The organism is Spirochaetota bacterium, assembly GCA_035477215.1.
GTDB lineage: Bacteria > Spirochaetota > UBA4802 > UBA4802 > UBA5368 > MVZN01.
Genome location: DATIKU010000018.1, coordinates 57,672 through 114,960, shown reverse-complemented (window position 1 = coordinate 114,960; position 57,289 = coordinate 57,672). Strand labels below are relative to the sequence as shown.

The 57,289-nt window shown below is 56.3% G+C and carries 55 protein-coding genes, 1 pseudogene and 1 riboswitch (2 of these 57 only partly in view); of the genes and pseudogenes, 20 read left to right on the top strand and 36 right to left on the bottom strand.

Annotated features, from left to right (window positions below; all coding sequences use genetic code 11):
• Both hypD and hypF read right to left on the bottom strand, forming a co-directional pair.
• On the bottom strand, positions 1-964 hold the 5' portion of the coding sequence (gene hypD / locus VLM75_04465) for a hydrogenase formation protein HypD (GenBank protein HSV96172.1). The gene continues 104 nt to the left of window position 1, outside the view; only the first 964 of its 1,068 coding nucleotides appear in the window; its start codon is at positions 962-964; the stop codon falls past the left edge of the window.
• Positions 957-3,248, bottom strand: coding sequence for a carbamoyltransferase HypF (gene hypF, locus VLM75_04460; GenBank protein HSV96171.1), 2,292 nt, complete (start codon positions 3,246-3,248; stop codon positions 957-959). Before hypF ends, hypD begins: the two co-directional genes overlap by 8 nt.
• A gap of 93 nt (positions 3,249-3,341) precedes the next feature.
• A riboswitch (molybdenum cofactor riboswitch) is annotated at positions 3,342-3,463 on the top strand.
• Positions 3,464-3,593: 130 nt separating this feature from the next.
• On the opposite strand from hypF, the gene VLM75_04455 reads away from it, so the two are divergent.
• From VLM75_04455 to hypB, 5 genes are all read left to right on the top strand, one after another.
• Positions 3,594-4,016, top strand: a complete 423-nt coding sequence (locus VLM75_04455) for a cytochrome c3 family protein (GenBank protein ID HSV96170.1) — start codon at positions 3,594-3,596, stop codon at positions 4,014-4,016.
• 24 nt (positions 4,017-4,040) lie between these two features.
• Positions 4,041-4,496: a HyaD/HybD family hydrogenase maturation endopeptidase gene (locus VLM75_04450; protein HSV96169.1), complete on the top strand. Its 456-nt coding sequence runs from the start codon at positions 4,041-4,043 to the stop codon at positions 4,494-4,496.
• Between the two features lie 16 nt (positions 4,497-4,512).
• Positions 4,513-5,520: a hydrogenase small subunit gene (locus VLM75_04445; GenBank protein HSV96168.1), complete on the top strand. Its 1,008-nt coding sequence runs from the start codon at positions 4,513-4,515 to the stop codon at positions 5,518-5,520.
• A complete protein-coding gene (locus tag VLM75_04440; protein ID HSV96167.1) occupies positions 5,513-7,081 on the top strand; it encodes a nickel-dependent hydrogenase large subunit in 1,569 nt (522 codons plus the stop codon). Before VLM75_04445 ends, VLM75_04440 begins: the two co-directional genes overlap by 8 nt.
• Positions 7,082-7,221: 140 nt before the next feature.
• A complete protein-coding gene (hypB, locus tag VLM75_04435; protein HSV96166.1) occupies positions 7,222-7,896 on the top strand; it encodes a hydrogenase nickel incorporation protein HypB in 675 nt (224 codons plus the stop codon).
• A 306-nt stretch (positions 7,897-8,202) separates the two neighbouring features.
• Here the strand turns inward: hypB and VLM75_04430 are convergent, their stop codons facing one another.
• The 5 genes from VLM75_04430 to VLM75_04410 all read right to left on the bottom strand — a co-directional run bounded on the left by VLM75_04430 (position 8,203) and on the right by VLM75_04410 (position 12,496).
• A complete protein-coding gene (locus VLM75_04430) occupies positions 8,203-8,835 on the bottom strand; it encodes an adenylate/guanylate cyclase domain-containing protein (protein HSV96165.1) in 633 nt (210 codons plus the stop codon).
• A 131-nt stretch (positions 8,836-8,966) separates the two neighbouring features.
• Positions 8,967-9,368 (bottom strand): hypothetical protein, encoded by a 402-nt coding sequence (locus VLM75_04425; GenBank protein HSV96164.1) that lies wholly within the window; start codon positions 9,366-9,368, stop codon positions 8,967-8,969.
• Complete coding sequence (gene gltA / locus VLM75_04420; GenBank protein ID HSV96163.1) at positions 9,368-10,765, bottom strand: NADPH-dependent glutamate synthase; 1,398 nt, start codon at positions 10,763-10,765, stop codon at positions 9,368-9,370. The genes VLM75_04425 and gltA overlap by 1 nt, the downstream gene beginning before the upstream one ends.
• Positions 10,755-11,600 carry a sulfide/dihydroorotate dehydrogenase-like FAD/NAD-binding protein gene (locus tag VLM75_04415; protein ID HSV96162.1) on the bottom strand — a complete coding sequence of 282 codons (846 nt, stop codon included), beginning with the start codon at positions 11,598-11,600 and terminating at the stop codon, positions 10,755-10,757. Before VLM75_04415 ends, gltA begins: the two co-directional genes overlap by 11 nt.
• 395 nt (positions 11,601-11,995) lie before the next feature.
• Positions 11,996-12,496 carry a hypothetical protein gene (locus tag VLM75_04410; GenBank protein ID HSV96161.1) on the bottom strand — a complete coding sequence of 167 codons (501 nt, stop codon included), beginning with the start codon at positions 12,494-12,496 and terminating at the stop codon, positions 11,996-11,998.
• Positions 12,497-12,831: 335 nt separating this feature from the next.
• Between VLM75_04410 and VLM75_04405 the strand changes: the two genes are divergently transcribed.
• Entirely contained in the window at positions 12,832-13,116 is a 285-nt protein-coding gene (locus VLM75_04405) for a glutaredoxin family protein (protein ID HSV96160.1), read from the top strand.
• The gene (locus tag VLM75_04400) at positions 13,113-13,625 is read left to right on the top strand and encodes a ferredoxin-thioredoxin reductase catalytic domain-containing protein (GenBank protein HSV96159.1); all 513 of its coding nucleotides are present in this window, start codon (positions 13,113-13,115) and stop codon (positions 13,623-13,625) included. The genes VLM75_04405 and VLM75_04400 overlap by 4 nt, the downstream gene beginning before the upstream one ends.
• A 315-nt stretch (positions 13,626-13,940) precedes the next feature.
• Here VLM75_04400 and VLM75_04395 read toward each other — a convergent pair whose 3' ends face one another.
• The 6 genes from VLM75_04395 to surE all read right to left on the bottom strand — a co-directional run bounded on the left by VLM75_04395 (position 13,941) and on the right by surE (position 20,106).
• The gene (locus VLM75_04395; protein HSV96158.1) at positions 13,941-15,584 is read right to left on the bottom strand and encodes an NAD+ synthase; all 1,644 of its coding nucleotides are present in this window, start codon (positions 15,582-15,584) and stop codon (positions 13,941-13,943) included.
• Positions 15,585-15,590: 6 nt separating this feature from the next.
• Complete coding sequence (locus VLM75_04390) at positions 15,591-16,904, bottom strand: HEAT repeat domain-containing protein (protein ID HSV96157.1); 1,314 nt, start codon at positions 16,902-16,904, stop codon at positions 15,591-15,593.
• Positions 16,905-17,043: 139 nt separating this feature from the next.
• On the bottom strand, positions 17,044-17,652 hold the full coding sequence (locus VLM75_04385) for a TetR/AcrR family transcriptional regulator (protein HSV96156.1): 609 nt from the start codon (positions 17,650-17,652) through the stop codon (positions 17,044-17,046).
• Between the two features lie 642 nt (positions 17,653-18,294).
• A complete protein-coding gene (locus VLM75_04380) occupies positions 18,295-18,537 on the bottom strand; it encodes a hypothetical protein (protein HSV96155.1) in 243 nt (80 codons plus the stop codon).
• Positions 18,538-18,656: 119 nt separating this feature from the next.
• Positions 18,657-19,367: a tetratricopeptide repeat protein gene (locus tag VLM75_04375; GenBank protein ID HSV96154.1), complete on the bottom strand. Its 711-nt coding sequence runs from the start codon at positions 19,365-19,367 to the stop codon at positions 18,657-18,659.
• Complete coding sequence (gene surE, locus VLM75_04370; GenBank protein HSV96153.1) at positions 19,360-20,106, bottom strand: 5'/3'-nucleotidase SurE; 747 nt, start codon at positions 20,104-20,106, stop codon at positions 19,360-19,362. Before surE ends, VLM75_04375 begins: the two co-directional genes overlap by 8 nt.
• A gap of 794 nt (positions 20,107-20,900) precedes the next feature.
• Between surE and VLM75_04365 the strand changes: the two genes are divergently transcribed.
• The gene (locus VLM75_04365; protein ID HSV96152.1) at positions 20,901-21,557 is read left to right on the top strand and encodes a hypothetical protein; all 657 of its coding nucleotides are present in this window, start codon (positions 20,901-20,903) and stop codon (positions 21,555-21,557) included.
• A 1-nt stretch (position 21,558) separates the two neighbouring features.
• Here the strand turns inward: VLM75_04365 and VLM75_04360 are convergent, their stop codons facing one another.
• The 4 genes from VLM75_04360 to VLM75_04345 form a co-directional block, all read right to left on the bottom strand.
• Positions 21,559-22,347 (bottom strand): HEAT repeat domain-containing protein, encoded by a 789-nt coding sequence (locus tag VLM75_04360; GenBank protein ID HSV96151.1) that lies wholly within the window; start codon positions 22,345-22,347, stop codon positions 21,559-21,561.
• Between the two features lie 12 nt (positions 22,348-22,359).
• Positions 22,360-23,052: a FecR family protein gene (locus VLM75_04355; GenBank protein ID HSV96150.1), complete on the bottom strand. Its 693-nt coding sequence runs from the start codon at positions 23,050-23,052 to the stop codon at positions 22,360-22,362.
• Positions 23,053-23,313: 261 nt separating this feature from the next.
• Entirely contained in the window at positions 23,314-25,605 is a 2,292-nt protein-coding gene (locus VLM75_04350) for a transglycosylase SLT domain-containing protein (protein ID HSV96149.1), read from the bottom strand.
• A 114-nt stretch (positions 25,606-25,719) separates the two neighbouring features.
• Entirely contained in the window at positions 25,720-26,562 is an 843-nt protein-coding gene (locus tag VLM75_04345; GenBank protein HSV96148.1) for a hypothetical protein, read from the bottom strand.
• A gap of 165 nt (positions 26,563-26,727) precedes the next feature.
• Between VLM75_04345 and VLM75_04340 the strand changes: the two genes are divergently transcribed.
• A complete protein-coding gene (locus VLM75_04340) occupies positions 26,728-27,825 on the top strand; it encodes a mannose-1-phosphate guanylyltransferase (protein HSV96147.1) in 1,098 nt (365 codons plus the stop codon).
• Here the strand turns inward: VLM75_04340 and VLM75_04335 are convergent.
• Positions 27,808-28,500: a hypothetical protein gene (locus VLM75_04335; protein ID HSV96146.1), complete on the bottom strand. Its 693-nt coding sequence runs from the start codon at positions 28,498-28,500 to the stop codon at positions 27,808-27,810. The genes VLM75_04340 and VLM75_04335 overlap by 18 nt on opposite strands.
• A 66-nt stretch (positions 28,501-28,566) precedes the next feature.
• Between VLM75_04335 and VLM75_04330 the strand changes: the two genes are divergently transcribed.
• On the top strand, positions 28,567-29,271 hold the full coding sequence (locus tag VLM75_04330; protein HSV96145.1) for a DnaJ domain-containing protein: 705 nt from the start codon (positions 28,567-28,569) through the stop codon (positions 29,269-29,271).
• Here the strand turns inward: VLM75_04330 and VLM75_04325 are convergent.
• The 3 genes from VLM75_04325 to VLM75_04315 all read right to left on the bottom strand — a co-directional run bounded on the left by VLM75_04325 (position 29,262) and on the right by VLM75_04315 (position 32,198).
• On the bottom strand, positions 29,262-30,188 hold the full coding sequence (locus tag VLM75_04325) for a M28 family peptidase (GenBank protein HSV96144.1): 927 nt from the start codon (positions 30,186-30,188) through the stop codon (positions 29,262-29,264). The two genes, VLM75_04330 and VLM75_04325, sit on opposite strands and share 10 nt — an antisense overlap.
• A gap of 134 nt (positions 30,189-30,322) precedes the next feature.
• Positions 30,323-31,165, bottom strand: a complete 843-nt coding sequence (locus tag VLM75_04320; GenBank protein HSV96143.1) for a 3-hydroxyacyl-CoA dehydrogenase NAD-binding domain-containing protein — start codon at positions 31,163-31,165, stop codon at positions 30,323-30,325.
• Positions 31,166-31,241: 76 nt separating this feature from the next.
• Positions 31,242-32,198 carry a D-2-hydroxyacid dehydrogenase gene (locus tag VLM75_04315; protein HSV96142.1) on the bottom strand — a complete coding sequence of 319 codons (957 nt, stop codon included), beginning with the start codon at positions 32,196-32,198 and terminating at the stop codon, positions 31,242-31,244.
• A gap of 332 nt (positions 32,199-32,530) precedes the next feature.
• Between VLM75_04315 and gpmA the strand changes: the two genes are divergently transcribed.
• Positions 32,531-33,277: a 2,3-diphosphoglycerate-dependent phosphoglycerate mutase gene (gene gpmA, locus VLM75_04310; protein HSV96141.1), complete on the top strand. Its 747-nt coding sequence runs from the start codon at positions 32,531-32,533 to the stop codon at positions 33,275-33,277.
• A gap of 81 nt (positions 33,278-33,358) precedes the next feature.
• A pseudogene (locus VLM75_04305) lies at positions 33,359-33,789 on the top strand (fructose-bisphosphate aldolase).
• 4 nt (positions 33,790-33,793) lie between these two features.
• On the opposite strand, the gene VLM75_04300 reads toward VLM75_04305, so the two are convergent.
• Both VLM75_04300 and lysS read right to left on the bottom strand, forming a co-directional pair.
• On the bottom strand, positions 33,794-34,438 hold the full coding sequence (locus VLM75_04300; GenBank protein ID HSV96140.1) for a YqaA family protein: 645 nt from the start codon (positions 34,436-34,438) through the stop codon (positions 33,794-33,796).
• A gap of 9 nt (positions 34,439-34,447) precedes the next feature.
• Positions 34,448-35,935 (bottom strand): lysine--tRNA ligase, encoded by a 1,488-nt coding sequence (gene lysS, locus VLM75_04295; GenBank protein ID HSV96139.1) that lies wholly within the window; start codon positions 35,933-35,935, stop codon positions 34,448-34,450.
• 195 nt (positions 35,936-36,130) lie between these two features.
• Here lysS and VLM75_04290 point away from each other — a divergent pair, with 195 nt between their 5' ends.
• Together VLM75_04290 and VLM75_04285 are read left to right on the top strand one after the other, a co-directional pair.
• Positions 36,131-37,267 (top strand): radical SAM protein, encoded by a 1,137-nt coding sequence (locus VLM75_04290; protein HSV96138.1) that lies wholly within the window; start codon positions 36,131-36,133, stop codon positions 37,265-37,267.
• 400 nt (positions 37,268-37,667) lie between these two features.
• Positions 37,668-38,384, top strand: coding sequence for a cytidylate kinase-like family protein (locus VLM75_04285; GenBank protein ID HSV96137.1), 717 nt, complete (start codon positions 37,668-37,670; stop codon positions 38,382-38,384).
• Between the two features lie 66 nt (positions 38,385-38,450).
• On the opposite strand, the gene VLM75_04280 is transcribed toward VLM75_04285, so the two are convergent.
• Positions 38,451-40,460 (bottom strand): beta-galactosidase, encoded by a 2,010-nt coding sequence (locus tag VLM75_04280; GenBank protein HSV96136.1) that lies wholly within the window; start codon positions 40,458-40,460, stop codon positions 38,451-38,453.
• Between the two features lie 155 nt (positions 40,461-40,615).
• On the opposite strand from VLM75_04280, the gene VLM75_04275 reads away from it, so the two are divergent.
• The gene (locus VLM75_04275) at positions 40,616-40,801 is read left to right on the top strand and encodes a hypothetical protein (protein HSV96135.1); all 186 of its coding nucleotides are present in this window, start codon (positions 40,616-40,618) and stop codon (positions 40,799-40,801) included.
• Here the strand turns inward: VLM75_04275 and VLM75_04270 are convergent.
• The 5 genes from VLM75_04270 to VLM75_04250 form a co-directional block, all read right to left on the bottom strand.
• Positions 40,780-41,769, bottom strand: coding sequence for a LysM peptidoglycan-binding domain-containing M23 family metallopeptidase (locus tag VLM75_04270; GenBank protein ID HSV96134.1), 990 nt, complete (start codon positions 41,767-41,769; stop codon positions 40,780-40,782). The two genes, VLM75_04275 and VLM75_04270, sit on opposite strands and share 22 nt — an antisense overlap.
• A 180-nt stretch (positions 41,770-41,949) precedes the next feature.
• A complete protein-coding gene (gene nikR / locus VLM75_04265; GenBank protein HSV96133.1) occupies positions 41,950-42,366 on the bottom strand; it encodes a nickel-responsive transcriptional regulator NikR in 417 nt (138 codons plus the stop codon).
• Positions 42,359-42,826: a hypothetical protein gene (locus VLM75_04260; protein HSV96132.1), complete on the bottom strand. Its 468-nt coding sequence runs from the start codon at positions 42,824-42,826 to the stop codon at positions 42,359-42,361. The genes nikR and VLM75_04260 overlap by 8 nt, the downstream gene beginning before the upstream one ends.
• A gap of 223 nt (positions 42,827-43,049) precedes the next feature.
• Positions 43,050-44,003, bottom strand: coding sequence for a diacylglycerol kinase family protein (locus VLM75_04255; GenBank protein ID HSV96131.1), 954 nt, complete (start codon positions 44,001-44,003; stop codon positions 43,050-43,052).
• Between the two features lie 150 nt (positions 44,004-44,153).
• Positions 44,154-44,378, bottom strand: coding sequence for an amphi-Trp domain-containing protein (locus VLM75_04250; protein ID HSV96130.1), 225 nt, complete (start codon positions 44,376-44,378; stop codon positions 44,154-44,156).
• A gap of 614 nt (positions 44,379-44,992) precedes the next feature.
• Between VLM75_04250 and VLM75_04245 the strand changes: the two genes are divergently transcribed.
• Complete coding sequence (locus VLM75_04245; GenBank protein HSV96129.1) at positions 44,993-45,604, top strand: C39 family peptidase; 612 nt, start codon at positions 44,993-44,995, stop codon at positions 45,602-45,604.
• Positions 45,605-47,350: a hypothetical protein gene (locus tag VLM75_04240; GenBank protein HSV96128.1), complete on the top strand. Its 1,746-nt coding sequence runs from the start codon at positions 45,605-45,607 to the stop codon at positions 47,348-47,350.
• Positions 47,351-47,416: 66 nt separating this feature from the next.
• Here VLM75_04240 and VLM75_04235 read toward each other — a convergent pair whose 3' ends face one another.
• Together VLM75_04235 and VLM75_04230 are read right to left on the bottom strand one after the other, a co-directional pair.
• Positions 47,417-48,184 (bottom strand): class I SAM-dependent methyltransferase, encoded by a 768-nt coding sequence (locus VLM75_04235; GenBank protein ID HSV96127.1) that lies wholly within the window; start codon positions 48,182-48,184, stop codon positions 47,417-47,419.
• Position 48,185: 1 nt separating this feature from the next.
• Positions 48,186-48,338, bottom strand: coding sequence for a hypothetical protein (locus VLM75_04230; protein ID HSV96126.1), 153 nt, complete (start codon positions 48,336-48,338; stop codon positions 48,186-48,188).
• A gap of 317 nt (positions 48,339-48,655) precedes the next feature.
• On the opposite strand from VLM75_04230, the gene VLM75_04225 reads away from it, so the two are divergent.
• From VLM75_04225 to hgcB, 3 genes are read left to right on the top strand one after another with little or no spacing between them, the layout of a single operon-like run.
• Entirely contained in the window at positions 48,656-48,952 is a 297-nt protein-coding gene (locus VLM75_04225) for an HgcAB-associated protein (protein ID HSV96125.1), read from the top strand.
• A gap of 60 nt (positions 48,953-49,012) precedes the next feature.
• Positions 49,013-50,113, top strand: coding sequence for a mercury methylation corrinoid protein HgcA (gene hgcA, locus VLM75_04220; protein ID HSV96124.1), 1,101 nt, complete (start codon positions 49,013-49,015; stop codon positions 50,111-50,113).
• Entirely contained in the window at positions 50,110-50,400 is a 291-nt protein-coding gene (gene hgcB / locus VLM75_04215) for a mercury methylation ferredoxin HgcB (GenBank protein HSV96123.1), read from the top strand. The genes hgcA and hgcB overlap by 4 nt, the downstream gene beginning before the upstream one ends.
• A 236-nt stretch (positions 50,401-50,636) precedes the next feature.
• Here hgcB and VLM75_04210 read toward each other — a convergent pair whose 3' ends face one another.
• The 5 genes from VLM75_04210 to VLM75_04190 all read right to left on the bottom strand — a co-directional run.
• Complete coding sequence (locus VLM75_04210; protein ID HSV96122.1) at positions 50,637-51,434, bottom strand: inositol monophosphatase family protein; 798 nt, start codon at positions 51,432-51,434, stop codon at positions 50,637-50,639.
• The gene (locus tag VLM75_04205) at positions 51,434-52,903 is read right to left on the bottom strand and encodes a hypothetical protein (GenBank protein HSV96121.1); all 1,470 of its coding nucleotides are present in this window, start codon (positions 52,901-52,903) and stop codon (positions 51,434-51,436) included. The genes VLM75_04210 and VLM75_04205 overlap by 1 nt, the downstream gene beginning before the upstream one ends.
• A gap of 326 nt (positions 52,904-53,229) precedes the next feature.
• Positions 53,230-55,371: a hypothetical protein gene (locus tag VLM75_04200; protein HSV96120.1), complete on the bottom strand. Its 2,142-nt coding sequence runs from the start codon at positions 55,369-55,371 to the stop codon at positions 53,230-53,232.
• A gap of 10 nt (positions 55,372-55,381) precedes the next feature.
• Complete coding sequence (locus VLM75_04195; protein HSV96119.1) at positions 55,382-56,101, bottom strand: hypothetical protein; 720 nt, start codon at positions 56,099-56,101, stop codon at positions 55,382-55,384.
• A gap of 102 nt (positions 56,102-56,203) precedes the next feature.
• A protein-coding gene (locus VLM75_04190; GenBank protein HSV96118.1) for a hypothetical protein crosses the window boundary here: on the bottom strand, positions 56,204-57,289 show its 3' portion. It continues 6 nt past the right edge of the window; only the last 1,086 of its 1,092 coding nucleotides appear in the window; its start codon lies off the right edge, out of view; it ends in the stop codon at positions 56,204-56,206.

The window sequence follows — 57,289 nt, the reverse complement described above, 5'->3', positions numbered from 1 at the left end:
AGTCGGTGGGAACAATTAGTCCGCGCAGCAGATCGCCGCAGCGGCAACCCTGGTGCTGCCGCGCCGGGGGCGGTTCAACGGGAAACCGCCGCGCTGCGTCGAAATCCGAGTAGCTGTCGCGAAGCGCAAGCCCGCTTCGGGGTATAACGCCGATCCCGCGCCAGTGGGCATCGCACTCCCCGAAGACGTCGTACATGATCTCCCCGGCCTTCGGGTTACCGCCGTCGCGGACAACGCGCGCATACCCGTTTTCGACCACGTTCATCTTCTCTTCGATCAAACGCACCAGAGCAGCGGCAGCCATGATGAGATCGTACGCCTCGAAGCCCGCCACCACGCCGGGCTTCCCGTACGAATCGGCCACGAAGCGCCAAGGCGCCACGCCGATGATCGCGCTCACATGTCCTGGAAGGATGAATCCGTCGATACGCGTTTCTCCCGCGTCGAGCAGGGCCTTCACGGCCGGCGGCGTGAGCTTGTTTCCGCACAGGATTGAAAAGTTCGCGATGTTCCGCTCGCGCGCCCGCTGCACCGCAACCGCCTCGGCCGGAGCGGTCGTCTCGAAACCCACACTGAGAAACATTACCTGCAAGTCCGGATTATTAGCGGCAATCTGCAGGGCGTCGAGCGGCGAGTAGACCACCTCGAGCCGCATCCCCAGCGCCTTCTCGCCGGCGAGCGAGCTGTACGAGGACGGCACCTTTACCATGTCGCCGAAGGTGGCCACCGTCACGCCGTGCACTCGGGCTATCTCGATCGCCCGGTCGAGATAATCATTCGGTGTAACGCAGACAGGGCACCCCGGCCCGTCAATCAGGGAAAGCCCCTCGGGGAAAACATCGCGCACCCCGGTTCGGAAAAACTCGGTGGTATGGGTGCCGCAGACCTCCATAATCCGGAGGTTGCGCTCCAGGCGGAGGGAGCGAAATCCGTCCGCCATTGCCCTGATTTTATCGTTATTCATTGTGAAATATCTCCCTGGCCACGGCGATCTGACCGAGAGCCAGACAACCGTCATTGAATGGTATTTTTTCCGGAAGGCTGATGTCAAACCGTTTTTTCTGCAGGCCTTCAATGATCAGTCGAAGCAGCAAACGGTTCTGGAAGGCCCCGCCGGAAAGCACGACATCATTGATGCCGCCGGCATCGCGCATACGCCCGGCCATCGCGACAGCGACGCCGGCGATCGCGACATGGAACGCGTACGCCGCCGCCTCGACGCTTAGGCCGGAAAGGCGCAGCGAAACGACGCGGTCCACCAGCGACACGGTCGAGATTACCGCCGGTCCTTCTCCTGAAACCGGTATCATCCAGCCGTCATCAATCCAGGTTCCCGCGCCGCGAAGAGCGGCCTCCTCAAGAAGCATCGCCGCCTCCGCCTCCGCGCTCACCGATTCCGCTATCCCAAGCACAGCCGCCATGCCGTCGAAGAGCCTCCCTATGCTGCACGTCTGGGGGCAGTTGATATCCTTTTCGATCATTTCGCACACCATCGCCGTCGCCCCGTCCCGGCGCATGAGTGGATACTCTTCGCCGTAGCGCGCGTGCAGTAGGGCTATGCCGATCTTCCATACGTCGCGGATGGCGTTCTCCCCGCCGGGAAGTGAAAAATACGAGAAATGCGCACGCCGCTCGAACGATTGCCGGTCCGCCACCATGAACTCCGCGCCCCACAACCGGCCGTCAGCGCCGTAACCGGTGCCGTCGAATGCGATACCGATCACCCGGCTTTTCAGATTCCTCTCTTCCATGACCGATGCAATATGCGCATGGTGGTGCTGAACGGCGATCTTTCGTAGTCCCTTTTCCTCAAGCTCCCCGGCGATCGCCGTGGTGAAATAGCCCGGATGCATATCGCACGCGACCGCTCGCGGCTCGAACCGGTATATATCCCCGAAACGGCCCATCTGTTTCCGGTAGAGTTCGTTCGCCGACGGCGACTCAAGGTCGCCAATGAACTGTGACATGACCGCCGAAGGGCCGCGTGCGTAGGCGAAGCTGCTCTTCAAATCGCCCCCGGTCGCGAACACCTCCACGCCATCGGTCGAGAGCACAAGCGGTACCGGCACGTAACCGCGCGAGCGCCGGACGAAGAAGGGCTTGCCCCTCTCCGCGAAAAGAACGCTGTCGTCACTGAACTGCTCGATATCCCTGTTATAGGTTACGAAAACGTCTGCGATTCTCCCGAGCTCGCCAAATGCTTCCCGATCGCGGTATACGATCGGTTCTTCCGCGACATTGCCGCTGGTCATAATGAGAATCGTATCCGGATCGACGCCAAAGAGCATGTGCTGAAAAGGCGAATAGGGAAACATAAGACCGATATAGCTCAATCCCGGCGCGACATGCCGGCTCACCAGGGCCGTTTTCTCCTTCATCAGAACGATCGGCCGTTCGTGCGAAAGGAGGAGCCTTTTCTCCGTCTCGTCGATTTCAAGAAACGAGGCCGCCTTTTCGTAGGTTCCCGCCATGAGCGCGAAGGGCTTTGATGGCCGCCCCTTTCTGCGCCTCAGCTCAAGGACCGCGGTGTCGCTTTGTGCGTCACAGGCGAGCAGGTAGCCGCCGATGCTTTTAATGGCGATGATGCGTCCTTCACGCACGTATGCCGCAGCCTTGCAAGCGATCTCCATGGCATCGGCCGAAATCAGCGTGCCGCGCACATCGCGAAGCTCGAGGCGCGGCCCGCAGTCCGGGCAGGCGTTCGGTTGGGTATGAAATCGCCGGTCGAGCGGGTCGCCGTATTCACGCCCACATGCCGGGCACATGTCGAACGGCTCCATCGAAGTGTTATTCCTGTCGTAGGGGATGTCGCGTACGATGCTGAAGCGCGGGCCGCAGTTGGTGCAGGTGATGAAGGGATAACCGAAGCGACGGTCGGCGGGGTCCAGCAATTCGGCGAGGCATTCGTCGCAGATCGCGCTGTCCGGGGGTATTATCGCCGTGCGCTCCTCCGCCTCGGCGCTTTTCTCAATATGGAATACCTTGAAATCGCCGGGCGGTTCTTTCTCGATCGTCATCGAATCAATGCGCGATAGGGGCGGGGGAGTGCCTCGTATTTCTTCCACGAAGGAATTCAGACGTTCTTTTTTTCCCTGCGCGTGCACCAGCACGCCCCTGGTGTCGTTCCGTACCAGGCCCGTAATACCGTATTTGAGCGCGATACGATAAACGAAGGGACGGAAACCGACACCCTGGACTATACCGGTGATGCGCAGGCGTATGTGATCGCTGCCGTCCATCCGGTTCATGATGCTGCATCCGCTCTATACATTGAAAAACCATATGTACAAAAAATTTATATAAAAGAAAATAATTTGACATGCCTATATCACTTTCTTAGAGTCAACCAGAATCCTTGATCTAATAATCCTAAAGTCTCCTGACCATGGATTGTGCGACGACAGGGCGGAGTCGGAAACGGCACCACTTCCCGGTTCGGAAACAGGAGTGAACGCCGCAATCTCAACACCGGCTGCGGTACGCGGCGTACGGCGTTGGGAATGTGCGTGCTTTCCTCCGCAATCCCCTCCCGGGACGTCGATTGCACATTCACCTTAAACAGGATACTCAATCTACTTTTAGGGGGTATATGTGTGAACAGACGAAGCACTACTCTTTTTCTCATCTGCAGCTTGGTAATCTCGGTTTCCTTCGCCGTTGCGGGGTGTAAGGAGGGTACGACCTCGATCAATCCGAGTCCCACCGATGTGTACATCATTAATTCTGTAAACAAATTCGTAACCGATTCGGACCTCAAAGCCGGGGTTGTCAAAACCAGGGACCTGGTAAGCGATGTTAAAATCTCGCATCTGAAGCATCAAAAGGCTGGAGTCGATTGCTTCACCTGCCATCATAAAAAAGGAAACGATGACAGGATAAAGGTCTGCGCGCAATGTCATAAAGGCAGTCGGGGCGAAGACGAAATTCACGATTTTTGTATCGGATGTCATGCGGTAAAGGCCAAGGGGCCGACCATGTGCCAGGACTGCCATCTGGAAGTCCACGACACCAAGTAGAAACGCCGGGGTATCGGTTATCACATGAAGAACGTATTGATACTGGGCATCGGTAACATCCTTCAGAGCGATGACGGCCTGGGCGTGCACATCGTAAACGAGATCATTGATTCGGGCGTCACACTTCCCGACAATGTCGAGATCGTCGATGGTGGGACCGCGGGCTTCGATCTCATACCGCTTATGCAGGGGAAAGACAGGATAATCATCGTGGACGCGCTGGGCGCCGCTGATGAGCCGGGGAGCGTCTACCGCCTTAGCCCCGAACAGTGCACTACCTGTAACGCCCGTTTTTCGCTGCATGAAGTGGGAATTATGCAGGTTCTCCGCACGCTCAGGCTGCTCGGCGACGACCCCTTAATCGAAATAATCGGTATTGTTCCCCGGGATGTCACGACGCTTTCCATGAATATCAGCGAGCCGGTGCGGCGATCAATTCCCGTCGCCGTTAAAACCGTTCTCGAAGCCGCGCTACAATGAAAACAGGAGGACATATATGGCTCTAAACAGACGGGACTTTTTAAAACTCATGGGGGGGACGGCCGCGGTCTTCGGGTTTTCAGGCGTTCTCCTCCAGGGATGCAAGAAAGCGATAAAGGAAGCCGCCGAGCGCACGCCGGTTATCTGGCTTCAGGCGCAATCGTGCTCCGGGTGTTCTGTATCCCTCCTCAATACCATCGAACCCGACATCGCAACGCTGATTACCGAGCACATCAGCCTCAACTACCACCAGACGCTCATGGGCGGCACCGGGGAGGTCGCAATCCGTGTGCTCGATGAGGCGGTAAAAAAACAGCGCAAGGACTTCGTTCTGGTGGTGGAAGGCTCCATTCCCACCGGTTCGGAGGAATACTGCACAATAGGCATGCTTAACGGCCGGCACGTGAGCGCGCTTGAATGGATCCGGGAGCTCGGTAAAAACGCGAAGGCGATACTTGCCTTCGGCACCTGTTCGGCCTACGGCGGCATTCCCGCGGCAGCGGACCGACGGACCGGCCTTAATCCGACCGGAGCCAAATCGTTGTCGGAGATACTGCCGAACGCGACGATAATCAATGTTCCCGGTTGCCCCCCCCATCCCGACTGGATGATCGGCACCATTCTGCACTACGTGCTCAAGGGCATTCCCGAACTCGACGAATACAACCGACCGAAACTTTACTTCGGAAAAACAGTCCACGAACAGTGCGAACACCTCTCCGACTACAAGCGCGGTCGCTTCGCCAAACACTGGGGCGAGAAAGGCTGCCTGTACCTGCTCGGCTGTCTCGGCATGGATTCCGGCTGTGACATTCCGAACAGAAAGTGGCTGGGCGGCGTCAACTCGTGCACCGGCTGCGGCTCGGGCTGTATCGGCTGTACGGAGTCCGTATTCCCCGATTACGGCAAGCGCGGTCTCTACAAGCATCTTATGGCAAGCCTCGACGAGATCAACGCTCTGGAAGAGCCGCAGATCCGCGCGGCTGTGTTGAATCTCAGGAACGGAGGTAGCATCAATGGCTAAGATTTACCTGGATCCCATAACCCGGATAGAGGGTCATCTTTCAATAGAGATAGACGTGCAAAACGGCAAGGTCGTCGACGCCAAGAACAAGGGCGACATGTTCCGGGGTTTTGAGAAGATACTCCTGGGACGCAATCCCGTTGATGCCACCCAGATTGTCCAGCGCATCTGCGGTGTATGTCCGGTATCGCACGGCATCGCTTCGAGCAAGTGCCAGGATGCCGCTTTTGGAATAAAGGCTAACAAAAACGGCCGCCTGCTTCGCAATCTCGTACTCGGCGCGAACTATCTCCAGTCCCACATCCTCCACTTTTATCACCTGTGCGCGCTCGACTTCGTCGATATCACTGCGATCCTCAATTACAAGGGGAGCGACTCGGGCCTCAAGGCCGTTCAGGCTTGGGCAAAAGATGAGCTTGCCCTCAAGAAGGGGCGCATCGACCAGATCTCCGCGGTAAGCCCTTTTCTGCCGCGTTACGAAGCGAAAGACGCCTATATCGCCGATGCGGACCTTAACATCGCGGCTATCGCGCATTATCTCCAGGCGCTCGATATCCGCATGAAGGCGCACAAGATGGTCACGGTGTTCGGTGGCCGTGTTCCTCACCTAATGGGTATCGTACCGGGCGGATTGACCCATGTACCCACGCGGGCGAATATACGCGAATATAAAAAATACCTCGGGGAGGTCGAAAAATTCGTTAACGACGTTTACATAAAAGACGTCGTCGCCGTGGCCCGGGCCTACTCGGATTACTTCAAGCTCGGGCGATACGAAAATCTTCTCTCGTTCGGGGCCTTCGAATCCGATGATTCCGGATCGGCCTTCATGTTCCAGCAGGGTATGCTCTCCGGCGGGAATGTCGCAAAGCTCGATACAGCGCTCATTCGCGAGCAGGTCCGCTACGCGCGGTACAAATCCGCATCCGATCTGCACCCGCTCAAGGGTCAGACCGAGCCCGATCCGCATAAGGGCGGCGCGTACACCTGGCTCAAGGCGCCGCGCTACGATGGAAAGCCCATGGAGGTCGGCCCGCTGCCACGTATCGCCATAAGCTACCTGTCCGGCAATATGGCGGTGAAGAAGGAAGTCGATGCCGTACTGAAGGAATTCGATGCCGACATCTCCGCCGTTTTCTCGGTGCTTGGCCGTCACGCAGCTCGTGCGATAGAAGCGAAACTTCTGTGCACGCAGATACGGGAATGGCTCGACGAACTCGAGGTAGGCGGCTCGCCGCGCTCCACCTACGATATACCTGAAAAAGGCGAAGGAGAGGGGCTCGTCGAAGCTCCCCGCGGCGCGCTCGGGCACTGGATCGTCATTGAGGATAAAAAGATCGCCAATTACCAGTGCGTCGTTCCTACCACGTGGTTCTGCAGCCCCCGCGACGACAGGGGCAACATCGGGCCGGTCGAGCAAGCCCTCATCGGCACGCCGATCGCCGATCCCGCTAACCCGATCGAGGCCGCGCGGGTCGTGCGTTCGTTCGATCCATGCATCGCCTGCGCGGTGCATGTCGTAGAGGGCGACAGGGATATCTCGCAGTTCAGGGTGTGCTGATGCGGGCGATTTTCACAGACGGGGCGCGGTGCGCAGCGCCCCGTCTAAATAAACTATTGCTTCTGTGCAATCGTTTATCACCATAGCACTCGCGACGTGAGAGTCGCGACCGAGGTCATACCAAGCACGATGAGGCCGCCATGGAGATCAAGGTACTAAAAGACATCCTCGCGTCGAACGAAAGCCGGGCGGAGGAGATACGCGCGCTTTTAAAAGAGAAAAAAATATACATGATCGACCTCATGAGCTCGCCGGGTTCGGGTAAGACCACACTGCTCGACCGGATCATTGGCTCGCTTAAAAACCGCTACCGAATCGCAGTAATCGAGGGCGACATCAAGACTACCAAAGACGCCGAGAGGCTTTCCGGCCACGACGTCCCGATCATACAGATCGAAACTTCGCTCTTCGGCGGGGACTGCCACCTCGAAAGCTCGTGGATCCGCAAGTGCCTGGACGGCTTCGACCTCGATGCGCTCGACCTGGTCATCATCGAGAATATCGGCAACCTCGTATGCCCGGCCGAATTCGAGCTCGGCGACGACGAACGGATAGTAGTGCTCTCCGTGACCGAGGGCGAGGATAAGCCGGTCAAGTACCCGCTAATGTTCAACTCGTCGCATACGCTGCTTCTCAACAAGGTTGATCTGCTTCCCCACCTCGATTACAGCGTCGACGAGGTGATGGCGAACATCGGGCGGGTCAATCCGAAGATGACAGTTTTCAGAACCAGTGCCAGAACGGGAGAGGGGATAGACGAGTTCGTCGCGCACCTTGCCGTCAATATCGAAAAGAAAAAACTCCGGCTGCACTGAGCCCACAAAACGGCATTGATTCGTCGGACAAACGCATGTCCCTATTCGATGATACCATTCGGTCGCACTCAAACTTCCTGCACCCCACGGGGCGCGATTCGTAGATTGCACACCGACCAAGAGCACTCAGGTGGATACACGCCCTGACCTTCCCGCTTTCCGGAAGGATCAGGTCTGACTGCTCGCCTGTCTCCGGGAATCGCGGACAACAGAGCAGGAGTTTTTCGTCCCACTCGCACGTTTCACATATATCCATAACGCCACGATGCCCCATGACTTTTTATATCGCGGGTATTCACGCTCAAATCACTCAATAGAATAGAGCGCCCTGTACGCCTTCCCCGCCCCCGGCGGTATGTCGTCAATCTCCTTGAAAACTATATCGGGAATCTTTCCGGCGGCTTCCATTACCGCGCCCGTCGCAAGGATCTCCCATGCCCCGGCCGTGTCCTCCCCCAGCTTGCTCGCGGCGTTCACTTCCGCACCGAACACGTCGGTGTCGCCTATGCGCAGCATCTTGCCAAAACCGAGCCCCACGCACAGGAGAACCTGTTCCTCCTCCGCCTTGTCCGCGTTGTACGTCTTTAGCACGCGTTGCATATGAATCGCCGCCTGGAGAGCCTTTCTAACCTTGCGAAAAATCACAAGAAAGCTGTCCCCTTCCACTTTAAGAAGTATTCCATCATGCTCCTCGATTATCGGGATGAGGATGCGCTCGGACTCGTATATGGTCTGCAAAAAATGTATGATGCCGAATTTGGCGACCCCGCGCGAAAAGCCCGAAAGGTCGGTAAACATCACGCACCACTCCTCGCCGAAGAGGTCCCAGATGCGCGCGTCGATGTTCTGTTTGTCCGCGCCAGGCTCAAGCCGCGCCTGTATGAGCCTTTCCAGCCGGTCCTCCGATGCGCCCGCGATTATCGATCGTCGATATACCATAACTCCTCCTGTACGCTTTCGCCATTCAGTATACCGGTGAGCGTCTTAACTGCAACGAAGAAATTAAACCGGAAAATAAAACGGCGGGCGCCCCGGAGGGCGTCCGCCTCATGCTTCAGGCGTCATAAGGCTCAGCGAACGTCGTTTTTAAAACCGAGAACGATGATAAGCCCAAGAGCCACACAGGCGATGTTGATGAACAGGTTTGAAACGAGGTCCATGGTCGACGCGGCATAGACGCCGTTAAGGTAATTGAAACACATGTCGAGCACGCCAAGGAAGATAAGCGAACCGGCGCATACAAGGGCGATCGCCTTGCCCAGCGGGTTTCCTTTGAAGAGCATGACCGATGACACGATGAGCGCGAGAGCCATGATGATGTCGGGTACGGGGAACGAGCGTTCGTAGGCGAAGTAGCAGGGCGGCGGGTTCTCCGGCGCCATGCCTACGGTAAAGAAACCCACCCAGAAGAGGATTACTCCCAACGCCATGACGAGCTGCAGTACTGCGATAGTCTTGATCTTTTTTTCCATTACCATTCTCCGGTCTGAAGATATGTGTTTATGGCCATTGCGGCCTTTCGTCCGGCTCCCATTGCGAGGATGACCGTCGCGGCGCCGGTAACGATGTCTCCGCCGGCGAAAACGCCCTTTCTGCTCGTCTTCATGCTTTCATCGTCGGCGACGATGTTGCCCCATTTGCTGACCGCGAGGCCAGGCGTGGTCCGCGGTATCAGCGGGTTGGGCCCGTTCCCGATTGCGACGATCGCCACGTCGATATCGATGGTAAACTCCGAGCCCTTCACCACGACGGGACGGCGCCTCCCCGAATCGTCCGGCTCTCCGAGTTCCATGCGGACGCACTCCACCGCCTTGAGCCGCCCCTGCTCGTCGCCGATGAAGCGCACCGGATTTGTGAGCAGCTGGAAGAGCACGCCCTCCTCCTCGGCGTGATGCACCTCCTCGACGCGCGCGGGCATCTCGGCCCTGGAGCGGCGATAGATCAGGTGCACCTTTTTGCTGCCGAGGCGCAACGCCATGCGTGCCGAGTCCATCGCAACATTTCCCCCGCCTACCACGGCGATCGAATCTCCGCGCGCGATTGGCGTATCATACTCGGGGAACTTGTATGCCTTCATGAGATTCGCCCGCGTCAGGTACTCGTTCGCCGAGTAGACCCCCTGCAGGTTTTCTCCCGGAATGTCGAGGAAGAGCGGGAGTCCCGCTCCCGTTCCGATGAACACCGCGTCGAAACCTTCGGACAACAGGTCATTGACCGTTCCCGCCGAACCTACAACGCGGTTCAGCACGATTTCCACGCCGAGCTTGGCGAGCGCGTCGATTTCGTACTGCACGATCGCCTTGGGCAGGCGAAATTCCGGAATGCCGTACACCAGCACACCGCCGGCGTTGTGAAAGGCCTCGAAAACCGTCACACGGTAGCCCATCTTGGCGAGCTCGCCCGCCGCCGTAAGTCCCGCGGGCCCCGAGCCGACGATGGCGACGCGGCCTTCCTTCATCTCCGCCGCGGCCCGTATCTCAAGTTGTTCGCGCTCGCGCTCGTAATCCGCGGCAAAGCGCTCAAGCTTACCTATCGCGACCGACTCGCCCTTTTTGGTGAGTACACAGAGCTTTTCACACTGCTCCTCCTGCGGGCAAACCCGTCCGCATACTGCCGGCAGCGAGTTGGTCGTTTTGATTAAATGTATGGAGCTGAGAAAATCACCATCGCGTATCGCTTTAATAAAGCCCGGTATGTCGACACGCACCGGGCAACCGTCCACGCAGGTAGGCCTCTTGCACTGAAGGCAGCGCGACGCCTCCAGACGCGCTGTCTCGTCGGAGTAACCCAGCGGTACCTCTTTATAGTTCCGCACCCTCTGTGCGGGAGGCTGCTCGGGCATGGACTGGCGGGGGACTTTATCCTTCATGATCCACCTCCCCCAGCCTGCACCTGTGCTCCCGCATCGAAACGGCCTCCTCATCCCTGTATGTATTGAGCCGCATCACGAGCTCCTCGAAATTAACCTGGTGCCCGTCGAACTCCGGGCCATCGACGCAGGTAAAGCGCTTCTCCCCGTTCACCGTCACTCGGCACCCGCCACACATCCCGGTGCCGTCCACCATCACGGAGTTCAGGCTCACAAGGGTCTTTATCCCCGACGGCCTGGTAAGTTCACTCACCGCCCTCATCATCGGCACGGGCCCGATGGCGACAACGATGTCCACCTTTTCCGCCGCCATGATCTCGCCAAGCGCCTCGGTCACAAAGGCCTTGCGGCCATGGCTCCCGTCGTCGGTGCAAACTATCAGCCGCTCGCTCACCTCGCCCATCTCCTTTTCGAGTATAAGGAGATTTTTCGTTCGCGCGCCGATAACGCCGACCACTTTGTTTCCCGCGCGGTGCAGCGCCGCGGCAATCGGGTATATCGGCGCGACCCCGATCCCCCCGCCGACACAGACCGCGGTGCCGAATTTTATAATCTCAGTCGGATGTCCCAGCGGACCGGCGACATCTTTAAGGTGCCCGCCCGCCTTCAGGCGCGCCATGTTTTCCGTCGTCTTCCCGACAATCTGATAATAGAGCGTAATGGTCCCCAGCGCCGTGTCCACGTCTGCGATGGTTAGCGGGATCCGCTCGCCGCATTCGTCGATCCGGAGCATGATGAACTGGCCCGGCTTGCGGTACCTGGCCACGTCGGGAGCATCTACGATCATCTTCCCTACGTTCGGTGATATTTTTTCGTTCAGTCGTATACGATGCACTGCACACCCCGCGATGGATGAGCGGCCGCGACATGGCGCGATCGCCGACAATGTATCGAAGCCGTCCCGCCCGCATGGTCCGTTCCAGATCGTAATGGAACGATCAATGAAACGAACGCGGCCGCCAAAAGCCCCGGCAAAGCGAATAAACAGTATCACTAATCGGATGATCTTTTGTATGTCAATTGGTTTTCGCACCACCCGGCGGTGCATGCTGAGACGGTGGAGTTCGCGCCGGCAAATACTTTCTGTGAATCCTGATTCGGGAAAAGGGAAAAACGCAAAACCCGTTGAATCAACGCTTGTAAGGAGTTAACCTATCCGCGGCATCACTAAAATGTGAGTCGATGTCGCGGATGGGATAACACCATGCTTTTCAGTTTCAGGAGTTACCACTACCTCCCGATGATCACGCGCAGCGCTTTCGGATCGATTTTATAGCCGCCCGATACCGTCAGATGGCCTTTATAAAGGTCCGAGAGGTCGGTGATCTTCGCGATGAACCACGAGCTTGTCCTCGCCTCTTCCTTGTTTTCGGGCGCGCGATACACTCCCTCGTCCCCCTGGGCGTCAAGCATGATCACCACGGCGCCGAGTTTCAGATCGGCTTTCGTCGCAATGCGCGTCTGCCAGTAGTTTTTGGTCCATATTTCGCTTCCGTCCCCGACCTGCATAAACTCCGCTTCATTTTTTGTCTCAGCCGTTGCCGGCGTCTTCATTTTGGAGAGCTTGACATACATCCATGCCTGGGTTTTATACGGCTCCTTCGATATAAAATAGTCGTCGGGCTGAATATAATGCTCGTCCTCTTCGGCAAAAAGCGCCCCCGACACCGCAACGAACGACAGAAGCGTAATAAGCGTGAGCGACTTCTTGAAAAAATTAAACCGCGACATACCATCCTCCAGGATAATTGAATTAACACCGCCACTACATCGAGAAATGCGGCGTAGGCCTGCTACTTCCCCCTCCTCACGCCTCCGGCGTGAAAAGGTTTTAAAGCTCGACACTGCCAGATAGGTAACCGCACGCCGGCGAATACCACTCTAAAAACCGACTTCGATACTCAGTCGCCATCGATTAAAAATAATCAAATTATATTTCGCCGTCCATACCATTTTAAAACACGGCAAAAGGCCCATCCCCGATCTATCGGAGAATAATAATTTGACAGGGTCCCGAAGCGGAATCTATACTTTACATAGAGACCAGCGAGAGGAGAAACGCTTTCATGGCACTTATGAACCGCGTCGAAGGGAAGGGAAAAGGAACCATCGTACTGTATGCCCTCAGCACATGCGTCTGGTGCAAGAAGGCGAGGGGGCTCCTGGATGAGCTCGGCGTCGCCTACGAGTATGTGTACGTGGACCAGCTGCCCCGCGAGGCGAACGCCGCCGTCAAGGATGAGATACGCCGCTGGAACCCCCAGGGCTCGTTCCCGACCATCGTCATCGACAACGACCGCTGCATCGTGGGCTTCGACGAAGAAAAAATAATGAAGGAGATCGGCCTATGAGCGGCGGCGGAATCGGCCGGGACGAGATCGAAAACCTGTACCGGCGGCTCTTCGCCGAGGCCGAGGCCGGCGGCTATCATCTCAACCCCGAGGTCGCGTTTACCCTGGAGCTCATCGAGGGACTCCTTTTAAACGAACGGCGGTACGGATACTGGGCCTGTCCCTGCCGGCTGGCGTCGGGAGTGAGGTCCGAGGATCTCGATATCATCTGCCCCTGCGACTACCGCGATCCCGATCTGGACGACCATGACGCCTGTTACTGCGGCCTGTATGTCACGCAGAAAGTGCAGAGCGGAAAACGCGCCGTCCGTCCCATACCCGAGCGCCGTCCGGCGGAAGAAGAACGCGGGCGCGCCGTCGGTAAAAAATCCGAAACCGTTGCACCCGGAACGCTTCCTTATCCCGTGTGGCGCTGCAAGGTGTGCGGATACCTCTGCGCACGCGACAATCCCCCCGAATCATGTCCCGTCTGCAAGGCGAAGAAAGACCGCTTCGAGCGCTTTTTATAGCGTCGAACCGGTTTTTTTCTTAAACACGAAGGGGCGCGCACCATAGGTATTTAAAGATTTCCGGTTTTGGTCCTTATCCGATGTCAGCCGTTTTGCGTTATACCAGCACCCGCCTTATTTGCCCACTGGTTCCGCCGGGACGAAAACGGCGGGTTTCTCCGGCCGGGATACCGTTAAAATCTCGGCGTTCAAAATGGGCATTGACCGCTGTTTCGACCTGTTCGTCGCGCAGTAAATCTGGGACGAGTATCGTGCGCTCGAAAAACGGCTCTCATAAAAAGGACTCAGCGGGGCCCCCGCAAGGGGGCTTTGTCTTTAATGATGGAAGCGCTGCGCCATTGGGATTCGCCGGCCGATGCCGAAAGCCTTGGTGGTCACCTTTAGCCCCGGCGGGGCCTGGCGCCGCTTATACTCGTTGCGGTCAACCTTTATTAAAATATCGCGAACAAGCTTTGCCGGAAAGCCATCGGCGATGATTTCGTCCGCTGACATGGCGAGTTCTATATAGCGCTCGAGAATACCGTCGAGCAGGCTGTACGGCGGCAGGCTGTCCTCGTCTTTCTGGTTTTCGCGAAGCTCGGCCGAGGGTGCCTTCTCGATACTGGCACGGGGAATCACCTCGCCGGCGCGATTGATGTGTTCCGCGAGCCGATACACCAGCGTCTTCGGAAGGTCTGAAAGTACCGCAAGCCCTCCCGACATGTCGCCGTACAGCGTGCAATAGCCCATGGCGAGCTCGGACTTGTTCCCGGTCGTGAGCAGAAGGCTCCCGAACTTGTTGCTTGCCGCCATGAGGATGTTCCCCCGAATCCGCGCCTGGATGTTCTCCTCGGTCACATCCTCCGGCCATCCGGCGAAGATTACAGAGAGTAGGTCTTTGTAGGCCCCGTAGAGTCCGCTGATGGGGATGGTCTCCACGCGAAAACCGAGCTTCGCCGCGAGCTCGACCGAATCGTCGACGCTGCCCTGTGACGAAAACGGCGAGGGCATGGTGATTCCCATTACGTTTTCGCTTCCGAGCGCCTGGACCGCAAGTGCCGCGGTAAGAGCTGAATCGATTCCTCCCGAAAGCCCCACGATAATACTGTTAAAACCGCACTTGCTGACGTAATCCCGAAGCCCCAGAACCAGCGCCAGCCTGATGTCCTCAAGTTCGTCTTCCATCGGGAACGGCCCCGTCCCGGCAGAAGCATCATCAACAACGACAAGGTCCTCCGCGAAGCGCGCGGCCCTGACCGCGAACACGCCGTGCGCGTCGACCATAAAGCTGTTACCGTCGAATATCAGGCTGTCATTCCCGCCGGCCTGGTTGACGTACACCACAGGAACGGAGTTCTTGCGCGCGATGGCGGAAATCATGGCCCACTTGACGGAGTTCTTTCCCCGCACATATGGCGAGGCATTTATCGAAATAAGCAGATCGATCCCGCGGTCGACCAGGCTTTTCACCGGATCGATGTGATATCGCCTCATGGCCGGCGAAGCGTCGTCGTAATCGAGATCGTTCCAGATGTCCTCGCAGATGGTGATGCCGATCGATCGACCGCGGTAGAAAACAGGTTCCTGCCGACGCGCGGGCGAAAAGTAGCGCATCTCGTCAAAGACATCGTATGTGGGAAGAAGGGTTTTATGATGGCGCGAAATTATGCGCCCATCGGCCAGAAACGCCGCGGAGTTGAAGAGCATCGGGCTGTTATCGCGGTCGAAATCGACATATCCGCATACTGCGGCGATCCCGGTGCAGGCCCTCGCGACGGCCTCAAGCGACGCGAGGTTGTCGTCGATCAGTATATGGTTCTCGAGGAGATCCATCGGCGGGTAACCGATAGTCGCCATCTCCGGGAAAACGACCAGCTCCGCACCCAGACGTTTCGCCCGCTCGACACAGGATACCAGCTTAGCGCGGTTTCCCTCGATGTCGGCAATCACTGGATTGGTCTGTGCAAGCGCGATCTTCATGGCGCTTTACCTCGTCATGAATCCGCGTACGGCATGGCGAAGTTTTTCCCTGAAGACCGGATCGGTCTCAACCACGTACTGGTCGAAGAGCGGAAGCGTCGAGGCCCTGTCGCCTATACGCACCAGCGCATATAACGCCGCGAGCCTCACGTAAAGGCTCGTCTCGGTGCAGACAACCTCCTGTAGTTTGACGGTTATCGCCCGGGCGCCCCTGAATGCGGCGAGCGAATTGCAGGCTTCGGCCCTCACGCGGTAATCGGCATCGCTCAGCGCCGACATCAGCAGGCCGATCGCACGGGCGTCTCCTATATCGCCGCAGGCTAACGCACCCCTGATTCGTAGTGATACGTTCGTATCCGATGAAAGCACCCGATCGAGTCCCCTGAAGCCGCCTCCGTTGCGGGTGGCGATGAGTGTGTCGATCAGCAGTTCCTTTATTGCGTCGTCGTCCTCGACCGCGAGCTGAGCCGAAACGGCGGACGCGGTGGCCGGGGACCGGAATTCCAAAAGCGCCTGGGCGGCCGCAAGGCGGATATCCCTGTTTGTGTCGGTGAGGGCGCGCAGCAGCACATAGATCGAGCCTGTGTCGCGAAAATATCGTATAAGCTCGATCGATTTTATGCGCACTTCCCAATTCTGATCTGAAAGCGCGAGCGTCCGTACGATCGGTATATTCTCGACGAGGTTATTGCGCTCGATACATTTAAGCGCGTAATAACGGACCGACTTATTATCATCTTTCAGCATGTCTCTCAGCAGATACCCTACCCGGCGGTCGTACAGGTGATATATCGCCTCCAGCGCGTAAACACGGTAAATCGGATCGGGGTCCTGGGCCATATTGAGGATGTAGGGGAACATACGGTCATCGCCCATCTTTGAGAGCGCCTTTATAGCGCTTTCCCGCACCGTCGAGAAGGGGCTGGCGAGTTCCTCAACGAGCGCGGTCACGACTCGCCGGTCGTCCGAAGCGGCCATAATGTCGATGATTCTTTTTTTAACGGGGAACGACCTGCTCTGCCGCAGCAGGTCCATCCACAGGGGTGATACGTTTCTGAACGGATATCGGGAGAGGGCGTCGATCGCGCGCCCTTTATACTCCATATCTCCATCATTAAGCACGGTTTCTTTTAGGAGCGGGAGGAGATCCCCGGGCCTTTTCGTTTCTATGTAGCGCATTGCTCGCTCATGCTCGTCATGCGCACCGCGCAGTATCGCAGAATGCAGCGAGGCGGCGGTCCGTTCGCCGGCCGCCTGAACGGTCGTGACGAGCATGGCCGCGGCAAGTGCACATAGTATCGGTAAAGCCTTATTTCTCATGGGATTCTTCGGCGGTCAGCCGGCCGTTATTCCCGAGGGCGGACCATGGGTGTATTGAATTGCACGCCGTATTTTTGTCAATAAATAAGAAAACCCGGGACACGATCCCGGGCCTTATGCCGCTGAAACGCGCCGGGGCCTATTTTATCACGCCGTAGAGGTAATTCGCCACAACGGCATCCAGCACGTCCTTTTCGAGAACGTTCGCTTTTTTTCTGTCGAAATCATAGACCACATACATGACCGCGCCGATGAGCATAAGCGCCGTCAGCTCGGGATTGATGGTCTTCTTGTACACACCTTTCTTCTTGATCTCATCAATGTCGCGCGTAACGACCTTGGTGACATACTCCAGAAACTTTTCGACCCGCTGCACCACTTCCTCGTCAATGCCAACAATGTCCTTGAAGATCAGCTTTATGACGATGGGCTCACTCATGATCACGTTGATGCAGCCGAATATACGTTCCGTGACGAACTTGAGCACCGATTTCTGCACCGGATTCGTCCTCAAAAAATCCTTCAGGTCGTCCGGATCGAGTATATCATCAATGTTTTCCTCAACCGACTCGAGTATCGCGTAGAGAATTTCACGCTTGTTGCCAAAATACTGGTACACGGTCCCCCGGGCGATGTTGAGCTTTTCGCACACCTGTCCGATATGAGTGCTCTGGAACCCGTTATGGATGAACATATCCTTCGCCGTATCGATTATCTGCTGTTTTCTTTTCTGACCTTTCGCAGGCATCTCACTGCTCCTTCACCGAAAATTTCATTCGCCCCCGGGCCCGTTTTCGCCATACCCCTGGCGCTGCCTGATCCTCTTCATCTCGTTCCGAATGGGCACCAGCGCCTCCCGGAGCTCTTGCATGATAAGGTCAGCCCTCTCCTGTATCTCTCTGCTCATTTTAAATTGACGCGTATAATGTCCGAAAGATGCCCGATCGACCACCCTGTTGACGACGGGAAAACCATGTCGTTTTACCAAAATGCACCACTCTTACCTTATCGTAGCAAGTATGTCAATATGCGCACATTTATCGAAAAAATCCCCATAAATATCGATAATTAACATAATATTTTAATAGTCAAATTTACCAATAATATTATTCATCACTCCGGCATCGATTAGATATATAACGACATCACGCGACAAATGTCAATTAGAACAATAATATTATTTTTGTTACGGTAAAAAATCGGCACTTCAAAGCCGCGAAACTGCTCTAAGAATATTTTTATAGATAAATACAAAATAAGTACGCTAATTATAAGTCAACAACTTTTCGCCGGTTATCGGAGACGGCCGGTTCCCGCCGCCCATACGGCCGAAGAGCACGGCGCCGCCGTGCTCTTCCGGTTATAAACACATGTCCCGACTTTATAGCCGCTACACCATGCGGTCAACGTTAGCACCGATCCGCTCGTCCTGTTTTACCTGTATCTCGGCGCCGATGAGCATGTAGAGGAAATTTCTCACCTCATCAAGGTCCATCATCACCTTGTCGTAATCGAAATGTGGCGCCTCGGTCCTCAGTCCTGAAGCGGCCCTCGCGTTAACGGCGAGCATTCTCTCATCGATCGCGGCGGATCGCACCGAGGGGAAGCCGGGGATTACCGATGTGACATCCATTTCAGCACCTCCTTCCGTGGAGTACTTCTATTATACCATCGGCATTTTATAATAATTTTGTAGAATATTTTATAAAAATCGGAGCTTAAAAAAAGAGAAAAATAAGCCTGAAAACGCCCTTACCCGCGTTTCCCGGGGCGGGTGCCCAGGAGTTCGGCGATGTGGGCCTTGATCTCCGCCGATTCGGGCATCTGGGCAAGCGCCTTTTTATAATGATCCTTGGCCGCCCTGGCCTGACCCCGCTTCATATAGACATAGCCCATCGTGTCAAGATAGGCGGGATGAGCTGGTTTCGCCTTCAGCGCAATCGACGCATGCCCGGCGGCCTCGGCGAGGTCGCCTCCGCTTTCGGCGATCAGGAAGGCCAGAGAGTTGTGGGCGTTCCAGTTGCGCGGATCAATGCCGATTATCTCGCGGTACGACTCAATCGCTTCGGTGTATCGTCCCGTTTTTTCCCGGCAGTATCCCCTCATATTGAGAGCGGCGGCGTCCCTGGGCGAAATTCCGAGGCTTGTTTCGAGAAGCCGCTCCGCCTCGGCATACTCACCGTACATTATGGCGCAGTAGGCGAGAAGCTTGCGTACGGTATTGATATCCACGAACGCAAGCGGAAGGTCGATAACCCGCCTGAAGTACTCGGCAGCGCTTTTATACAGGCCGGTGCGCGCATAACAGATGCCGAGGTTGTAAAGAACCTCGGGGTTGTCCCGGTCGAGGGCCTCCGCCGCCCTGAGGTCCTCCAATGCGTTCCGGTAGTCATTCATCACGCTTTTACTTAGCGCGGCCGCCAGAAACCTCTTTATCTTGCTATCGAGCCCTATGTCAGCCATGAACACCCTGTCCCGAAAGCCGCCTGATGAAAGAATGGTCGGTGCAGTCGAGATGGAGCGGTGTTATCGAAATGTATCCATTTCGAAGCTCCATCGCGTCGCTGCCCTCCAGTTCATCGCTTTCAATCCTTCCCGTCAGGCGCATGCGTATAACGTTCCCGTCGCTTCCCGTAATGCTGTACGAATCGCGGTAATGGCGCTTTGCAAGCATCGTATAGCGAACCCCTGCGATGCGCGTATTGGCCAGGTCGGGATAATTAATATTGAGAAACAACGGTCCGAGTTCGGCAAGCTTCCGGTACTCTTCAAGGTACGCCGCCATAAAGCCTGCCGCCTCGCCGAAATAGTCCGAGGACCCGAAACAATCGAGCGAGATCGCGATTCCGGAAACCCCGAAGATGAACGCCGTCCTCGCGCCGGCCGTCGTTCCTGAAAAATAAACGTCATCGCCGAGGTTGGGGCCGTGATTGATGCCGGAAATAACCAGGTCGATCGACGGGATGATTCCGCCGTGCAGCCCTACGTTCACGCAATCGGCCGGAAAGCCGTCCAGGGCGTAGCGCCCCTCGGAGAGCTTCTCCACTCCCAAGTCGTTACGTACCGTTATCGCGTTCGAACACGCACTTCTCTCCCCGTTCGGCGCTATTATATACACCCCGTGCTTCTCGGAGAGCGCGTCGCAGAGCGCAGCCAGCCCATCCGAATGAATACCATCATCGTTCGTGAGGAGTATGTTCATCGCTGCATGTCACCATTTGCCTGTAATATTAACCGGAACGGCCGGGGGCCGTATGCGCGGATTTGCTATACGATAGCGCCGGCGCGCCCACTTGCAATAATTAAATTTACCCTCGGAGGATTTCGGGGCGCTTTATACATTAAAAATTGACACCCATCAAGCATTTCAGCTACATTGAAATAGAGTCATTACATTGTTGGGGGAACCATCCCTTATCCGGGCTTTACAACGATTCTATTATCGATAATAACGGAGTCGTAATGCGTAAGGCGTTTAAAAACGTCTTATTTAACGGCAGGATATTCTATGGGCCCCTTTTGGGAGAGAATGATGCCTGTCTATGAATTTAAATGCGTTGAATGCGTGACTATAACGAGCGAATTGCGAAGGATGGGTGATTTCTCGCCGCCGGTCTGCTCCCGTTGCGGTTCTCCAAGGACCGAAAAACTCTTTTCCATGTTCAGTGGTTCCGGCTCGGGGGGAGGTGATTGCAGCGGTTGCGTACCCTCCCGCCCGGGCGCCTGTAGCTCGTGCCGCTAATCGGGTACGGACTGAACGGGCCCACTTATTCCGGCCGGATCCCCCGCCGGGATATCGAACATTTTACTTGACTTTATTAAATTATACTTTATGATTCCGCGTAAATGGAATTGCTGCATAATCCGGGATAACGGCCTCCGCGATCCCGGCGTTGTGCTGGCGCCGGTGCGGATATCCGGTCATACTACCGGCCAGGTCGGCATTTATTGTGCCGGATACCGGCTTAAAACGACGCATGGGGGATGGAGCGAAAAATGGCAAAGGGATGGCGAATCGTCGGCGTACTCATCTTCTTAACGGTTTTCGCGGCTGCGCTCAGCGCGCAGCAGGCCGAGCCGGCAAAGGAATTCAATCCGCTGTATAACCCGCTACATGTGATTCAGCGGCTGAGCTACGACAACTTCAAAAACATAAAGCTGCTGCACACCGCGATAATCAATTTCGGCGGTGGCGAGGCCGAGTTCGACCGGCTCGTTAACGACTACGCGGAGGCGACTTCGTACTATTTCAGGGGAAGCCTGGTGGAATCCGCCAATCTCTATACGAAAAACGACAAGGACATTCGTGCCGTCGGAATGAAACTCGCGCAGAAATTCAAGGATGACACGGAAGCCCTTCACCGCGAAATCATAAAGCAGCACGTTAGGACAAACGTAAAGCTTTCGCTCAAGGGTGAAAAGACCGATCCCACCGCGGAGCTCCTCGTATCCAACGGGGCGTTCGGCATCAATAAAGCCAACGATTTGTTCGAGCGCGCCAAGCCGGTGGACTCCATTTATTACTATCGTCGGGTCAAGGAATCTTGTTTCAAATACTACGAGCTGGCGAAGGAGCCGTTGCCCGATCGCTACAAAAAGGACGTTGTGGACGCACAGAACAGGATATACACGTCGAAGGAAAAAGAGAAATAGCTCAGTCGTCGTTCTTTTTCAATTCCCGATCACGCTTCAGAAGTCTCAGCGAGAGGACTCGTATCTCCGCGTTCTGGTGTACGAGTAGCGCAGTCACCCGTTTCATGGTGAGTCCGTCGAGCTTATATCCGTTAAGGCCCTTCAGCAGGGCCCTCAGCAGCGTGTGCTTCGTTATCGCTTCATCATCGAGCATCGCGGCAAGGGCCCTGTAAATCCGCTCATCCTGCACCGAAAGATTCTCAATGGCCGCCACCCTCACGTTCATGCTGGGGTCTGCCAGCGCCTGAAGCACGTAGGGCACCGAGACATACTTGATGGCGAAGTCCTCTATTGAGAGAAGTCCCTTAATGCTTTCCTCGCGGAGGAGCCAGTCGTCGCTCGAAAGCCCTTTCGCGAACACGACCGCGTCTCTCGCGTCACGAAACCCCCGTAAAACCCTTATCGCCTGCCAGCGTACGCTATTGTTCTGCTCGTACTCGGCGAGCGCACGTATCCGCCGGCGCGCCTTTTTATTATCCGTATTTTCGAGGCCCCTCAGCGCTTCAACCCTCACCAGGGTGTGGCTGTCGTCGAGAGCCCTTATAAGGATCTCCTCCGCCTCACGGACCTGGTAGGACGCCAGATCCTTCACCGCGCTTTGCCGCACCTGCCAGCTCGCGCTTTCGCAGCGCGCGGCCGTCTCGCGTATTTTCTGCCGGTCGTCTTTCTTCAGCTGGGTTCCGCCGCTCCCGCAACCGGTATGAAGAAAAAACGCCAGGAAGAGCGTCGCAGCGGCAAAGGCTCGAATCATCGCATCGATCGGTCAAAAATCCTTTTTTCTCAAAACACCGTCAAGGAACCCCTCGTCCCGCTTGTTCCGGATGATGATCCTGCTGCGCTCATCGATATCATAATAATCAAACCAGGACTTCAATATTTCACCGGGAACCACCCGCGGAGCGGTTGGAGGGACATCCTTCTTAACGCTCACCTCTTCCCGTTCCTTGACCACCCAGGCCTTTATGACGTCCTTATTCGAGCTCGCCACCTCCACCTGTCCCTCGAAAACGACGAGCTTCGTCTCCTGACGGCCCACAACCACGCCGAAGTCCGTTCCCCTTACGCCGGCCACCGCCGTCGGGGTCCTGAGCACGAGCGAGCGGCTCCTGAACGTCTTCTTCATGGTGATACGGAGCTTGCCGGTGACCACCTGTATGCGCGTGGGCGGATCGGTTTCGGCCATCTTGAGACCGGACAGGTTGAGCACCGTCACCTCGCGTACGAAAAGCTTGCTTCCGTCGTTGAGGAGGAGCTCGGCATACGAGCGGTTACCGGTACGAATCCGGTGGTCATCGGTGATCGTCACCCCTATCTGCGGGACGAACTTTACGCCCCCGGTTACGGTGGTGATATCGACATCGCCCACTATCGAGACGATCCTTCCTATGTTTTGCTGTGCCGCCGCCGGTAAGGAACCGGCCAGTATAATCAGCGTGAAAATGAGTATTCTTTTCATAACCGCCTCCATTGCATTCGGAAATACATTTAACCAGTTGCAAGTCCCGGATTTATCGATTCGCCCGGTTTTACATAACCGCTATCAGTAATGCCGCGTCCCGCACATACTCTTATCATGGGCATGTCCCTTAAGTGCAAGCCCGAACCTGCCCGGGGGCAACTATTTACAGGCCCGCCGAAAACATTCCAACATCCGCATGTGCACGGCCGCCTGCCGATGCAATCCCCTGATTTGCCGCTCCCTCCATAAGGCGGGCGATCACCGCCGCTGGTTTATGATTCCATACTGAATGAGGAACTTTCTGGTCCGCACCACGTAATAGCGCGTCTCGCCGAATGGAATGAATTCCGTAAAATAATCAGGGTCTTCTCCCGGCATTCTGGCCCGCCATTTCTGCACATTTCCCGCTCCCGCGTTGTACCCTGCGACAACCAAGTCGAAGTTACCATTGAACATGGAAAGCAGGCCGGCGATATATCGTGTCCCGAAGCGTATGGACGTGCAGGGGTCTTTAAGGTCGTACTCGGGAACACCGAGCCAGCGCGCAATCCCCCGGGCCGTCGCCGGCATGATCTGCATAAGCCCCACCGCGCCGGCGGAGGACATCGCCCTTGGATGGAAGAGCGACTCCGCCTTCATGACGGCATAGACGGCATTGGAGTCGACCTTGAACGTTTTCGCCGATTCTTCCACGCACTCATTAAATGGAGTCGGGAGGAGGCGCTTCAGCAGGGACTCGGGCATCAGGGAGATGTTTTCCCGCAATTTTCGCGCGCGCATGATCTCGAGCGTGCTGAACAGTGAAAAATAATAATGACCATACCGTTCGCCGAAATACGCGAGAGCGACGGATCTATCCTCCTGGGCGTCGGGTTCGCCGTTGAGCAGCGAAAGCTCCCTGTTTATCCCGCCAACGTGGCCAACGGCGAAATATCGATCGAAGGCCTTCATAGTGCTCGAGTATCGTGAACTGAATTGCGGCTTTCCGATGTCACGCTCGAGGATTTCCCATGATTTTTTCTCGTCCGAGGGTATTTTCTCGAGGCGCGCATTTCGCTTCTTTATGTCTTTTTCCATGAGAAAAAGCATCGCGTGGCAGAAGAGATACTCGGCGCGCCTGCCTTCCGCCAGCGCCCGGCCGAAGTCGGCGGCGAGCGCCTCGGCCCGGTACCCTCCCGCCTTACGTTCCATCAGCGCCCAGGTAAGCGTCGAATCGGGATTGTTCGCCACGAGGTCACGAAACAGACGCTCCGCCTCGTCCTTTTTACCGCTGTCTTCGTTGAACCGGAGCAGCCAGAACTTCATGCGGTCCGCGTTCTCGCCGTCGGGATATTTCCCGAGCGCCTCCGTATAATATTCCTCCGCGGCCTTGCTATCCTTTTTTTTAAGCGCCTCCCTTCCAAGCGTCCACAGGCAGTATTCGGCGAACGCGTCGTCCGGATATCGCTCCTTGAAATCCAGCAGGTTCTTTTCGAATCCCGCCGAACGATTATCCGATGTAAAGACCGCGATTCGCCGCAGGGCGTGTTTTGCCGTCTCTTTCGGCGCGTCAGTTGCAATTGTACGGTATATTTCGACGGCGGCGCCCTTTTTGTTTCCGCTCCATAGCTCGTCTGCGGCGGCGAGACGAATTTCAACCTGTTTCGCCGGGTCAAAAGCCCGCACAAGGGCCTCCGCTTCCTTAATCCTGTTCAAGCCGGCATAGGCGCGGGCCAGAAGGCGTATTGAACGCATGCGTATCGCGTCGTCCTTCGATTCCGCTGCGAGGTTTTTCAGTATTGGAAGAGCCTCATCATGCCGTTTGTGGCGGCACAGCGCCCCGGAGAGCGTCACGAGGGTTTCGTCGGAGGGCGGGTTCTCCAGCCGCCCCTTGATATCAACGAGCCTTCCCGCGGCGATCGCCGACTGCCAACTCGATTCGTCCAGCACAATCACCCCGGCATAGTCCTTCACCGCTCCGTCGAAATCGTTACCCTTCTCGCGAAGTGACGCTCTCCGTATCATGGCCACGGCGCGCGATTCGGGGTCCCGGTATGATTTAAGAAGGTCCTCGACCGTCCGGAGTGCCTCGTCGTCGCGGCCAAGCTCGGAGAGAGCACGCGACTTCAGAAGCAGGGCGTCGCGGTACATGGCGCTTCCATCGTTTTTAAGCAGGTCAACGAATTTCGTCACATGGTCGAATTCCCGGTACAGGAAAAAGATATCGGCTATCTCCGCCACCGCGTCGGCATAGTATTCAGATTTAATGTTATACGATTTTACGAAGGCGTATACCGGGTGCGCGAAGAGGCGCAACCGGTAGTCCCGCTCTCGGGAAAAACAGCCGTTGCTGAAATGAAACAGGGCCTTTTTGTAGTTTTTCTTCTTCTTGTAGGCTACGCCGAGCATGAAATGTTCCCGGTAGCCGATTCCCTCCTTCTCGAGGGACTGTATCGCGGTTTCCGGGGAAGAATAGAAACCAATCTCCGGCAGCCTGCTCGCCTCGCCTTCCCCTCTCATGCAGCACAGTGCGAAGAGTGACAGCATGATCAAGACTTTACTCACCTTCATATTTGTATGCCTCATCATCGACCCCTCAATATAATCCCCGCATGAACCGGGCGTATCGCTCATGACTCCGCCCTTAGCATGGAGATTTGCGTATCCACCTGCCGGGCGACAGGCCTAATCTCCTTCTTCAATATACTCCTTCCGTGAAAGATAGCTCTTATAGTCCTCGAGCTCCTGCAGCGCGGGGTTATCCCATATCTCGTCGTAAAAGGATTTCGCCGTTTTCGCGCGGTAATAGTTGTCCCAGTGGATGAGCAGGTGACGCTCGCGGCTTTCATCCGGCCCGATTTTCACCAACCTATCCTCTATCTCCTCGAAGCTGTAATTGTTCACCGGCCTCCTCTCCTCGCGCGGAGTCGATATCTCGATTAGCGCGAAAAAGGCGTATCGCTTGGCGTGCTTGGCGAGCTTGATGGCCCTGACGTACTGGTAGAGCCGCATCGAATAGAGCTTCTCGGTGATATTGTCCCCGATCAGCATGGCCGTCTGCGCATTTTTCATATCGCGGTAACCGAGATGGAGATAGCTCCTGGCCCGCCTGTCTTTAAGCTCGATCACCCGCGGGGCGAAGCCGTTGAGAAGGTCGCCGGCCACCCCGATATCGCGCGACAGCGTTTTACCGTAGAGATCGATGAGGATTCGCTGCGATTTGCGGATCTCGCCGTATGATTCCTTGAACAGGAATTTCATGTACAGAAGCTGTGCCAGGATGTCCCGCTGTATTGCCTCGCGGAACAGCTTCCTCTCCTCGTCGGTGCCAAGATTGGAGATGGAGGAATCGATGAAATAAAAAAAATACCGGTTGTCCTTCAGCCCCGTCTCGGCCTTGCGCTGCTCTCCCGCGCGCTGGCTGGTTTTCGTCCGCTGGGCGAGTGCGTCTGTCGACAATGAACCCGCAAGCACGAGCGTCATGACGGATACGAGCCATGCGCGGGAGACATTCTGTGATTTTCGCATTGTCTCGTATCCGAATATTTTGGCTTGATTAATCCCATGAACGTGTCGGTTATGGACCGTGCGGTGAAGACCAATCCACCATTCGACGCCGACCCGTTACTGACAATCGGCTGTGAGTATACGCAAGGGGCCGGCATTACGTCAAATATCTTTTAGGGTGATGCGATGAGCGAAAATACCATGAAGGTCGTCCCTGTGATCATGGCGGGAGGGGCCGGAACGCGGTTGTGGCCCCTCAGCAGGGAGGAAAAACCCAAGCAGTTTCACGACCTATCGGGGGACGGTACGCTCCTCGAGCAGACCATAAAGCGCCTTCTGCCGCTCAAGCCCGAGTCCTGCGTCATCGTTACGGCCCGGTGCTACGAGAACGCCTCTTACGGCGAGCTCGAAAGGATCGGCATGAAGGGTACGGTGCTCTCCGAACCCAGACCGCGCAACACCGCGCCCGCCGTCCTCTACGCCGCCATATATCTGTCAAAAATTTACAGTGACTGCATCATGATCGTGCTCCCCGCCGATCATTATATCAGAAACCCGGTTGAATTCGCCGCCGTATTAAGGAAAGTCGTTACGGAAGCGGAAAAGGGAAACCTGGCGACCATCGGCATCAAACCGCTCTATCCAGAGACCGGCTACGGCTATATCAAGGCCGTGCCCGGCAAAGGCGATGCCTTCGCCATCGAAAGCTTCGTGGAAAAGCCCGACCTCGAAACGGCGGAGCGCTATTTTGCTGAAGGGACCTATTACTGGAACAGCGGCATATACGCGTGGAAGACCTCGGTTATAATGGATGAATTCAAGCATCTGCTGCCGCGCCATTACGAGGCCTTCGCTCCGCTGGGCGCTCTCGGCGCGGGCGTGGTTGACTCCAGCCGGGGCGACGCCTGGGCGGTCAAGGAGCGCATATTCGGTTCCATTGAGTCTATTTCAATCGACTACGGCATCATGGAGAAGGCGCGCAAGCGCGTGGTGGTACCAGGCGATTTCGGCTGGGGCGACCTCGGAAGCTGGAACTCCATCGACGACATCCTGCGGCCGGACGGTGAGGGCAACCGCAGCCCCTCCGGCAAGCGGGCGATCTTTGTCGGCGCCCGCGATTGCTCGGTTTTCGCCGAGACAAAGCGTATTGCCGTTGTCGGCCTGTCGAACGTCGTGGTGGTACAGTCCGGCAACGACATTCTCGTGATGGAGAAGAACGCCTCCCAGCGCGTGCGCGAGGTGGTCGATATCGTCAGGGGACTCGATTCAGGCAAGAAGTCTTAGAAGGGTTTCCCGAATCGCCCGGCGGTGTTTTTCCGTCTGCGGCGAACCGGAGCCCGGCGAAAACCGGTGGTAGTTGAGCAGGTACTCCGACTGGGAGTACTGAAAGAGCGCACCTTCCAGGCCGTTCATAAATACGGCATGCACCCCCAGCGCCGCATTCAGAGCGGCGGCCGTTTTCTCCTCTGTAAACGAATTCGCGGTATAACTATCCGCGTATTTCCGCGCTTCCTCGATCATCCAGATAAACCCGAGCGGATCGACGACGGCTATGCTGTAGCGGTACCAGTCGGTGACATGCTCAAGAAGCTGGCGTTTAGCCGTAGTATCCAGCAAGAAGTGCGCCGGGCAGAAAAAGGACTCACAGATTTCAATACCGTAGAAGGAGCGCTCGCGACCGTCGGCCCCCGCGACAGAGGGATGTACGAGGCAGCCGGGCAATTTATCCTCGCCGGCATAGCCCTGGAAGGGGCAGATGTGCGCGGACTTGTCTCTCGGGCGCGATGATACCACGCCTGCGCATCCAGTCGGCCACTGGCCCGCTCTCGCCGCCCCATTCTCCAGAAACGCCGAAATGGATTCGCGAGAGATGTCGCGCAGGTTGAAGGCCCCGCAGCATGCGCTGCAGGCGCGCCGGTCGTCGGGTCTGCAAAGGATGATATCGACCGCCTGCTTCATAAAAATACTTTCATTTGTCGTAAAAACCGGTAAGATTGTAAAGAGGTTTTACAGCGAACGGCGCCCATGAACATTTCTTTTCTTGACGATCGGGGATCCCTCATCAATTTTTACGAGGTCCTCAACATCGCCCCCACGGCGGAGAAGGCGTCCATTCGCTCGTCCTTCTGCGCGCTCATCAAGCTTTTTCACCCGGATGTTTCGGGACTCGACAGCGAGGAACAGCGCCGCAAAACCCACCTCGTCATTCGAGCCTACAAGGTCCTTATCGACGTCTCGCTGCGGACCGAATACGACCGGCTCCTTTCCGCCACGCGCAGGCCGGACCGGCCGACATTCGCAATCATCCCTCGACAGCGCGTCAAATATTCGGTATCGCTCGAGGGCCTGCTTCGCACCAGGATGCTCAACAAGCGGATACGCCGCACGGAGCGCCTCCGCAATTTCGGCCAGGACATTGAGGTTTTCATAACTCCGGGAGAATCGCAAAGCGGCATCGTCGTTCGCATAGACCTCCCCTCCCGCATGACCTGCCCGCTGTGCTCCGGCAAGGAACCCGAGTGTCATGTATGCCGCGGCGTGGGCCGGATCAGCGCCTCGTCGGCGGTGGAGCTTACCATCCCCCCTCCGATCGTCCACGACGCGCTGTACGAATTCGACCTCATGAAGGCTCACCCGGACCGCTTTACCGCCTTCACCATGAAGTCCCTTAAGATTAGGATAAGCGTGATAGGGAAAAGGGCCTCGGCTGGAAGCGCCGCTCAGCAGTGAGGCGGGACGATCTCGTCACAGTCGGCGAGGACGCGTATGGTGTTGAAGCTGTTGAGGATGTGCTCGGCAAGGAACTTGAAATTGATGGTGTCGAAGGTGTCTTCGCCTGTGTGGTAGTTCTTGTTCCGGTAAAACGCCGTGTCGGTGAGCATTATTGCCGGATACCCGTGCCTGTTGAACGAATAGTGGTCGGAGTGGTTGATTCCCGGGATCGACGACGGTCCGACGATGTCCACGATATCGCGCCTGGCGAACCGGTTGTAGACCTGTTTCCATGCGTAGGCGTACGACGCCGATGACGGAAGCGAAACGACCGCGAGGAAATCACCCCGTCGGGGAAGATGCTTCGCCATGTCCCGAAACGGCACATTCTGTTCGTATCGCCGGTTTGCGTAACCGAGCATCTCGAGGCAGATCATCAACTCTATATTGTCCTCGCGCTCCCTTGCGCAGCGGGCGCACACCATGCTGCCCATGTTGTCGCCGGAGAAATGGGGCGGCTCCTCGAGCGTAAAGGCGACGAAACGAAGCGTTCGCTTAAACCGGAATGGTGAAAGGAGCCTGAACAGCTCCAGGAGCCCGGCGATACCCGTGGCATTGTCGTCGGCCCCCGGAGTGTCCTCTATGGTATCGTAGTGCGCCCCGATGACTATGATCCCCTCGGGCGAACCGCTTCCCGGTATTTCGGTCCGGATGTTCGACACCCTGCATCCCTCAACCTCGTAATCCTCGTCGACTATTGGGTTTCCTCCGGCCGCGAACTTCTCGCGGATAAATCGCGCCGCGCCCTCGAGGTTTTCATAACGGCGCAGGGTCCGCTCCCCCAGTTCCACCGAGAGGAAGTGCAGGATCTCCCGCGCATTGCGGACGATACTTTTCTTAACGCGATACTCTGCTGGAAAATAGTCGTTGATCACGTGATGTTTCCGATTGTTGACGCCGCCAGAGTTGATGGTATGAATTGATGAGGCGCGAAGAATTGTCAATAATTATTATAATGGTTGTATGACAACATCTCATACAAGCGTCCAGTTCCGCCCCGCATGCGGCCTCAATAGGTATAAAACCCCCTGCCCGACTTTTTCCCCATGTATCCCGCCGCCACATATTTCTTTAAAAGCGGGCACGGGCGGTACTTGGTGTCGCCAAACCCTTTGTAGAGCTCGTCGAGTATGGCCAGCACGATATCGAGCCCCACCATGTCCGCGAGCTCGAGCGGTCCCATCGGCTGGTTCATCCCGAGCTTCATGACCTTGTCGATCGCCTCTACGGTCCCCGCGCCCTCGTACAGGGCGAAAATAGCCTCGTTGATCATGGGCATCAGGATCCTGTTCGCGATAAAACCAGGATAATCGCGCGATTCAACGTACTCCTTTCCGGCCTTTTTTACTATCTGTTTCGCCGTTTCGAAGGTCTCACGCGTGGTGGCCAGCCCGCATATGATCTCGACCAGACGCATGGCCCTGACCGGATTCATAAAATGCAAGCCGATGACCGACTCCGGCCGTTTCGTCGCCGCCGCGATTGCGGTGATGGACATCGACGAGGTGTTCGAGGCGAGGACAACGCCCGGGCGGCAGATACGGTCCAGTTCGGCGAATACGTCTTTCTTAATGCCGAGGTCCTCGGTGACGCACTCTATAATGATGTCGGCCTCTATAAACGCTTTCAGATTCCCCGTGGTCTCAACACGCGATTCAAGCTCGGCCATGCGCGTTGCGTCGAGTCTGCCCTTTCTCTCGTACCCTGTCAGGCGGTCGTGAATTTTCTCGCGGGCGGCATCAAGCCTGTGCGCGTCGCTATCATTCAGAATGACGCGGTACCCCGACTCCGCGAAAAATATCGCAAGGTCGCTACCCATGATCCCCGCACCGACAATGCCGAAAACTTCCATACCGCCACCTCCACACCGTGTACATGAACACCGTACCGCGGCCCGCTGTCAACGAAAACAAGAGACCATCCCCCGGTCAGGTCACCCTGTTGCGCGCCTCCCCGCGTAAAAATGCCCCTATATTCGCCGCGACCTCATCTATCAGGCGGCGTCTCGATTCCACGCTCGCCCACGCGATGTGCGGCGTGATAATGCAGTTGGGCGCTGAAAGCAGGGGTTCGTTCCCGGGCGGAGGTTCCTGTTCCAGTACGTCAAGCGCCGCGCCGGCAATTCTCCCCGACCGGAGCGCCAGATCCAGCGCCGCCTGGTCGACGATCGGCCCGCGCGCCATATTGATGAGAAAGGCCGTTCGCTTCATGCGCGACAGGAAATCGGCGTTGATAATACCCCGCGACATGGGGCTCAGCGGCAGGTGTATGCATATAACATCCGATCGTTCGGCGATTTCGGGCAAGCCCACGCGCTCCCAACCGCCGGTATACCCCACACCATCGCGTCCGAGCGCGATGATCCGCATACCGAAGGCGCCGGCAAGACGGGCTACCTCGCTTCCGATGGAGCCCATCCCCATAATGCCGAGAATCTTCCCCTCAAGCTCGAAGGTCGGCCAGGTGCCCAGCGTGTAGATGGTCGAACGGCTCCACCTTCCGTCCCGGGCCGCCGCACTGTACTCGACAAGGCGCGTGGCGAGCGCGAGCATGCACGCCATGGTGAACTGCGCGACCGACGATGTGGAATAGCCCGGTACGTTCGCCACGGCGACTCCTTGACGGGCGGCGGCCTCGATGTCGATATTGTTGTAGCCGGTCGCCGTAACCGCGACAAGTCGCAGATCCGGACAATTCCGCATAAGCCCTTCGTCGAATATGCACTTGTTGGTGACGGCCACGGCCGCCCCCCGAAGCCTGGCCTGCATGTCCTCGGGACGGGTGATGTCGTACTTCGCCAGGCTCCCTAATTTTTCAAGTGGTGCGAAATCGAGGTCACCATAGTCGACTGTTGCCGCGTCCAGAAACACTATCTCCGTACTCATACCTTCATATAACTCCCTGCTAAAAGATGCTTCAACACCCGGCTTTAAACTTCGATGTTACCATGCCCACCGCTTTAAAAATTCGGGCGGTATGATACTTTATGATTATCCTAAAATCCACAACCCTATTTTTTCTGTTCTCCCCGGTATTTATATTCACGATTAATTACAGACTGCCTTTATACGGTCGGAATTTCGGGAATTACTTTTCTGCTTGTTTTTAGCTTCCGCTCCGATTATTCTTAAAAATACTGATTTGCGGCAGTACCCGTATGTTTGATCCGCATAATTTATCAATACAGACGGCGGAAGCGCGGCCGGGGGAGTATGAGATGCATAAACTTGTTCTTCTTCGCCATGGAGAGAGCGACTGGAACAGGGAAAACCGTTTCACCGGATGGACCGATGTGGGGCTTTCCGAAAAGGGTGTGGCTGAGGCCCGAAGCGCGGCCACGCTGTTAGGCGATGGTGGCTTCATCTTCGATCAGGCGTTCACCTCGGTGCTCCGTCGGGCCATTCAGACGCTGAACATCGTTCTCGACGAGATGGATTTATTATGGATTCCCGTCGCCAAATCGTGGCGCCTGAACGAACGCCACTACGGGGCGCTGCAGGGACTCAACAAGGCCGAGACCGCGGCACAGTACGGCGACGGGCAGGTGCACCTCTGGCGGAGAAGTTACGACGTCCCGCCGCCGCACCTCGACAGCAACGACCCGCGGCATCCGCGCCACGACCCGCGCTATGCCGATGTTCCGCCCGGCGAGATCCCCGCGGGCGAGTGCCTTGCCGATACGGTGCGGCGTTTCATGCCTCTCTGGGACGATGCCATCAGGCCGTCGGTGCTCTCCGGCAGGCGCGTCATCATCGCCGCCCACGGCAACAGCCTGCGCGCGCTGGTCAAGCACCTCGACGGCATGAGCGACGGGGCGATCGCCGAACTCAACATTCCCACCGGCATTCCCCTCGTCTACGAGCTCGACGAAAAACTCGTGCCTATACGGCATTACTACCTCGGCGATGAGGATGCCGCGCGCAAAGCCGCCGAGGCGGTGGCCGCGCAGGCGAAAAAAAAGTGAAGGCCGTGCAAATAGTTCATCAAGGAGGAAAGCGGACATGATCCAGGCCGTTAAAAATATCTCGGGCCCGAGGCTGACGGCCTGTTGAACTACAAGGCGAAATTTTCCGCCGAACACCTGCATCTGCCCGTAAGCGATTTTGTCGAGCGCATTATGCTCGTCTCCGATCGCCATCCGGCGGTGCTCCGTAATATGCAGCTTCTCTACAATACCGGGCGCCTCGCGGGTACCGGCTATCTGTCCATTCACCCCGTGGACCAGGGTATCGAACACAGTGCCGGAGCGTCGTTCGCCCCGAACCCGGTTTATTTCGAACCGGAGAACATTGTGAAGCTCGCTATCGAGGGGGCTGCAACGCGGTGGCTTCGACCCTCGGCGTGCTGGGCGCAATTGCGCGGAAATACACGCACCGCATACCCTTCATTCTGAAGCTCAACCACAACGAACTGCTCACCTATCCCAACAAACACGACCAGATACTCTTCGCCGACGTCGACAAGGACTTCGACATGGCAATCAGAATGCGTATTTAATCACCGCAAATCCACCGACAAGAAGTACGACGAAGACTATCGCCAGTAGATTGAACCGCTTTTCGATGAATTCCCTTATCGGGGAGCCGAATTTCCAGATAAGTCCAGCGACAAGAAAAAATCGCAGCGAACGGCTCACCAGCGACGCGACGACGAAGATCCCGAGGTCTATCTTCGCTACCCCCGCGGTTATGGTGATCACCTTGTAGGGAAGCGGGGTAAACCCGGCGGTAAAGACAATCCAGAAACCGAACTCCTCGTACAGCGCCGCCACCCGGTTGAACTCGTCAACCGTGAAACCGGGAATATACTCGAAAAAGAACATTGCGATGGATGAAAAATCGCCGCCGGTATACCAGAGGGCATAACCGATGGCATATCCCAACATCCCGCCCATAATCGAGGCAATCGAGCAGATGGCCGCATACCTCCACGCTTTTTCACGGGCACCGAGAACCAGCGCAATCAGCAGGACGTCGGGAGGGATCGGGAAAAACGACGACTCGGCGAGGGCCAGGATGAACAGCGCGATCGCGCCGAAGGGCGACTCTGCCCAAGCAAGCACCCAGTCGTAAAGAAAGCGGTGGAGATTCCAGCCGTAACGCTCCCTGGTATAGTGAACTGGCATGGTCGTCTTCTATTTCCCTTCAGGGCGAAGCAGTGGAAAGAGGATCGTGTCCTTGATCGATGCCGTGTTCACGAAAAGCATGACCAGTCTATCGATGCCTATGCCCATACCGCCCGCCGGCGGCATGCCGTACTCGAGCGCGTTGATGTAATCGTAGTCCATCATCTGGGCCTCGTCGTCTCCGGCCTCCCTCTTGCGCACCTGGTCCTCGAAACGGGACTTCTGGTCAAAGGGATCATTGAGCTCGCTGAAGGCGTTCGACATCTCGCGACCGGCTATGAACAATTCGAAGCGTTCAACGAAATCGGGATCGTCCTCGCGCGCCTTGGAAAGGGGCGAGAGTTCCCGCGGATAATCGGTCACGAATACCGGCTGCACCAGATTGGGCTCCACCTTCTCCTCGAAGACCTCGCCCGCTATTTCCCATTTGCCCATCTTTTCCGGCGCCCTGATGCCGATCGATTCGGCCGCGCTGCGCGCTTCGTCGGCCGACGCAAAGGAAGCGAAATCGAGCCCCGAATATTTTTTTATGAGACCGACGAAAGACACCCGCTGCCATGGCGGCGTGAAGTCGAGTGTCGACCCCTGGTACTCCAGCTTCATGGATCCCAGAAGCTTCTCCGACAGCTCTGATACCATCTCCTCGGCGATGTGCATCATCGTCTCGTAGTCGGCGTACGCCTCGTAGAGTTCGAGCATGGTGAACTCGGGATTGTGCCGGGTGGAAATGCCCTCGTTGCGGAAATTCCTGTTGAGTTCGAACACCTTCTCGAACCCGCCCACCAGAAGGCGCTTCAGATACAGCTCGGGTGCGATACGAAGATAGAGATCGATGTCCAGCGCGTTATGGTGCGTGCTGAATGGACGCGCGGCGGCGCCGCCGGGTATGGCCTGCATCATCGGCGTCTCGACCTCGATATAACCGCGGCGCGTGAGGAACTCGCGCATTCCGGTGATTATCCGGCTTCGCATGATGAAGTCCTGGCGCGTCTTGGGCGTGACGATGAGGTCCACGTAGCGCTGGCGGTAGCGCATCTCCCGGTCGGCGAACTCATCGAAGAGCACGCCGTCCTTCTCCTTGACCGACGGGAGCGGGCGGATGCATTTGGCGAGCAGCGTGAGCTTTTCGACGTGGATGCTGACCTCCCCCTGGTTGGTCTTGAAGACGAAGCCCTCAATGCCGACAATGTCGCCCAGGTCGAGAGACTTGAACAGATCGTAGTTCTCCTCGCCGATATCGTCCCTGCGGGCGTAGAGCTGGATTGAGCCTGACTGGTCCTCGAGATGGGCGAACGAGGCCTTGCCCATAACCCGTTTTGAGCGCAGCCTCCCGGCCACGCTCACCCGTGGTTTTTCATCCTCCCTGAACTCGCTTTTCGCTTCCTCCGCGGCGTGCGTGCGCCGGTAACGCGGCGGATAAGGATTGATGCCCTTTTGCCTGTACTGCGCTATTTTCTCGATACGCTGGCGTACCAGGTCGTTAATCTCATCGCCCATCTGATGCGTCTCCTCGCCCGAAGTAGTGCTTATTACGGCGCTTCGGCCCCTTTCGTGTCAAATTCTTTTTATACGGGCTATCGCCAACCGCGGCGGCTTCAAGTTTTTTTTATGGTAGCCGGATGCGGCCGGATTTGTTTTCTTGTCATAAGGGCGCCTGGCCCGCTCATATGCAACAACAGGTATCGGTACACCATGAGCCATTCATTCGAGATGGGGCCCATCAGGCCCCCCAGCGAGGCGTACAGCATTCTGCTTCGGATCACGCGCAACTGTCCGTGGAACCGCTGCGCGTTCTGCTCGACCTACCGCGACACCGAATTCTCACGACGGGGCGTGGATGAGATCAAAAGAGACATCGACAGCATGCACGCCATCGCGCTCAGGCTCGCCGATGCCTCCACGCAGCTCGGACTGGGCGGGCGCGTGAGCGAAGCGGTGGTGGCCAAGGCGCATGGTGACGACCCTACTGCCGAATCCTACTACCGGCAGATCGCTTTCTGGATGCATTACGGCATGCGCACGGTCTTTCTGCAAGATGCCAACTCGCTCATCATGAAGACCGCCGACCTTGTGGAGGTTCTGCTCTATCTCAGGGCGAGGTTTCCGTTCATCGAGCGCATTACTTCGTACGCGCGCGCGAAGACCATCAGCAAGAAAACCGTCGCCGAGCTAAAGGAACTTCGGGAGGCGGGCCTCACGCGGCTCCATATCGGCATGGAGTCCGGCTGCGACCCGGTGCTCGACCTCATATTCAAGGGCGTCACGGCCGAAGAGCAGATACTTGCCGGCCAAAAGGCCGTGGAGGCGGGCTTCGATCTCTCGGAATACTACATGCCGGGAATCGGCGGAGCGGAACACAGCCGCGAAAACGCGATCCAATCCGCGCGCGTGCTCAGCGCCATCAACCCGACCTTCATACGACTTCGCAGCACGGTGCCCCTTCCCGGAACGCCCCTGTTCGACATCATGTCGCGCAACGAATGGACGCCCCTGTCCGAGGACGACAAGGTTCGGGAGATCCGCCTCTTTATCGAAAGCCTGGGCGATATCACGAGCACCGTTGCCAGCGACCACATGATGAACCTGCTCGAGGACGTCGAGGGAACGATGCCCGGCGACCGGACGCGCATACTCGCGACAATCGACCGCTATCTCGGAATGGGCGAAGACGAGAGGGAAAGCTTTATCATAGGACGGAGGCTTGGCATATACCGGCTTCTTTCGGATTTCATGCCCGACCCGCAGGTGGAGGCTGTAAAAAGGGATCTCAAGCAGCGATTCGGCTCGATCGACGCGGCGGTGCTGGAGTTGTTGAAGAATTATATTTAAGTTGAATTCAAGTTCCCAAATATCAACAATGTCTCCCCGGCTGGCGGCGGGGAAGACCCTTCGGCTTCCACACCTTCCGACATTAGTTGTGAAAAGTATAATCAATTCCCTCAGGCGATCGTCCTTGATTTTCCAGAATGGCGAAGCATATTTTCCCCGCCGGCGGCGGGGAAAATCCCTATGCTTCCACATCGACCGGTATCAATTATGAAAATAAATGCCAATTTTGTTAAGAAAATTATTGATTAATATAAAACTAATTATAATTTTGGGCCACGTATTTATATGATTATTATATAGTATTCAGTTTTTAGTGGAATCGGTGGAACTATAATGTTTTAACCGGACAGTATCCGCCGATCGCGGTATTCTTACAATTGCCATTATAACGAGGTATAACATGAGCAGCTTCATCAAGGGAACCACACTCGAAAAATCCATCAGGAAGCAATTGAAATTCTGGGAAAACCAGAAGGCGAAACTTGTAGAGAAACAGGAATCGAGGCCTTTTATCACCATCTCGAGGGAGTACGGCTGTAACGCGGTCGCGATCGCAGACGCCCTCGCCCGGGCCCTGAACAAATACGAAAGCACCGACGTCTGGAAGTCCTACGACAAGGAGCTCATCGACAAGATATGCGCGGATCACAACATTGCCGAGGCCCTCTGCGAAACCATCGACACAAAGCGCAGGGAAGAGATCAGCGAATTCTGGAGGTCGGTGCTCACCGACTACCCGCCGCAGGTTTCGGTTTACCAGAAGCTGGTTCAGACGATCCGCAGCCTCTCGATTCACGGCAGGTCCATCATCGTGGGGCGCGCCGGCGTCATGATTACACGCTCGCTCAGGTACGGCCTTCACATCAAGCTGGTGGCACCGGTTAGCTATCGGATTCAGAAGATGATGGAAACCGCCGGCATAAAGGACCGGCTCGAGGCGGAGAGGCTGGTGGAGCGCAAGGACCGCGAGCGCCACGACTTCCTGACCCAGTACCTCAAGTTCGACGCAAAAAATCCCTCGTCCTATGATATCACTTTCAACGTCGCCCGGGTAACCCCCGAGGAAATCTCCCAGTCGGTGATCTGCATCCTGAAATCGAAGCAGTTCATCAAATAATCAACGGGTCGAACGGCGGGTAAGGCGCGGCATCATGGCGAGGGGGAAAACAATCCCCTCGCTTTCTTATTTTTTACGCCTTTCGATAAAACGAACACCATACGGCTCTATTCTACGCAAACCGAACCAGCGGCTGGAAGCGGAATGGTTCAGCACCACGTCCACGGTTCCGCCGTCGATGGTTGCACGGCTGACCACCTCAATCCCCATCCCCCTGAATCGCGGGGCAAGGCCCGCCTTTTTCAAGATCTTTCTGAACAGAAAGAAAATCGCCATCGGATCGGGAGAGGTGCCGAAATAATAGACGCGTCCCCGGCCGTATTCGTTCACCGTCACGCACGGCTCGCCCCTGTAATGCTTTTTGCGGTCGCGGTACCAGGCGATCGGTTTCGCCGTCACCGGCTCCACGATCTCCGCCCACGCCTCGCCCTTCGCCGGGATGATCCCGACTCGGATTCCGACCCTGGTCGCGTTGAGCGACTCGAAGCGCTTGATCCGCACTCCCGCCAGGCCGGCGAAAAGGCCCGGAAGCTCGGTCTGTATGGCATGGTTTTTCATGTCACGCGCACCGGCCCTCCAGCCGAGGACCAGCGTACCGCCCTGGCGCACCCACGACTCGAGGCGCTCCACGAAGTCCGGGTCGGCCATCTGGTATAGAGGAAGGCTGATTATTTTATATCGTGAGAAATCGACGCTGCGCGCGCTCTTGACGTCGGCGTTCACGTTAAAAACCGCGTAAGGAACGAAATGTCGCGCCATCTCGAGGTCGTAACCGACCTGCATAAACGGGGCCGGCATCAGGTAAATTCCTTTGGAGAGATACTGCTCCTTCAGAACGCGGGCGTTGTCTTTGTCATATACCACACATGCTTCCGAGATCACGGGCTCGGATGCGAAGTGCGAGAAATCCGGAAGGAGGCGCTTCATGTTCTCCGCAATCGCCGCGGCCCGCGGTGTGGGCGTATTATCGGGATCGAAGATTCCGTAGCAGAGCTGTTCCTGGCCGAATGCGGCCGTGCGCCAGCGGAAATAATAGATATGGTCCGCGCCGCGCGCGATCGCCTGATTGGTCCAGAGCGTCACCTGATCGTCGGGAGGCGAATAGCCGAGGCAGGTGTGGCCCTGGAATCCGCTGAACTGCTCGAAAACGGCGAAACGTCCCCGATCGTTGAGGCCGCGGATATAGCTCAGGATATATGCCGTAAAAAAATAGGGAAGCGGTTCGTCCTGGTCGCCCCATACGGGGTAATTATCGAAGGCGACCATCTCCATATCGCGGCACAGGCGTTCCATGTCGATGACCGGGTAATGCGGGGTAGGATAGAGGTTGGTCGTCACCCACTGTCCGCCCGAAATATGCTTTCGCAAAAGTTTCATCTGCATGTCGACGAACTCAACCGCCGAATCGGAGCAAAAACGGTCGTAATCGAGGGTGAGCCCCGGACTCTGGATGCTCGAAACCTGCTTCTTCGGCACCGGCACCTGGTCAAACCGGTCGTAGGTGGTCCCCCAGAAAACCGTCCCCCACTCTGAATTCATGGCATGCACGTTCCCGTATTTTTTACGGAGCCAGTCGTGCCATTTACGCACACAGGTTGGGCACACGCAGCGGTCCGAGCCCTCGTGTCCTATCTCGTTGTCGATCTGCCAGCCGATCACCGCCGGACTTTTACCAAAACGGCGGGCGATCGCCTCGACAATTTTTGCCGATGCTTTGCGGTAGGTGTCGGAATTATAACACGCCTGACGGCGCGTGCCGAAATCGCGATAGATGCCCGAGGGATGGATCTGCGCCATCCCGGGATCTTTTTTATAGAGCCAGGCGGGGAAAGTCGCGGTCGGGGTTCCGAGCACAACCGAAAGCCCATTTCCGGCGGCCAGATCGATCGCCGCGTCGAAGAGCGAGAAATCGTACTTCCCGGGTTTGGGCTCAAGGAGTGTCCAGGCGAATTCCATCATCCGGACCGACTCGAAGCCCATTTCTTTCATGCGCCGAAAATCAGATTCCCAGAGCGAACGGTCCCATTGCTCGGGATAGTAATCAACTCCAAACAGCACGCCCCTTTTCTTGTTCATTCATCCTCACCACGATTATTAAAACTTCAGAACCCGCTTTCCACGATCAATTATACCGTAAATAAAGTGCCATTCCACAGCGAAGGCCGTTTATTTATTCATGTTATATACACACTAATGTCCGGAGTTTCGCCAGTATTAATTTTGACGGATCCATGGCGATCATTGCCTGCATCGGTTACCGGAATATACCCGCCATCGAGGAATACGACCCGCGCACCACCAGGCAGGTCGAGGAGCATAACAGAGTCATTGTCGAGAATGCGAAAATCCTGGTGATGATCGCCGAAAAAGCGGCACATCGCCAGGGCTTACCGGGTCAGCTTCTGTCGGGAAGATAGCGCAGCGGATCGACCGGCTTGCCGGCCCTGCCTATCTGGAAATGGATGCTGCGGCTGCCGTCGTCGATTTTTCCTATCACCGTCCCCGAGGAAATTCTCTCCCCCTCTCTGACCGTTATTTCGCCCATACGGGAATATATCGTTACAAAACGCCCATTGTGCGAAATAATTAGGTAGCGTCCATAGCCGCGCATATCGCCGATCCGCTTGACAACACCCGGAGCGGCCGACACAACGGTCGATCCCGGTCTGCTCGTGATCTCGAGTCCCATGGGCTTCACTCCCTCTGCGGAGTCCCTGTGTACGGCGAGCACCCGGGGTAGGGGCCACCTGAAATCGATGTTCTCCCGAGCCGGCGGCTGCGCGCCAGGGGCCTTCCCCCTGGAACGGTTTATACTTTTCGACGGCAGCCTGAGCTTCATACCCACCTTGATGCCGTCGCCCTTTTCCAAACCGTTGAGTTTATAGAGTTCATCGAGCGCACAGCCCTGCCGTTTTGCGAGACTGTATAGAGTGTCGTTTTTTCTGACGGTATAGGCGATGGTGGAAGTCGTTCCGCCTTCGACGTTTTTCCGCGGCCGTTCGGAAGACGGTTTTGCGGCCTTCCCCGGGAAGGCGCTCACCCTTGTACGAAAAGCCCGTGAAGGGGCGGTCTTTGTGCGGATTTGTCCATACTCGCCGCTTCCCTGGCCGGGGTCATTTACATCATCCTCATCACCGAGTTCTTCAACATCATCATAGCCTTCCGGGACTCCGGCGTAATCGAATCCCGCGTCGTTGTAGACCGCCTCTTTATCGTTCCAGCGGTGCAGGATTGTTAACCCGCGGGCCGGCCGGACTTCCCCGTCCACGGAGGGGCCACTCCGGTCTTCGCGCACCGTTACGGAGCGCTGCGGCGCACAGTACATCCCCCCGAAAAAGACGAATACCGCCACCCCGGCGATGGCATACATCCCTGTTGCCTTCACGGAACAACTCCTTTCGTTCCAGGCACGCGCAGAAGCCCCTTCCGCTCCGTCGGCGCGGCCGTGTAAGCAAAGTATCCCTTTATCTAAATATCGGCTCGACGATCTTTATAGTTGAGCTTTTTTTACTTTAGATTTGGCGTTATCCCGGAGAAGTCCGGGATTGCCTCCGGAGTTTCCTGTCTATTCGTTCCCCGTAGTCGTTATGGTGAGCTTCCCGTGACGAACGTTTTTTATGGAAAGCAGTCGGTCCGCGATCTTTTTAACCACCTGCGAAGCCCCTTTCAGAATAAGGACCTCGAGGCAGTTGTGTTCGTCGAGATGGACGTGCACTGCAGAGATTATATTCCGGAAATTATCGTGCTGTATGTCGTTAAGGCGGTCGGCGATTTCCCTTACCTCGTGACTGTATACAAGGGTGAGCGTTCCTATTACCTCGGTCTCGGGCGACGACGCCTCTTCGCGGACGAGCGCGTCCCGTATAAGATCGCGAATGGCCTCGGAACGGTTTACATAACCCTTCTCCGAAATAAGGCCGTCGAACTGGACGAGGAGCTTCTCGTCTATCGACACACCGAATCGTATTATTCTATTACTCATGAAGATTCATCCTGGTTCCGTTCACCTGCGCCATTCTATCATGAAATGCGCCGGTGTCAAGCACGCCGGGAGGCCCGAAAATCAATGACCCGGTTCCAATCGTCCGATATATATTTTTATATGGAGGCCCATATAGTATTGACAATCGCTTTTTGCCCTTGTAGCATTGCAGATGCTTCCTTTCAGATATAACCGCGAGGCCGTACGCCGATAACAAACAACCGAGGGGAATACTCCATATGACACAGACCAGCGAAAAAAATGGCCAGAGCGGCCCTTCACCGGGATGTCTCTCGTCCAAAAAATCGGGTGTTTCCTCCAAGGTCTTCACCATCATCATGGAGTACAGGGATTCCAGCCTGTTTAAGTGGATAAAGCTCCATCCGGAGATATCTATCGGGATTGTCGCCCTTTGGGGGATGCTTATTATCGTCTTTTTGTTATGGTTTATTTTTTCCATGGCCCCCGACTGACCGCGGAATTCCGTTCACCCGAAAACCGCCCGTAGTGTGCCGGGACGGGGTGGCGCCACCCTGGGCTTACTGAAAAAGTCGCAAGTCCCCGAAAAATTAACTGTCACACGGACTCACTATGCTATGCGTGCATGGAAAGGGGCCGAATACTGGAAAACCCCCCCGCACTCGAAACAGATGAACGAAGGTAACTTTCATTGGTGGTTCCCTTCACTCATGGATGCTTTGTTTCTCCGCCTTCCCGAAAAAATGCTTTCCCGCTGGGTTGTAGATGATATTGATCGCCCCGGGGAGCGCGCGGATGTCGAACTTCGAGTTGAAATAAAGTTCGCCGTCCAGGTGCGCCGGCACCTCCGACGCGAACTCTATGGTGAGCCGGTCAGTGCGTAAAAAACGGACCACGCTATCTTGTAGATGGGTGCCCCTTATCACATGGATCAGTTCCTTTATCCTTCCCGGCAGCGATAGTTCGTGGATCATGCAGACGTCCAGAAGCCCGTCGTCGGCCAGTGCCTCGGGGGTGAGATACAACCCGCCGGCGAGCCTCCTGCCGTTGGCGATGGTGTTGAGGAACGATTTCATGGGCCGGACAGTACCTTCCGTCGTGAGCGACATGGTGATTTCCCTGTATAAAACCAGCGTCTTGAGGATGTGCCACATGTACTTCGTCTTGTCGCCGCCCTTCACCTTCTCGTGCTTCTTGCTGTTGTAGTTTTCCCAGGCCACCTGCGCGTCGAAGCCCAGCCCCATGCCGTTGATGAAGTGCATGTCGTTGCATTGGCCGACGTCCATGCGCGCCGTGGGGCAGGCGAAGAAAGTGTCCCATTCAGCGTCGGTGAGCCTCTCGGAAAAGCCGGTGATGGCGATGAAGTCGTTGCCGGTCCCCGAGGGCACGGCGCCGAAGGTCACGTTCTTTTTTCCTATTAGGCCGTGGACCGTCTCGCTGAAGGTCCCGTCGCCGCCCACGGCGACCACGTGGGTGAATCCCCGCTTCGCGAAGTCCGCCGCCAGCGTCGTAGCATGGCCCTTGCCCGTGGTAAAGGCCGTCTCGGCGGTGATGCCACGTCTGCGGATCATCTCCGTCACCGTAGACGCGTATCGTCTCGTCTTGCCGCCCCCGGCAATAGGGTTAATGATGAAGGCCCACTTATTATTCTTTTTCATCGACTTTCCTCATTTGATGCCACACCGCCGGCCATTGTGGTATCCGCACTGCGGCACCCTAATATCTGCTGGAGCTGGAGCGTGCTCGATAATAAAATGAAAAGGCAAAAAAGCCCCGTGACAGGGACCTCTTAAACTTCAGTCCGTTCATTACTCGTTTGACCACTTTATTTGAAACTCAATTTCTTCCTGGCCTTTCTCTCTTTCGTGCTCGATATTGTAAGTTGCACGAACGGGAACGTATATTCTTTTACCCGCAATTTGAATTTCAAACTGCTCACCTTTTTCGAGCGAATCTGCAAGACGGCGAAGTTTTGAAATAAAATCTGATATTGGATAACTTTTCTCTACATCCCTTTCTGTCCCTTTTCTCATATTATCCCCCCTTTCATTTCAACATACCGTGTTACGGCTGCACAAAAAAAGTAATGCCACATAACCGGTTATTAGACAGTATCAGTACTGTAGCATGGATTTTTTGTCCGGTCAAGCAAGGAAATACATAGGAAATTACATTTTCCTGCCGGAAAAAGCTCCGGTACATTGCACTATCTATCGGAGGTCCCCTTTGGAGATGATTATTATCGGTTTTTTTACAATGCGCCCGGGAAACAGGTTCCCGTGATGCAATGGAATCCCCGGTACATCGATGAAGGCGCGGGCGGTCAATAATTATTTGACTTTCCGTACGGCTCCCTCAATCTGTATGCAAGGACTCTGCTTCATACTCCGTTCCGGCAACCATTGTAATGAATTATTTCGCCACGCCTTGTCGTTCTTTTGGCGGTGGAAAATCAGGAATAAGGGGAATCATGCTTACGCTACGTGTCGTTAACGCTCTTGTCATCATGACTCAACTGGCGCAGACTTCTGGGTGTGCAAATGAATCCGAAAAGATTCGCGGGTTCCACCCCTGCACCCGGGACAGGCCCGAATATACCCATCAAATGGAAACAATCCGCGGGTCCGTTCCTCGCCCCGGTGGGGCGGTGGAGAAAAAAGGAGCGGCATATCGCGTACTGAATGTTCCCGTAATACACCAGATGCCCCGCTATCCGACCGGATGTGAGGCGGTGGCGATGACCATGCTTCTCCAGTGGGCGGGTAAATCCATAACCGTGGACCAGGTGATAGCGCATATGCCCAGGGGCCCCAAGCCCCAATGGAAAGACGGCGTACTGCATGCTCCCGACCCGAGGGAAGCATTTGTAGGGAACCCCTACGACGATAGAGGGAGTTTCGGCATATATCATCAGCCCCTGTTGCGCATGCTCGAGCTCTTTTTCCCCGGGCGGGCGGTCAATCTGACCGATGAACCGTGGGAAAAGATCGAGGCCCACCTGGCGGGTGGGGTTCCGGTGGTGATCTGGGGAACGATTAAAATGCTGCCCATGAAACCGACCCTTACCTGGAAGACGCCAGCGGGTGATTCCTTTCAGTGGCGCGGGAATGAGCACGCCATGACCATGGTGGGATTCGACGATACCCATGTTTTCGTGAACGACCCCTATACGGGCAGGCTGGAAATCTACAGAAAGGAACTCTTCATAGACCGGTGGAGGTCAATGTTTTCGCAGGCCATCAGCATACGGATACGATAGATGCCGCCGCCCGGCCGATATGACGCGACCGCCATGTTCCGCCGGCATGCACGCATCGCGAACAGAGCGCGCGCCATAATCGTTGCGCTCGTTCTTCTCTGCGCCATGCTTCTTCTCACGCGTATGATCATTTTCGACCTCGAGCCCTCTTTCACGGGGCCGGAGGATTATCACGCGGACCTGAAGGACGAGAGGGGCTCCCCGGCCGCCATGAAGGCTCTTTTCGGCTCTCATTCAAGGGCCGAGATACTGCTCAAGAAGCTGGCCGCGGGAAGCGCGGACACGATTTCCATCACCTTTCCCGACGGCAGCGCGATCCGCGGCACGAAGGACGGCCGCATCGAACTCCGCTACTCCCGCGACGGCGGCGCCGTCTGGTTGAGCGATCATGCCGATTTTTCCCGGCTCCTGGACGGTGCCTCTCGAAACGGCGGCTTCCGTTCTTACGGTAACATTCGAAAAGCCGGGACACTTGAGGAGTTCCTCGATGAAAACGTGCGGGCCTATTATGATCGATTCTCCGGCGGCAACCACCGGGCCGCCAACATACGAGGCGGCGGTCAGTTCAGATACCAGCGCATACGCCAGGTCCTGGCCGCGCCTTCCGAGCCTCACATGGTGGATCGCACCAGCCAGGTCCGCGGCTTTGAATGTTTTTTTTCATCCATGTGCCATGTGTATAAATCAATCGGCCTGATCGTGCCCGATTACACCCGAGAGGAAATCGAGAACCGGTATACAAGCATTTTCGATGACCGGCTGATGGGCAGATACCGCAGGGCCGCCACCGAGCGGGACTACATCATCCCTCGGAGGCTCATTCCGCTCATCAGGGGAAAAGCGTCATCCGATCCCGCGTCCACCATGGAAAACATCCTCCATATCGCCATGGGGCTTCGCGCAACCAACTGGGCCAAGTTGACCGGCATGTCCGGCGCAGAATTCCGTATCCTCATCGAACCGGATGTCTATAAAGCACGGTCGATGGTGGAACGGGGGTATGTCCCCCAGGTGGGGCTGATCGAGGGCTTCAGATGGCACTACGTCGCGCCGGTGGATATTCATTCAATGGAAACCAAGACGATCGTGATCATGGACGACTCATGGTTCGATAAAAAGACCCTGGTTTATACGCGGAAGAATTTCACTGATTTCAGGTTCATCATCGCACGGGGCGTCGATTCGGCCGCGCCGCCGGGCCAGGCGGCGGACGGTGCCGTGACGGGGAGCGATCCGGCCATGGCGCCACTCCGGGTATCCCGCGACTATGTGCCGTTCATCAATATCTACTGGCTTCCCACGGACAGCCGTTTTTTGAATTTCAACACCCACCTCATCACGGATGTCGCTCCCCTGGGCATGCTCGGCGCGATCGAGTCCCTCGACCTCTCGAACAACCCGCTGGAAGAGATAGGCCCCCTCTCGCGGTTGGAAAAAATGAAGGACCTCAACCTGCGCCGCACTCTGGTGAAGGACCTCGCCCCGTTGAAGGGCCTGCCCGGTCTGGAGGTATTGAACATCAGGCATACTCCGGTTGAGGATCTCGCCCCGCTCCCAAAGTCCCTGAAAAAAATATACCTTGACTCCTCCATTCAAGAGGGTGTGATTCAGAAGTTCAGGAAGTCCCGCCCCGGCTGCGAAATTCATTACTGCGACGCCTACATCGACACCAACCGGAGAAAGGGCCCCCTTGACCAACGATGGCTCAAAACAACAAGAGGCCTCGACCCCGAAACCATGCACTAATTACCGGCATCTCCCTCCCGAGAAAAGCAGCCTCCCCCCGCGAAAAAGCACAGGAACAAGGGGGATTTAAAATTTATTACTTCGCACCACGAAAAACTCGTAAGCATAGTAGTCCGAATATCGCCGGTGCATCTCGGGCTCCTGTGCCAGATGGTCAAGGACGCCGAGAGACTCGGTATCACCGGCGTACTTTACGCGCAGATCCTCTATGCGTCGTTCCATCGGCGTGTAGAAGTCGTCCCACCAAGCCTCGTCTTGAATGGTAAAGTGATCGATGAGCGAACTTCCGATTCTCTCGATTGTCGCAATAACATCAGAAACCCTACCCATTGTCGGGTAGTCCAGGTCAAAGCTCGCCTTGACCTCGGGCGGCGGGTTCTCTTTGCGCCACACAGCTTCGGTGAAAGCTATATAACCGCCGGGACGCAGCAGCCTGCAACAAACTCGCAGAGCGTTCTCAATGCCGATGTTGTAAAGCGCTCCTTCGGACCAGATAAGGTCGAAGCTTCCAGGCGGAAACTCCGGGTTCGCCATGTCGCCGATCACGGGCCGGACGCGCTCGGCGAGTCCTCGTTTGGCCACAGTCGCGCGCAGCCGCTCAATGCATGGGGCGTGGCTGTCGATGGCAACGATACTGCCTTGTGTGAGCTCAGCGAGGTGGATTGTCTGTCCACCGACGCCGCAGCCAAGGTCGAGCACCGAGGGTACGGGAGGCAGGTCGCGGCAAAGTTTAAAAGCTTTCTCTGCGTGCTTGCGGTTGCCTGGGCCTTGTCGTGGCAAACCCTCATAGAGCTCGAAGAATATCTCCCAAAATCGTGGCGTTGGCCCGCTCATGTCATGTTCCCTTGCCAGAAGCGAGTATCAGTCCGCGAAACACTTCGTGCCCGGTGTTGGTGTACGAACCGTGCTCGAAGGAAACGGCCATCGGTGTAAACCCGGCTGCCGCCATCAGCTCCAGCCAGACGGATATGGAGAACAGCCTCATCACGTGTCGGTCATGGAGAACCTCGACGGCGCCACTCTCATTGAATTTTGGATACCGGATTAGTCGAATCGGTATTATTCAATCAAAGGAAATAAATCGTAATTCAACCCTGATTTGTCAGTACCCCTCGCATACGTAGAAGTGTTGTCAATAAGTATTATTTTTATTATCCATTGCAATGACAAAATCCCGGTCCCAGCCTCGCCAGACCTCCCGCCTACGTAAAAAAAAGATTGACAGAATTAACAGACCCGCGTATACATCTGATTATTCTGAATATACTGATATTTCATGATATTCAAAACACCTCGGAGGCGGGTATGACGGCAGGGAAAGAGAAAATCAGCGGGGCACGGTCCGCGACGCCCGCCGGGTGTTGTCGGGTGGAATCGCTTCTCTGCGTGGACGAGAGAGGACAGATGGTTCTTCCAAAAGAGATACGAGAACGGGCGGGGATACGACCCGGCGACAAGCTGGCGGTGATAAGCTGGGAGAAAAACGGCGAGGTATGCTGCATCTCACTCATCAAGGCGAATGAGCTGACCGGCATGGTCAAAGACTTTCTCGGGCCCATGATGAGTGATCTGGGGCGGGATACCGCGGGGGAAAAAGGATAATATTTTAATGTGAACAGGTGGTTACGATACTATTCCATATGGAATATACAGGGAACAAAAATGAAGATAATCAACAGTGTAAACATCAACAGCTGCTGTACACCGGCCAACAGCGCCCTGAAGCCTGTTGCGGTTTGCGGCGTGGACAGACCTGCCGCCATCCCCATTACAGGCGAGTGGACCTTGCGTGACCATATCGGGCAGATACGCTCGAGGATCGGCGCGTTTCGCATGGAGTACCGTATCGATCCTGGATTGTATGCGCAGGGAAACCCCGGACGGAATTCGGATGTGTTCGTCAGCGCGAATTACAAGCTGAGTTTCGACATCCTCCGACGGGAGCTGAAGGGAATGAGTGCCTGGATACTGGTTCTGGACACGGCGGGTATCAATGTCTGGTGTGCGGCGGGGAAGGGGAGCTTCGGTACTGCAGAGCTTATTAAACGGATTCACCTGCACGGCCTTGAGAAAGTGGTAGAGCACCGAAACGTGATAGTACCGCAGCTTGGAGCGCCGGGGCTGGAGGCCCATGTTGTTGCGCGGTCCACGGGTTTTCATGTTATTTTCGGCCCGGTGGCGGCCCGTGACGTCCCGGCATTCGTGGCGGCCGGCTACAAAGCCTCGCCCGAAATGAGAAGGGTGCGCTTCTCCTGGCGCGACCGACTGGTTCTCACTCCCATGGAAATCAACCCCGCGATGAGACGGTTTCCGGTCATCGCCCTGGGAATCCTCGTAATTTTCGGGTTAAAGCCGGAAGGCGTACTGTTCCGCGACGCGTTCGAGGCCGGGCTTCCTTTTGTGCTGCTTCTGCTCGCGTCCGTTTTCTCGGGCTCTTTCATCACGCCGGTGCTTCTTCCATTGATTCCCTTCAGGTCCTTTGCGCTAAAGGGCCTGATTACTGGTGTGCTTGTGGTGATTCTCGTGACCGCGCTGGCGGGAACGGATATATGGCAAAACGGCGCGCTCACCGCTTTTACTTTCCTTTTCTTTCCGGCACTGAGCTCGTATCTGGCGCTCCAGTTTACCGGGGCCTCCACCTATACCGGTATGTCCGGAGTTAAAAAGGAGCTGAAGCTGTCAATACCTCTCTATATAAGCGCGGTGTCGGTGTCGGTGATCATGCTCGCGGTGTACAAGCTTAAGGAATGGAGTATTATATGAAATACCTGAAAAACGTGGCCAGCCTTGTTTATGAGGCGGAAAAGTGCACCGGCTGCGGTCGGTGCGTTGAAGTGTGCCCCCACGGTGTCTTCGTCATGAGAGACAAACGGGCCGGGATTACCGACGCGGATTTCTGTATGGAGTGCGGCGCCTGCGATCGGAACTGCCGTTTCGGGGCCATCAAGGTGAATTCGGGGGTCGGCTGCGCGGCCGCGATCATAGGGGGCATGCTCACCGGCGGAGAACCCGTATGCGGATGCGATGGTAAGAGCGGCCCATCCTGCTGATGACCGGATTGCGACCGTCACGTTTACCGAATAACGTTACAATGAAGCCGGTCCAGTGCATCCGCCATTTATTCCTGTAAAGCGAAAACCGGTCCAGGCCTGGCCGGCAGGGTTTTTTTCTGACGGTTGTTATGTATGAAATTAATCCGACATTCGATACTCGAGTATGTTTTCAAAACGAATGGTTAGTATAACCGTTCCAAACTTGCCGGCATGGCTGGCAGGTAAGTGTATATTTAATCATATACCCCCGCAAGAAGATCGATAAAAAGCGGATGCAGTATCGGGTTGGCGGCGAGCACCTCGGGAAATTTGATATCGTACCGCCCGCCATCAAACCTGGTCACCACCCCGCCTGCCTCCTCCACGATGAGGCAACCCGCTGCGATGTCCCAGGGGCTCACCTTCATCTCCCAGTAGGCGTCGAAGCGCCCCGCGGCCACGTAACAGAGGTCCAGCGCCGCCGAACCAAAGCGTCTGATGCATTGTACGCGCGGAAGGACACGGTTGAACTGTACAAGATTGTTTTTATCGGAGATATTTTTATCGTAGGGAAAGCCGGTGGCTACAAGCGAGCGCGAAAGATCGTCCGATTCCGTGACACGAAGGACCTCTTCGTTGAGAAAGGCCCCGCCGCCGGCGAGCGCGCCGAAAAGCTCCCCCCTGCACGGATCATACACGATACCGACGGCCATGCGGTTAGCTCGCTTTGAATACACGCCGATCGATACCGAGAAATGGGCGACGCCGTGCGCGAAGTTCGTCGTGCCGTCGAGCGGGTCTACATACCAGAGATACTCCCCGCTTCCGTCCGCGCGGTGCCCTTCCTCGGCCACGACACCGTGGTCCGGATAGCGGTCGCGGATTCTTTCGTACAGGAAGTCCTCGGACTCGCGGTCGACGCTGGTAACCGGGTTCGAGACGCCCTTGTACGACACGGTCAACCCGGGCGAGCGGAACCCTTTTAAAAGGATTTTGCCAGCCTGGAGCGCGATCTCCCGGGCGAAATCGAGGATCGCAGTCCGTTCATCCATCAATAGACCGCGCCACCGCCGAGTTGCAGAAAAAATTCGTTTCGGTCTCCCTTGCCGCCGGTCAGCTCGAAACCGATCTTCTGGTACACGAAGAAGTAGCGGTTTATTTTTTCCTCGGCCTTCACAGAAAAGACGTGTCCGCTGGTGAAATAGCCGGGGAAGGCGTCCCCCTTGAACCAGGTCCTCGAATCCGCTCCGAACAGGCCCTGGCCGTTGGCGAAGCGGTAGGGTTCGTCGTTCGCCAGATCGAGCAGATAGAAACGCTCGGTCAGGTCAATGGTAAAGGTAAGGAATTTCTGGCGCGTGGCCTCGTCGTATTTTCCCAGGACGAGCCCAAGGCTAAGCTCGTATACACCGTAATAATTCGAAACCCTGTTCCGGTGGTCGAAGAAGTAGTAGTCCGCGGCCGATATCCTGGAATAATACCCAAGGTACTTGTCGACATCGTAGCGGTAGCTGAACTCGAAAAATCCTACGTCGAGCGTGCGTCCCTTCGAGTGCGAGGTGTCCTGGGGCAGGTAGCGTGGATATGCGGTAATCTTCGTCGTGGATTTTTCATCCCTGAATCCAAGGACCGCGCCCACCTTGATGTCATGAAGCGTGAGCGATTTGCCGAAATTGAAATTCTCTTTATAATGACTGCCCAGGACGCCCACGCCAAGGTACCACTTATCCATATGATAGAGGACCTGGAAGCGCTCCATAAAGGCGGTAACATCCGGCATGAGGGCCCCGAGGTGGGGCGTTCCCGCCAGCAGGTCAAACTCCCACGAGGGCGTCGGCATAACGCTCACGTAGAGCATGTTGGGCAGCGACACCGGAATACCGCTCGTCGTTACGTACTTAAAGTCCCCGCCGTCGAAATAATAGGCGCTGCGTAAAGTGAAATCCCACGTTGCGTACAGAATGCGCGATGGCTTCTTTTCCTCGTCCTTTTTCTCGGCCAGCTTCTTCTCCTCCGCGCGGCGGCGTTCCTCTTCCTCCTTCCTCTTGCGCTCCTCCTCGCGTTGTCTGGCCAGGAGGTCTTCCTGCTGTTTCAACAGTTTCATCTTATACGCGTCGGGAAGCCACTTGATCACCTCGGTGTTGTTCGGATCGGCCTTGATGACATACTCGCCGGCCGCCACGGCCTTGTCGTAATCGGCCGTCTTGTAATAGAGGTATCCGGCCCGTTCATACGAGGGAAGCTGTTTTGGATTGCGGCGGATCGCCTCCTCATAATTATTTATGGCGCCGGGGAAATCTCCCTTGAGCTCGCGCACCCATCCCCTGTTGTGATGGGTCTTCGCGGAGACCTGATCCTGGATCTCGATGGCCCGGTCAAACTGTTTCACCGCCTCGTCGAATTTTTTTTCACCGCTGAGCTGGACCCCCCGGCGGGTGAGCTCGGCGGGGTCGTCGGCGGAAAGGCGTGCGGCGCAAAACGCCGTTGCAAGAAGGATTACGGCCGTCAATCTCGTGATTGTCATTGTGCGCGCATCCCCGTATGTAGTTTGCCGCCGTGATATGCGGCGGCACCTTCAATCATTCATCATCGCACGATAAAATAAAGCACTTTTTGATCTGCAAAACAGGGAAGCGTTTTCCGGAAAGTGCTTCAATTGGTGAAGCGCTCTTCCCTGTACGAATTGTTCAGGAACGACATGTCGGGAATCGTGAATGCGTCGAAGCACCGGAACGCCATGTCCAGCGCCGGTTCGCGTTTTCTCCTTCCATCCCGGTCATAACGGTCGATGTCGATGCCGAAAAGCTATTCCTTTACAAGTATTTTGTAAATAAAGACATCTCGCGGGGTTTACCATATCTTGAAATCGGTTTTAAGGTCCGCTGATGTGATCACCTGCGAGTTGCGGTATTCCTCGCGGTAATCCCTGGAATAAAGATACAACCACCGGTGTTTCAGGGAAATCCCGAGAAACCTGTTCACCGAGACAAACAATGAATTCTCTATCTGGCTTCTGATATGACGGCGGCTCCTGTCGTTTCCCTGGAGCGAAAGAAAGGAATCGACCGAAAGCCCGTAATTAAAATAGCGTAGAAACGGAACCCTGGCCGACAGTATCGCCTCCAAGCCGTATTCGGGGATCTGCACCGGGTCGTGTACGCGTTTCTCGAATCCGAGACCGAATTTGGCCGAAACGAACTCGCCCGTCAGGTTCGCTCCCGCCGTCTCGCGGATCACAACGGGCCGGTAATCATCCACCACCTTGATGACGGTATCGCACTGCGACTTGTGGTAGGGTTTCACACGCTCGTGAAGGTTGTAATTGTACACGAAGGAGCCCCTCAGAAGGTTGTTCTGGTAATAATACGCGTCGTTATCGCGCGTGTAGAGCAGCGTGTACAGCATGTAGGGCGTGAACACAAACTGGTGAAGCCGGTTGTAGACGGTAATATCGACGCGGTTCTCAAGGCCCCATCGTCGGTAGGTACTGTTGGGCTGTCCGGGCGGTCTTTCGATATCGTCCCCTTTTTTAACCATCGCCTGGTCAAAAAAATTCGAGAGATAAAAATCCACGGTCGCCCTGAACCTGGAATCGAGGTGAACACAGTCGTCCCGCTGAAAGACTTTTCCTCCGCGGAAATCGTCCATCAGCATGTCGGTGATGTTCGTCCAGCTGTTCGTGTACTCGATTTCGCGCGACAAAATCTTCCCCACCCGATCGAATGACGCCTGCGGGGCGACGACCCGGTACGACCTTGAATCGACGATCGGATATCCCTGCACGGTCCTGCCGTCGGTACCGGCGACCAGAAGCGTCTCATCGGCGCCGTAGACCCTTTTAAGCTCCGCCCCGCTCAGCCGGAACGTGAACAGGAAAAAATCATGGTTCACCATTTTCAGGATGTCAGACGTTTTCACGCCGTTTCGAATCGTCACCGGAGAAATGGTGCCCGATTCGACCAGCGCCACCTCCGCATTGAAACGGTCCCTGGCCAGACACATGAGACGCCGGTCTTCCGCCCTTATTTCATTCGGGCCGGCATCCGCGACCACCCGGTCCTCCTCATCCCTGAACTTGCGCTTCCACAGCCTAAGTCGGTTCGCGAATTCCCGGTATGCCGGATCCTCGGTCTTTACCGGAAAGGGTACTTTCCTCGTAATCGAGCGGACGACGGGTTTTTCCTCGATCGAAATATTCAGAAGATAATACCCGCTTTTTTCGGTGAGGATGACGATCGAACGCCCGTCAGCCAGGTCGACCCTCCCGGCGCGCCCGGAGAAGAGTTCTCCGGTAAAATCCCCCCCGCAGATCGCAATCGATATCCATGGGTGCTCGTTCATCAGCGCCATCATGTCCCCGACGCCCAGGCCGCTGAGTGCGATTACATGCCGCACGCCCGACCGCTCGATCTCCGCATGGACCGGCCGCAGGGCCGCGGCGTCATTTGCCAGGGTCACGCCGTAGAGGTCCTGCTCCGCGATATCGAAGCGGATTTTCCGCGAAGGAATGCCCACTACCGCGACGGAATCGGCGTTCTTCACGTATGTAAAGTGCGGCGAAAAAAGCCGCTGCTTTTCGCGGATGATTCCCACCGAGAGAAGACGCGTCTTTCTGCCCTTCTGAAGGAATTCGAGGTTATCGATCCCTATGCGTAGATCGCGCGATGACAGGAGGGTTGCGTCGCAGCCCAGATAATTGAAATAGTCCATGACGACCGAGCCGAAGCTGTACTTGGACAGCGCCCCCGGATAAAAGGAGTTTCCCAGATCGAGGAAGAGGTCCGCCTTTCCCGCCCGACGTTCGGAGAGGATATTCTGCGCCAGAACCAGCATGGGATCGTTTTCATCCTGGCCCTTCTCCTCGAGCGCGAAACGCCCCTCGAGGTTGTGTGTAAGAAGCAGGCTGATGTCTCCGGCAAGGACCTGGCCGGACGAAACGCAGAGCACCGCCGCGAATGCGCATCGAACCAGCAGTGCATGGAAGTCGCTCATGGGATTTCCGTCACTGACCGGCCGGCCTGGCTGCGGCCTCTTTCTGCATCGCATCGGTTTTTTCTTTCAGATGCCGAATCTCCTGTTCCCTGTTTCTCAATTCGCGCTCCTTTGCCTCCGAGTCTTTCCACTTCTCCTCGAAGCGCTGTTCAAGCGACGCAAGGGCCGTCTTAAGCGATGCCGCCTCCGCTTCTTTGACCACGGCGAGTTTTTTCAAAGCTTCAATCTCCCGCGACAGCGCAAGCTCCCGTTTCGCATTATCGTTTCGTACCGCCTCGCGCTCCTTTGAGAACGATTCCTGGAGCTTGCGCATCTCGTCGTTCAAACCGGCGATCTCTCCGCTCAGTCTTGATTCGGTTGCCCCGTTCAGTTCCATGAGCTCGCGTATCTTCTCGGAGCTCTCTTTCGACAGCACCGCGTTCTGCTGCTGCAGGGCCTGGTGCTGGCTTTCCTTCAACGCGATGTCCTTTCGGTACCGGTCTTCGCGCGCGGCGATATCCGCCGTCAGTTTTTCCACCCTGGCGGCAAGCTGGCGGACGTCGCTTTTAAACTGCAAATTTTCGTCTTTCAATACCGCGTTCTCGCGCTCGACGAGGACAAGCCTCTTTTTAATCAGGATGTTCTCCGCGCGCAGCTGTTCGGTCCCGGGCGCAGTGCCGGTTTTGCCGGACGACGCGCACGCGCACATACCGATGCATGCAAGCACCGCAAGACCCGTACCCATTCTCATGCCGATACCCCGCTCACTCCGAATCCATAACCGCTAACGTTTTACTCAAGCCTTGACGTCTATTTGCATCCATCCGAATGATTATAGTTTCCGCCGCCAGATTTACGCGAGCGCGCGCTGAAGGTTGATGAGAAAATCCTGAACATTGGTAACGATTCCGCGGACCTCAAGGCTTCCGCGGTTCGCCAGCTTGTCCAGTGCGAATTCCGACACATCAACAATATAAAAATACACGGGGCGTACCTCCTCGCCGGATACATGATAAGAAGGAAGCATGTTGCCCGTCGCGATGGCGTGCAGCTGGGTCGCGAGCGCGATCACCGTCGTTGCGCTTCTCACCTCCCCGCGCATCGCGTCCTGGGCCCGGTACACATCGTCGATGACCTCCGGGAGCGGACCGTCGTCCCTGATGGAGCCTGCGAGCACCAGCGGGATCTGCCGCTTTATGCAGGCCCGAACGATACCGTCTTTCAGCAGGCCCTGATCGAACAGGCCCTTCATCGAACCGTGCCGCCGCACCGTGTTGATCGCATCGAGGTGATGGTAATGCCCGAGGTGGCGGTATTCCTTGGTATAGATATCCTGTCCCAGCCCAGTCCGGTACAGGGCCGCCTCGATATCATGGGTTGCCAGCGCGTTGCCGGCGAGCACTGCGTGGGCGTAGCCCGATTCTATAATGCCGGACATGGCGGAACGCGAATCGAAATCGAAGGTGAGCGCCGGTCCCAGCACCCAGACGATTTTTCCTTTGTCCCGCTCGTGCCTGAGCAGATCGTACATGCTGTCGTAGTCACGCGAGAAGGGTGTCTCGCGCGTTCGGCGGGTATGAAACGAAAACTTTTCATCCCTTGCCGCGTTATCCGCGAAACCAGCGGTATGGACGTAAATTCCGTCTTCGCCCTCCTCGCTCCGTCCGACCAGGACCTGGTCCCCCTTCCGTATTCGCCTGAGCTCCCTTACCTCGATCGAGTCGCCTTCGATCACGACCGCGCAGTCCATGCGTGAGGATGAAAGGAGCCTCCACGCGCCCTTCGCCGTCTGGACATATTCGGGATAGATGCTCGTGGCGTGATACCCATCGGGCGCGACTCCATCGGCCTCGGCCCGAATGGTACGCGCCGGCGGACAACCGGCGAAACGCTCGCCTGAAAAATCAGGAGGCCGGTAGACGGGAAGCTCAAATTGCGT

Bases quoted from the DNA above. Each gene is read 5' to 3' on its own strand.
- VLM75_04320 (HSV96143.1), bottom strand. From the start codon at position 31,165: ATGGAAGTTTTCGGCATTGTCGGTGCGGGGATCATGGGTAGCGACCTT.
- VLM75_04210 (HSV96122.1), bottom strand. From the start codon at position 51,434: ATGGATGAACGGACTGCGATCCTCGATTTCGCCCGGGAGATCGCGCTC.
- VLM75_04375 (HSV96154.1), bottom strand. From the start codon at position 19,367: ATGGCTGACATAGGGCTCGATAGCAAGATAAAGAGGTTTCTGGCGGCC.
- VLM75_04300 (HSV96140.1), bottom strand. From the start codon at position 34,438: ATGCCAGTTCACTATACCAGGGAGCGTTACGGCTGGAATCTCCACCGC.
- hgcB (HSV96123.1), top strand. From the start codon at position 50,110: ATGAAATACCTGAAAAACGTGGCCAGCCTTGTTTATGAGGCGGAAAAG.
- VLM75_04240 (HSV96128.1), top strand. From the start codon at position 45,605: ATGCCGCCGCCCGGCCGATATGACGCGACCGCCATGTTCCGCCGGCAT.
- VLM75_04380 (HSV96155.1), bottom strand. From the start codon at position 18,537: ATGGATGTCACATCGGTAATCCCCGGCTTCCCCTCGGTGCGATCCGCC.
- VLM75_04390 (HSV96157.1), bottom strand. From the start codon at position 16,904: ATGAGAAATAAGGCTTTACCGATACTATGTGCACTTGCCGCGGCCATG.
- VLM75_04195 (HSV96119.1), bottom strand. From the start codon at position 56,101: ATGAGAATGGGTACGGGTCTTGCGGTGCTTGCATGCATCGGTATGTGC.
- VLM75_04330 (HSV96145.1), top strand. From the start codon at position 28,567: ATGAACATTTCTTTTCTTGACGATCGGGGATCCCTCATCAATTTTTAC.
- VLM75_04410 (HSV96161.1), bottom strand. From the start codon at position 12,496: ATGTCGCGGTTTAATTTTTTCAAGAAGTCGCTCACGCTTATTACGCTT.
- VLM75_04360 (HSV96151.1), bottom strand. From the start codon at position 22,347: ATGATTCGAGCCTTTGCCGCTGCGACGCTCTTCCTGGCGTTTTTTCTT.
- VLM75_04355 (HSV96150.1), bottom strand. From the start codon at position 23,052: ATGAAAAGAATACTCATTTTCACGCTGATTATACTGGCCGGTTCCTTA.
- VLM75_04340 (HSV96147.1), top strand. From the start codon at position 26,728: ATGAGCGAAAATACCATGAAGGTCGTCCCTGTGATCATGGCGGGAGGG.
- VLM75_04450 (HSV96169.1), top strand. From the start codon at position 4,041: ATGAAGAACGTATTGATACTGGGCATCGGTAACATCCTTCAGAGCGAT.
- VLM75_04235 (HSV96127.1), bottom strand. From the start codon at position 48,184: ATGAGCGGGCCAACGCCACGATTTTGGGAGATATTCTTCGAGCTCTAT.
- VLM75_04345 (HSV96148.1), bottom strand. From the start codon at position 26,562: ATGCGAAAATCACAGAATGTCTCCCGCGCATGGCTCGTATCCGTCATG.
- hgcA (HSV96124.1), top strand. From the start codon at position 49,013: ATGAAGATAATCAACAGTGTAAACATCAACAGCTGCTGTACACCGGCC.
- VLM75_04260 (HSV96132.1), bottom strand. From the start codon at position 42,826: ATGGAAAAAATAAACCATAACAAAAAGACGATAATAAGCATCCCCCAA.
- VLM75_04290 (HSV96138.1), top strand. From the start codon at position 36,131: ATGAGCCATTCATTCGAGATGGGGCCCATCAGGCCCCCCAGCGAGGCG.
- VLM75_04315 (HSV96142.1), bottom strand. From the start codon at position 32,198: ATGAGTACGGAGATAGTGTTTCTGGACGCGGCAACAGTCGACTATGGT.
- hypF (HSV96171.1), bottom strand. From the start codon at position 3,248: ATGAACCGGATGGACGGCAGCGATCACATACGCCTGCGCATCACCGGT.
- VLM75_04225 (HSV96125.1), top strand. From the start codon at position 48,656: ATGACGGCAGGGAAAGAGAAAATCAGCGGGGCACGGTCCGCGACGCCC.
- VLM75_04205 (HSV96121.1), bottom strand. From the start codon at position 52,903: ATGACAATCACGAGATTGACGGCCGTAATCCTTCTTGCAACGGCGTTT.
- VLM75_04250 (HSV96130.1), bottom strand. From the start codon at position 44,378: ATGAGAAAAGGGACAGAAAGGGATGTAGAGAAAAGTTATCCAATATCA.
- VLM75_04395 (HSV96158.1), bottom strand. From the start codon at position 15,584: ATGAAGATCGCGCTTGCACAGACCAATCCAGTGATTGCCGACATCGAG.
- VLM75_04285 (HSV96137.1), top strand. From the start codon at position 37,668: ATGAGCAGCTTCATCAAGGGAACCACACTCGAAAAATCCATCAGGAAG.
- VLM75_04255 (HSV96131.1), bottom strand. From the start codon at position 44,003: ATGAAAAAGAATAATAAGTGGGCCTTCATCATTAACCCTATTGCCGGG.
- VLM75_04440 (HSV96167.1), top strand. From the start codon at position 5,513: ATGGCTAAGATTTACCTGGATCCCATAACCCGGATAGAGGGTCATCTT.
- VLM75_04430 (HSV96165.1), bottom strand. From the start codon at position 8,835: ATGGTATATCGACGATCGATAATCGCGGGCGCATCGGAGGACCGGCTG.
- VLM75_04425 (HSV96164.1), bottom strand. From the start codon at position 9,368: ATGGAAAAAAAGATCAAGACTATCGCAGTACTGCAGCTCGTCATGGCG.
- VLM75_04405 (HSV96160.1), top strand. From the start codon at position 12,832: ATGGCACTTATGAACCGCGTCGAAGGGAAGGGAAAAGGAACCATCGTA.
- VLM75_04385 (HSV96156.1), bottom strand. From the start codon at position 17,652: ATGCCTGCGAAAGGTCAGAAAAGAAAACAGCAGATAATCGATACGGCG.
- VLM75_04200 (HSV96120.1), bottom strand. From the start codon at position 55,371: ATGAGCGACTTCCATGCACTGCTGGTTCGATGCGCATTCGCGGCGGTG.
- hypB (HSV96166.1), top strand. From the start codon at position 7,222: ATGGAGATCAAGGTACTAAAAGACATCCTCGCGTCGAACGAAAGCCGG.
- lysS (HSV96139.1), bottom strand. From the start codon at position 35,935: ATGGGCGATGAGATTAACGACCTGGTACGCCAGCGTATCGAGAAAATA.
- gltA (HSV96163.1), bottom strand. From the start codon at position 10,765: ATGAAGGATAAAGTCCCCCGCCAGTCCATGCCCGAGCAGCCTCCCGCA.
- surE (HSV96153.1), bottom strand. From the start codon at position 20,106: ATGAACATACTCCTCACGAACGATGATGGTATTCATTCGGATGGGCTG.
- VLM75_04275 (HSV96135.1), top strand. From the start codon at position 40,616: ATGGCGATCATTGCCTGCATCGGTTACCGGAATATACCCGCCATCGAG.
- VLM75_04445 (HSV96168.1), top strand. From the start codon at position 4,513: ATGGCTCTAAACAGACGGGACTTTTTAAAACTCATGGGGGGGACGGCC.
- VLM75_04280 (HSV96136.1), bottom strand. From the start codon at position 40,460: ATGAACAAGAAAAGGGGCGTGCTGTTTGGAGTTGATTACTATCCCGAG.
- gpmA (HSV96141.1), top strand. From the start codon at position 32,531: ATGCATAAACTTGTTCTTCTTCGCCATGGAGAGAGCGACTGGAACAGG.
- VLM75_04365 (HSV96152.1), top strand. From the start codon at position 20,901: ATGGCAAAGGGATGGCGAATCGTCGGCGTACTCATCTTCTTAACGGTT.
- VLM75_04350 (HSV96149.1), bottom strand. From the start codon at position 25,605: ATGAAGGTGAGTAAAGTCTTGATCATGCTGTCACTCTTCGCACTGTGC.
- VLM75_04335 (HSV96146.1), bottom strand. From the start codon at position 28,500: ATGAAGCAGGCGGTCGATATCATCCTTTGCAGACCCGACGACCGGCGC.
- nikR (HSV96133.1), bottom strand. From the start codon at position 42,366: ATGAGTAATAGAATAATACGATTCGGTGTGTCGATAGACGAGAAGCTC.
- VLM75_04400 (HSV96159.1), top strand. From the start codon at position 13,113: ATGAGCGGCGGCGGAATCGGCCGGGACGAGATCGAAAACCTGTACCGG.